Raw genomic sequence first — 57,671 nt, 5'->3', positions numbered from 1 at the left:
AATGCAGGGACAGTCGGTTCTGGGAGCGTATGCATTGCAGGCGATAAAGGATCAAGTCCAACTATGATGGAATCAACCGCGCTATCTTCAGCAAGAAGTTTTACCGCTTCTGTGTGAAGGGCGTCATTTGCTGTTGGCGTGAGGTCAAGCGGGTTTTGAATTGTAACAAGAGATTGCAGACGATTTGCTTCAAGCATTGATGCAATAGCTTGTTTTGTTTCTGCCCCGAACTGAGCAAGATCCATTTTAAAATCATCAGAGTGGATTGAATCTGCCATGCCTACTGCTTCAAACCCAGCACCGCTGACTGCTGCAAGCCTGTTACCGGCTATTTTTTTGTTATTTAACATTTCTGCTAGCAGGAAAAGGTCTTGAAATTCCTGGAAGGTTCTTGCCACCAGAGCGCCAGCCTGCCGTACGCAGCTTTCACAAACCATGTAGTCTCCGGCTAAAGAGGCTGTGTGTCCGCTTGTGGCAGTTTTGCCTTCAGGGGTTCGTCCTGCCTTATAGAAAATGACTTCTTTTCCGTTATGAATGGCTTCACGAACGGCTTTGCAGAATTCAAGACCATCCAAGTCACTGAAGCCTTCCGCATAGACTGCAATTACATCAACATTATCAGCGTCTTTAAAGTAGCGAACCATATCTCCAAGCGTGAGGTCTGTCTGGTTGCCCATGGAGATCATATAGCTTGGGTGCAGCTCTGGGCTTTGGCTGTAGCGGTGCAGCATAAATGCACCACTTTGACTGATAAGTGCAGCTCTGTGTGGAGTAGCAGTACGGTTTTTCGGTAATTTTTCTTCAGGGATGAACCAAGTGTCGTAGGAACCTGGATGTGAAACAACACCCATGCAGTTTGCTCCGAGGAAAACTGGTCCACCGTCACCTTGTGCGTGTGTCGCATCAATGCGGGCAATTAATTCTGCGGCTTTCTTTTGACTTTCTTCTGTTTCGCCCATGCCGCCGGGGATAAGCATAACGCTTTGTGCAGCATCAAGGCTGATAATGTCATCGACAAGAGCAGGAACTTGAGCGGCAGAGACGGCAACAACAAAAAGATCGAGTTTGTGGTCGAGACTGGCAAGGTTTGGAACGCAGCGCACACCGTCAATTTCATTCACACCATCGCGAATCAGAGTAACGTTTTCTTTGTCAAACCCCTCAGCGAGGATGTTTTCAAGAATAATGCGTCCAAAGTTGCGGCGGGTTGCTGAAACTCCGATGATGCCTATGCGCTCAGGATGCAGTAAGTTTTCAATTTTATTGATAGGGCGTGGGTGGGCTGGCTTTTCGGCTTTCCCGAAGCGGCACATACCATCAAGGGGAACCATGAGGTAGTCTGTAAAAGCAAACGGGTTGATCTCCAGTTCCTGAATGGTAAACGGAGCATCGTTATTCGTAGGAGAGTAGAAGCGCCCCATTTCGATAAATGAACTGAAACATTCAATGAGTTGTTCATCTGTAACAATACGGCGTTGTCCTCGGGTGAGACCAGCCAGTTTTCGATACGAAATTGTTTTGCGGAACAGTGCAAAGAAGGCTTCACCATCTACCAGTTCAGTTGATGCGGCGACGATAGCCTGTCCTTTTCTGAAACGTTCTGCATACAGTTCAGTATCAGTGCCACCGAGTCCGGCACTGATAACCATACCGAATTCTCTGGTGTAACGAAGTCCGACAATAAGCTCGTTGCCAAATGCACTTGAGTCAGGCGGCATGAATTGAACCTGTAAAACGCCTTTTAAATCGCGGCTGATCGCTTTAATTAGAGCATCACCGGTTAACCCCTTGTATGCCTCAGGAGCATGGTCTGGGTTGCGCTCAATATACGCTGCGTAGTTCTCCGGTACTTCATATTGCATAGCTCGGACAGCGGATCGAATTTTCGAAGGCTGTTTTTCAACAATGCGCACTCCGCCTACCTCTGTCTTATGGATAATGGTAGGCGAAACAATTTTCAGAACCGCCTTTTCACCCGGAATTGCCATGAGTTCTTCGTCTGAAAAACGAGCACCGCGAGGGAGAAGGTTGGCAATAGGTGGTGTTTCAGCACCAGAGTTTGCTAACAGATTATATACTTCATATTCGTACAGAAAGTCTCTGCCTTCTGTCTCGGCAGCAGAAAATAGCTGCGTGATTTTCTCATAGTCGATCATTGTGTTCATAGCCATCTCGCTTGGAAAAATTCTGTAAGAAAAATAACTGTACGAAGTTTTGACGTTTTTGTCTTCGGTCTGTTTTTCTTTTCGACTATGTAGAAAATGAAGAGTGTGTATCGAATAAAAGTTGTTAACTTAGCACGTTCAAATTTGATTACATAAAAAAAATCCCAGTGAATGCTGGGAGGTCGGTGATGGAGTAGTGGAAGGGAGATTAGATGATCGGGGCAGGGAGAGAGAGGTTTCCTGCCCCGATCAGGTGTCTTTTTGCATGGTAGTTGCTGGACCATGCGGTAAGACGCAGAATAGAGTTGCTGTCGCCATAATTGCCAATGGCTGACGAAATTACTGTATATTTTCACTGTGACAATTGTGTGACAAAACGTATTAGAGTTGTCTTTATTGTTTCAATATTCTGAAAATATAGAGATAGTTTAGTTGATGCACTGAGGATTTTATAACTTCAATGCTTCTGGGAGAGTTTCAATGTACGCTTTAATTTCGTCGCGAACGTTTCTATAGCATTCCAGCTGCTCTTCTTCGGATGCGCCATTTTCCGCAAGTTCTTTCGCCATTGCAGGTGGGTCAGGAAAGCCTACGTGAACGACTTTTGCGTTTCCTGGGAAGTACGGACATGTTTCGTGCGCATGGCCGCAAACTGTTACGACTACATCAAAATTGATGTCATCAAATTCACTCAGCAATTGTGAAGTATGTGATGAAATATCAACACCCGCCTCTTTCATAACCCTAACCGCATTGGGGTTGAGCCCATGAGTTTCAATTCCTGCCGAATAGGCATTGAGCACGTCACCCTTGAGGTGTCTAGCCCAGCCTTCCGCCATCTGACTGCGGCAGGAGTTTCCGGTACATAAAAAGAGAATGTTTATTTTATCCTTCATTGGTGTTCCTATTTAGGAAAGAAAATTTATCCACGCTGTTTACGGCAAATATCTTCCGGAGCGTTGGAGAGAATATCCCGTAAATGTTTTTTATCCTGTTGAATTTCAGGACAGTAGCCTGCATGTTCATTAACCCAGTCAAGAAGTGGTTTTACGTATTCAAGATCCTCTGAAAGGCTTGAAAAAATCCAGCGACCTTCTTTTCTGAATTGTACTAGGTTTGCGTTGTGCAAGACACCAAGATGTCTGGATACTGTCGCACCGGCAATACCGAGTAGTTCTGTAAATTGGCAGGCGCAGAGTTCATTGTGTTCCATTAACGCATAAACAATGCGCAGCCTGTTCTGGTCAGATAACGCTTTCAGTGTTTGAGTAATTTTTTGCATAATCATCCCGAGTACGTTTCTATATTACATTTATGCGTCTTTTTTATGGCAGGGCGGTAAGTTTAACCAGACTGTTCTGTTAACAGTGCTCCCTGTTAAACCTGTATGTAAGCCGCATAGAGGTAATGTAGAGATCCCCCCCTACGAAACGTCGTTTAGTTGTTTAGCTAAATATGGTATCGCTGCGTATACTGTCAAGTGTCGGGGCAACAGTTTGAGTGGCAGATACCTTGGAACTCGACAATGGGCTACTTAATTAACACGTTGTATTGTATGCTCAATAGTGTGGGTACCTTTCGCTTTTACGGCACAGCCTGTGGACAATCCTAAGAGTAAGATGCTCAGTATTACTGTGTAGATGTATGTTTTAGACATAATTTCTCCATACTGTATTTAAAGCACAGCACCAGATGATGGGGGATTCGTCAAGCATCCGAAAGTCTACGCCTTCATTTTAGAACATAAAAAAAAGCCCCTGCCAGCGACAGCTTACGTGCTGTAACGACTGAAAGGGGCTTGATGTCTTTATTTAATGCAGTACTTTTTTTATCAGCTGCTTAATACATTTTTCGTGGGTTAAAGTTAGCACCTACAACAGAGAAGGTGTTTTCAACGATGAAGATAGCATTAGGGTCTGTGTCAAAAACTATAGATTCAAGCTGCTTCATGCGAATGTTATCTGTTATGCAGAAAAGCATACTTACTGCTTTACCGGAGTAAGAGCCGGTACCCCAGACTAATGTACCGTTGAGTCTTCTAGCTCTACGCATTTGTGCCATGATCTCTTCGTTTTTGTAGGAAATGATTCGCACAGCTTTTTTCTGGTTGAACATGGAGAGAGCATATTCTGTAACGTATGAGCTTAAGAAGAGCATAATGAGCGTTGTAACTACGAGATCAGGGTTAAAACGGACAGCAATCAGGCTCATCAGTATTGCGTTGATGATAAAGTAGAAAACGCCGATACGAAGACCGTATTTTTGGTTCAGGATAACAGCAAGTACATCGAAACCACCGGCTGCACCGAATGAACGGAGGATAATTCCGCTTCCCAGCCCCATAATGACACCAGCTGCGATGGAAGCAAGCAGGCGGTCTTGGATATGGAGGTCGAGAGTGAAATATTGTGTTAAAAACGTTACCAGAAGCATGCAGTAGAGGTTCAACAGGAAGAATCGTTTCCCGACGCTTTTCCATGCGATAAGGAAGATTGGAATGTTGAAGAGCAAGTACCACTGCGGGGTTGTGAAGGTATCACTGACGTAACTTCCGAGAACAGCAAAGCCATACAGCCCTGCTGGAATAAAATTATGGTGAACGGCAATGCCGTTGTAACCTACGATGAAGATCATTGCACCGAAGGTGAGAAGAAAAATGTTCCACGGAAGGGAGTAGGCAAGAGCATGACGGTTAAACTGCATTGTGCTTTCCTTTAGTTTTACAGCTTAGATTGTGCTCCGGTAAGGCCGGTTTCAGGATATTCTGGATGCCAAGTAACGTTGTGCTGATCAACCGGATACAGGATACGGAGATCATAATGATTTGTGTTTACACATAAAAAAAAGGCTCGAACACAATGTTCCGAGCCTTATTTAGTCATGGGAAAAAGCAGCTTACGACAGCCGCATATAATCGGGCGTAGTCCAAGGCTCATGGAGTACGCACGCAAAAATACTTTCCGTATTGGAAAGCGTCATCTGTGTATGGGTACTGTGCGTATTCTGCATACAAAAACCTTGGTTAGTGTTGAAAAAAAGGCAGCCGAAAATTGGGACTACCTGTGCCTGATGTGGCGCTTCTATACGCAAAAGTCGTGAACGTCTAGTGGAAAAAAACTTTTTTTTAATAAAGATTTTTTTCACAAATGACTTTTGGTTTTGAATTGTTAAGTTCTTCTAAATCAGCATGTTATGGATTTTAAAAGCTGTGCAAAGTATTCATCTGTGAATAAAAGTATTTTGCTTTTTTATTATGTGGATTTCTTATCGAATAAGGGTTTTCAAGGATTCATCTGTACGGATGAGGGGAAGAATGCGTGTTTTTTATGGTACCGGTAGTGGCTTCGTGAAAAAGTTAGCATGAGCGAAATAATGCTTTTTTCACGTTAAAAACGTGAGCAGAATACAATCTTTTTTTCTTAATTGTATGGGCATACGGGTGGTATTTTATACCAAATTATATGCATGGCATATTCATGCAATACTCATTTATATACACATGGTATACTCATACGATATCCGTCTTGATCTACTTAGCATCGTACAAATAGTTACTCATTTTCGTACGGGTAAAATTATTATGCGTTACTCATCTTCATCGTAGATTTCTTCCGGGCATTCATGCTGTCGTAAAATTGTTGCAAGTTCTTTTAGGCTGCTGGTTAATGGTGAATCCGGATACAGGTGACAATAAGGTGTTCCGTCGTTGATGGCGATGAAGGTTCCTTTTTGATCTTCTGGAAGACAGGTGATGCAGTCGACGCCGATTGTTTTTTCGATTTCAAATTTCGATAGTGTATTTCCGGAAATGCAGCCCGTAAGTACTAGTGAAAGTTTGCAGAAGTTTTCAAATCCACCGGCAGTTATTGTTTGTACAAAACGTTGGGCACTGCCCATACAAGGTTTTGTAGGCATTGTAACAAGCAGGCTGTCATCCGCCATTTCCATGACGCGATAGAGCGCAGCATCAACTCGACTGCCCATGTCGATGACGATAATTTCAAAAGCATCAGCCGCGGCAATCAGCATAGCGGAGACTGTTTCAGGAACCACACTGCCCGTTCCCATTGTAACCTCGGGAGCAACAAGAGCCAGTATTCCGCTGCTGTGATGATACATGGCGCTCTTTATGTACGAAGCATTCATTAATGCGAGATCTTTTGCAGCATGACGACGATCCCGCTTTGAAGGAGTATTCAGGAATGTTGCTACGTCACCGTACGGGCGGGAGAAGTCGAGAAGTCCGACCCGTTTGCCTTCTTTAGCAAAACAGGCTGCGAGGTTCACTGCTACCGATGTTGTTCCGGAGCCGCCGCGTGCCCCCATAACAGCAATGACTTTAGGACGAACGGCTTTACTTGGATCTACCGAGCGAGTGGCCAGATAATCTTCCAGTGCGCGTTGCAGGATTAGCTTGCTAATCGGGTAACTGAAGAAGTCTCGTGCGCCGGAAACCAGTGCTTCATGTTTGTTGCCGTCTGTGTACTGTGATGCACAAACGTATACCGCACCGTAATTATGTCTTTTTGCTTCGATAATCCGTTCTGTAATATCTTTGGAATATGTAGTGCAGCCGATTACAAGCACTTCCGGTTTAGTAAGCTGGAGTGTGTTTATGAGATGAGTAAAGTGTATTTCACACAACATGTTGTGCAAAGCACCCGCAATTGTTGGATCACTTGCTTCTAGCTTTATGTATAATGCTTCTTCAACTGTAGGCATGTATTCCTCCGCTTGCTTGTATCGGCAAAAAGTATTCTTTTACGTGATATCTATCTAACTTATTTATTTTTCAACATTCTTTTCTTCTATAGCAATCTTATTCGCTTCGGGAATATCGTTTGAAGTGGTGTCAGTAAGAATACGCCAAGCGCCTACAGCAAATGTTATACAGAGAATAACGAGTAAAATGTAACGAAGCGTGCTGAATTGCGAAACTTTATGATCTTGCACCATTTCTTACTCCCTCAAATATAAATACATATTCTTTGCATGCAGAATTGTTGCAGTGAGTGTGTCTGTCCTTACAACAGCAGTGTAATATGCGAGTGAGGCAAGAACATATGATATTGGAAATGTATATTCTTATTGTGTAGATACGTTTTAAATAGATATTGGATGTTGTGTAAGTATGTGGTCGCGTACATACAGGTTGCCTAGTATTTGAATTTGTTTGCATTTGTTGATTTTATCTAATAAAAAAAGTTAGTTGTGCGTGTTGTTTGGCTTTGAATGCTCAAACAGCTTTACGTATTATAAATGCTCTTTTTGTAAAAACTAAAGAATGAGGAATAAAAACCGATGGAGGAGGTAGAGTTTCCTTATAAAAAGGAGCACGTGGGTGGTTGTCGTGAAGAGTGTTCGGGCAAGCGTATGAGGGATGTGCGCTGATACTCTTCCAAAAAGGGAGAATGAAATTATGCAAAACCAGAGAGTCGTTCTTGTTGCTCTCGTTTTGGTTCTGTGCATGCCATGTTTTACTTACGCAGCTAAGTATGTGGGTTCTGCTGCGTGTGGTGAATGTCATGAAACAGAACATGGCCGCTTTATGCAATATTCCAAGAAAGCAAAGTCATGGGAAAGTATTGCAGTTATGGCGCCAAAGCTCACCAAGACTGAACAGCAGGAATGCTATGAATGTCACACTACCGGATATAACAAGGGGGGATTTGTCAGTTACGAAGAAACTCCGGAATTATCAGATGTTGGATGTGAGACCTGTCATGGACCTGGTGCGGCACACGCTGAAGATGGTGATCCTGATTTAATCAAGCGTAAACCTGATCCTGAAGACTGTGTTGTGTGTCATAGCGCTGCACGCGTGAATGACTTCGGGTTTAAACCGCTTGTAAACAGTGGTGCACACTAGGAGGCATAATGGCAATACGAACTTCTTTAGGTGCTAAGATCACGGTCTTGATCACTGTTATTTCGTTTGTTGTGTTTTCTGTGCTTATCGGCACGTCTACATTCCTTCAGCGTAAGGGAATGTTAGAACAGATGAGTGGAGCTTTGACGCAGACGTCTCAGCTTGTACAGGAAGCTATCGAACGTCCTATGGTTGTCGGGGATGATGAAGGGACGACAGAAGAATTTGTTCGTCTTGGACGAGAATATCCTGATATGACAATTCACCTTGCAGACTTTGCCGGTGAGGTGACTTATTCAACAAAAGATGCGGCTGTTGATAAACAAATTGCCGGTCTTTTACCTATTGACGGATTCGCGGATGTTTCCCGCAAGGCTCTTAAGCAGCCGACAAAAGAGAATCTGATAGTAAGCGGTGGCGACAGCCCCGTTTTCGTCCGCGTTATCTCTATTCCTAACGCTCCTTCCTGTAAGCACTGTCATGGTGCATCCAAGCCCATTTTGGGGCAGTTGGTTATAACAAAAGACATCTCAGGTACCATGGGTACCATTGCCGTACAGATGTATGAGAATATAGCCATATCTTTCGTTGGATTACTTGCTCTTATTTTAAGTGTTGTTTTCTTTATCCGTAAGGTTGTTATTAAGCCTATTGAGCAGATTACCGCTTCTTCCGATGCTATTAGCAATGGCGATTTCAATGCGCATTTCCTAGTAGACAGTGAAGATGAGCTTGGAAACTTATCCCAGAATCTTGGGGCAATGGTAGAAAAGCTCAAGATTGAACTTGGGTTCTCCAAGGGTGTGTTGCGGGGAATGACTGCTCCTATTTTGATTTGTGATACTGACCGTAAGGTGACGTCCACAAACCAGCAGGCTATTGATCTTATGGGCATTGCCGGAACACCTATTGATTACAAGGGAGTTCCTGTTTCAGATTTTGTTGTGAATGACCCTTGTTGTGACCGGATCATTAGCGATGTAATGACGTCACATAAGCCTTCTACAGGTAATGAGGGTGTTCTTGAAAACTTCGCCGGTGAGCAGCTTACGCTCATATTTGATGCCGCGCCTATCTATGATCTGGATGGAAAAATGCTTGGTGTGTTTGTTATGATTACAGACATGACCACAATGCGCAGGCAGCAGCGCCGAGTTGAAGAGCAGAATGATAAGATTACACAAGCCGCGCAGTCTGCCAAAGCTATTTCTGAGCAGGTGTCTTCTGCTTCCGAAGAGCTGGCTGCACAGATTCGTCAATCCAGTAATGGTGCGGATGAGCAGCAGAAGCTGACAGGCGAGTCTGCAAGTGCAATGACGCAGATGAACGCCTCTGTTCTTGAAGTTGCCCGCAACGCATCTGATGCTGCTGAACTGGCTGCTTCAACACAGGAAAAAGCTGCTGAAGGCGGCAAGGTCGTTGATCAGGCTGTGGATAAGATTCATGCTGTTGCTGAACAGGCTCAGGCTTTGAAAGATGAAATGAATGTGCTTGGTACCCGTGCAGATGGTATCGGCCAGATTATTACTGTTATTGAAGATATTGCAGACCAGACCAACCTGCTTGCGTTGAATGCGGCTATTGAAGCTGCCCGTGCAGGTGATGCGGGTCGAGGTTTTGCTGTGGTTGCCGATGAAGTGCGTAAACTTGCAGAAAAAACAATGAATGCCACCCGCGAAGTTGTTGAGTATGTAGGCGCAATTCAAACAAGCACTAAGCAGAATGTTGAAGCGACAGAACGGGCTGTTGATTTGGTAAGTGATTCAACCGAGCTTGCAACTCGTTCCGGTGAAGCCTTAAAGGCAATTATGGGGATGGTTGAGGCTACTGCGGATCAGGTTCGGGCAATTGCCACTGCTTCTGAAGAGCAGTCTGCTGCCAGTGAACAGATTAACAGCTCTGTGACGGTTATCAGCGATATCTCCGAGCAGACGGCTGTTGCAATGACAGAGTCAACGACAGCTGTTGAAGCTGTTGCTCAGTTAGCACAGGATTTGAACGGAATAATAGAAAATATGCGTTCATAGCCTGTAATGAGTCGTGAGCAGATGTTGCGGATTCTGCAGACTTGAAAATTCAAAAAGGGTGGAGCAAAGGCTCCACCCTTTTTTTGTACTAAATAGACTTAGTCGGCAGAGGTCTTGCCATCGGCTGTTTGAAGGAGGAGCTGCCTTTTTGTGCGTTGAGTAATGCTTGAAAAGCATTATCCCGTTTGGCTGCTCTATGTATAAATTCATCAGCGATTTTGGTAGGGCCGTTGCATTCATTTACAAGGTAATGTTGCAGGTGTTCGGCTTCCGAAAAACTGAGTGCGCCGTGCAGAGTGCGTCGGTTCGGGTAGTTGATGTGGAATGTAGATGATAGAATGAATTTTCCGATTGAAGTTTTGTACAGCTTCAGTTCCCACCAGTTTGGTGTTACGCCCATTAACTCCCTGTCATCAAGGCTCACCAGCAATTCACCTGTAAATACAAGATTTTCTTTGCCATTTCTTTTTAGGGAAACTGTCTTCATAGTAAGCTCCTGTGAAGATAACCTTCTTATATTTGTTGTGCAGGTAACGGCAGAAAAAAGTAAATAAAAACACTACTAATAGCTTCAGCTAATGCCATAAAAAAAAGAGGACTATGACAGTGTAGTGCGTTTTTTATGCAGGTGTAGCAATGATAATGTTCCCGTAAGAACATTCTGCCGAATATTGATGGAGCGTGTATGGCGGGGAAATGAAGAAAATATGAAAGAAAAAAGGCGGATGTTATAAAAATGCAGATGCGCCGGAACTAAAAGCTCCGGCGCATCGCAACCACAACAACAAACCAGTCAGGAGGGGAATCTATATTCCCCTATATATGTATCGCACAAAGGCGATTACAAACGTAATCAATTGCTCCCAGTTTGCTGACTTTTGATGTGTAGACACAAAAAAAGCCCGCTAAGCGGTGCCTTAATGGAAACGGTGCGACTGGAAAGAAGGAAAGAGGACGGCAAAACGCAATATTGGTTTTATGGGTCCACTCTGTCCTTTTACCTGAGAGTTTCACTGCACTGGGAAAGCAGTTTGCTCCTTCGGTGCTCCTTGCGGAGTCTCTCCAGAGGCTCGTCCGAGCAGCAGTCCTTTTGCCTGAAAGAGTTACATCTTCGGCGCCGTTTCTTTTTTTGGGGAAAAAAAGGCGGTCTCTCCTGCTACCTTCAACCGAGATCCATATGTTGAGGCAGATTCCTGTTTATCGTGAGCAGATATAAAACGCAACAGAAAATACACCGCAAGGGTTGAATTTCCTTAATTGGTTATCAAAAAAAACAGTTTTTACATATATGAATAAAAAAGCGCTCTGCTTTAGAAAAGCAGAGCGCTGTATAAACAACGTGTTTGCAGTGAAACTGCAACGCTATGTGCGGTACCTATACAACTTCGTTAGGGTAAATTGCTTCGTATGATTTTTTGTATTCAGCAAATTTGCCTTCACGAATTGCCTTGCGTGCTCCGCGAACAGTGTCGAGGAAGTACGTGAGGTTGTGAATTGAGTTCAGGCGGAAAGAAAGCAGTTCTTTTGCCTGATACAAGTGACGAAGATACGCACGGGAGAAGTTACGGCAAGTGTAACAGTTACAGTTCGGATCCAGAGGGCCGTCGTCTTCTGCGTATTCTTTACGTTTAATGCTGATTTTGCCTAATGAGGTGTAGAGTGTGCCGTTACGTGCGTTACGTGTCGGCAGTACACAGTCAAACATATCAATACCGGCATTAATACCGTTGATGATATCAAGAGGTGTTCCTACGCCCATAAGGTAGCGCGGTTTGTCTTTTGGAAGCAAAGGAGCAGAGTGATATAAAATTTCCATCATCTTTTCTTTGCTTTCACCGACAGACAGGCCGCCTAATGCAAAGCCGTCAAAGTCTTCAGAGGTGAGCTGTGCGATGGAACGCTCACGCAGGTCTTTATGGAAACCGCCCTGAGTAATAGCAAAGAGAAGGTTATCTCCTGCGCCTCTAGGGTATTCTTCACGACAGCGTTTAGCCCATCTTGTGGTCATTTCCAATGAACGGGCGGTGTAAGCTTTGTCTGCACCGAAGCCAACGCACTCATCCAGCACCATCATGATATCAGAGTTCAGGTTACGCTGAATCTGAATAACTTTTTCCGGTGTGAAAAGGTGTTTGGAGCCATCGAGGTGAGAGCGGAAGGTTACGCCTTCTTCTTTGATTTTTCGTAAATCACTGAGGCTGAAAACTTGAAATCCGCCACTGTCTGTGAGGATAGGTTTGTTCCATGAGTTGAACTTCTGCAAGCCGCCACGGCGTGCAACAAGATCGTCTCCTGGACGAAGGTAAAGGTGGTAGGTGTTGCCGAGAATGATCTCAGCGCCGATATCGTTCAAGTCGTCAGGAGCAATGCCCTTAACGCTGCCTACCGTGCCCACAGGCATAAAGATAGGCGTCTGCACTACGCCATGCGCAGTTTGCAGCTCGCCTGTACGGGCAGCTCCGTCCGTTGCGTGTAATGTAAATTCTCCGATGTTTGCCATGGCGGCACTATACGCATGAGCACTCGCAAAGTCATCACAAAACGTGCAACAAAAAAGTGTGTATATTTAGTAATGTAGGTGTTTGAAATAAAAAAGCTGCCTCTGAATTACTTCGGAGGCAGCTTTTATAAAACAATCGTTTTGAAATGTTATTTATTTAACTTTACGTTGCTCAGAATTTCCGTAGCAGAAGCAACCATACCACCGACGTTTGCCATGTCAGCAGGAACGATCATAGTGTTTGATTTTTCAGCCATTTTGCCGAATTCGGTAATGAACTGTTCAGCTACTTTCAGTTTTGCAGCATCTGCGCCGCCAGGAGCTGCCATTGCTTCAGCAATAAGGTTGATACCTTTTGCTGTAGCGTCAGCAATAAGGAGAATTTCTTCTGCCTGACCAGCTGCTTCGTTAATTTTTTTCTGTTTTTCACCTTCAGAAAGCTCAATTGCTTCCTGTTTGTAGCCTTCTGCGCGGTTGATGCGGGACTGTCTGTCACCTTCAGAGCTTGCGATTTCAGCACGTTTTTCACGCTCTGCTTTCATCTGCTGTTCCATTGCAGCCATTACGCTTTCCGGCGGGGTGATGTCCTGAATTTCGTAACGCATTACTTTGATGCCCCATTCACGAGCAGCTTCATCTACAGCGCCGACAACAGCAGCGTTGATGCTTTCACGCTCTTCAAAGGTTTTATCAAGGCTGATTTTACCGATTGCGGAACGAAGAGAGGTCTGTGCAAGCTGGCTTGCGGCGAGGTAGTAGTCGTTTACGCCGTAGCATGACTTCATAACATCCTGAACCTGAATGTAGAGAACGCCGTCAATTTCAACAACAACGTTATCGCTGGTAATACATGACTGTGACTCAATACCGAGGATTTCTTCTTTTGTGGAGCGACGGTACGCAATTTTATCAACAAAAGGGATGAGGATGTGAAGACCTGCATCCAGAGTTTTGGAATATTTACCCAGACGTTCAACAACGTAAGCGCTTTTTTGAGGAACAACGACCGCAGTTTTAATCAGTGTAATGAAAACAAGCGCGGCAATAACAATAGTAGTAATGAGACTGGTCATATTAATCCTTTTTTACAATGAATGTATTAGGGTCAGATTTTTTTCTGGCAATAATCGTAACAGTGGCTTCTGAGGGAATATCTTCCTCTGCTTCGGCATTCCAGAATGTACCCTGATATTTAATGCGCCCGCCTGCTGAGGTTGAGACTGGCTCAGTTACAGTGGCAGTAGCGTTAATTGCAGCATCGACAAAAGCTTCCTTATCAGCAGTATCCTGACTGAAGAGGCGCGGCATCTTTTTGCGTAAGAGTACGAGAAGAGCTACGGATGAACAGAAAAATGTAATAACTTGGATTGTCGGGGAAAAATCAAGCAGGGCAGCACAGCCGGCAAGCAGCGCTCCGGCTGAAAAGAAGATTACGATGAAGGTGGTGCTGAACATTTCCGCAAGAAAGAGTGCGACTGCTAAGGCAAACCAACCCAACCAAAAAAAATTGACATCAAGTTCTAAATTAAACACTGAAGATTTCTCCATGGTGGAAGCTATATATCTTTTTGTATATGATTACGGGTAGGTATCATTCAGGAAGTATGGAGTAAATGGAAAATGTCTTTTGAAAATTACAAAAAAGCACAAAAAATGCACAAAAAAAGAGCATGTGTTACGAAAAACACATGCTCTTTTTTTAGCAGACATTTTTTTGCAAGGAGTAATGACGTTACTAGGATGAAAGCGGTTTATTTATTGTTTATGTAATAGGAAATAATGTTTTCTTTTGAGTGCGTATCTTTTGATTACCAATCACGATAACGGACATGTGTGTCCATTACTGCGTATCGAACATTGTCACCTATTGTGGAAAGAATTTGTTCAAGAGCCACGAGGAACGGCAGCCCGTTTTCTGCTTCCCCGATATCTGTAAGGTGCATGTCTGGCATAATGATACTGAAGTTCGCCTTTTGTGGTTTCGGCATTGAACCGCTGACAGACGGCGTGACGATATGAACATTTTTGATGATGTATCTATTACCGATTACCTTGGCGTAGTTGATATCCTTACTTGGGTTTGGAGGAAACACTGCCGGTTCCGGAAGCTTTGTGCGTAAGTTGTTCAAGAGCAATTCGTAGTTGTTTTCTTTGTGTCGTGTAATGTACGCAATATCCATGGATTTTATTGTCATGTTGTTAATGACAATAACTCCGGTGCCAATAGAGGAAGGGAGGATATCCACATCAATTGCGCCTATCTGTATGCAGTGTCCACGGGGAAACCCCGTAGGGTTTGCCAAGTAGACATTATGAATTGACCCGTATCCCGACAGGGTAGACAGTTTGGCATCTTCAAGCTGGACTTTAGAGCCCATAACTTTAGGCCCGATGTAATGCACTGTTTTTTTAAGGATAGGGTTGATTGAAACAGTCGTATATGAGCTGATCCCCAAAGAAATTATTCCCGCGAGCAGCAGTAATAAGAATATCTTTTTCATGAAAAGAAACTCCTTGCCAAGTGTGTGTCGATCTCAACAGTTACGATAAAATCGCTGAACTTTTGCAGCAAGGATTAAAGAAAAGAATACTGTGTCTACTAAAGTGGTGTTGGCTACACTTCCTAACTGTTTGAACGGGTTGCATACATATTGTGTACTGTAGTGCATAAAAAAGCCCATACTATTGAATGGTTACAATAGTATGGGCAGTGTTGCTATTTTTTGCGTTGCGTTCTGTGTATTGTCTTTTTGAGTCGTACTATAGCGTTATGCTTGTGTAGTGTGGGGGAGCAGTGAATACACAAGGGTATCTAATGTTTGGAGAAGTTCAAGGTATACTCCTCCACTTGCCATTGGTGGCCCGAAAAGTGCGGCACGTTGGTTGCGTAACGATTCCGTGGAAACAGTTTCCGGAAAAGTTTTGGAAAGAGTCATGGCAAGGCGTTCAGCAAGCAGGTAGCCTTTTACCCCTTCGTAGAAAAGAGAAAGGTTGTGCATGAACTCGTCTGAGACGGAGTGCCAGTATTCTTCCGCCGCCGGAGTAGGTTTCATGGATACGGCAGAGCAGAGCCCGTTGTACAGGTTGTTTAAGTTGGCACCCGGAATACCGGCGCGCCAGCCGATGAGCCATGAATTTCTTTCAAAGAAAAGACAATGGTTCTTGCCAATTGTCACAATATCATCAAATATCCCTTTTGCTTCCAGCAACTTTTCATCTGTCCACTGAGGAGGTTCTGTTGCTGGGTGCCAATCGGTAACTAATGTCTGTTTTGCGCTGACATTGCCGTCGGTAAGTGTGGATATTATATGAGCAAGCCATGCATTGGCATCTGGAGAGTTTGGTGTTTCCAGATGTGTGTAGCTGAGCACGTATCGCCCTTCACCGAATTTTCCGGTAAGAATGCAAGGCTGCCCGTTGAGAAATTCTGGACGCAGCTTGATGTCGTAGAGTGCTTCCCACTCGTTAAACGTGCCTGGAGGTAGTGTATTCAGCGGGAGATCGGCGATCCAGAAATCGCTCCCCGGTGTGGCATAGCTTGCTAAAATTTCTACATCAGTATTTTCTTTTGGAGAAAAACGTGCAGGCCACCAGACTGGCAGTGCCGGTGTGTCTGAAAAGTCTTCTGGAATAAGGTCTGCCGCATGGGAGAGGTTTGCACCGATAGATGAATGAAGATGACCGCTGACAAAATGCTGGAGGCGGTTGGTAAATTTTGCGCGTTCCCATGGGCAAAGATTCAGCCCGTTTTTGCCGGTAAGCCCAAGCCCTGCTCCTCCGCAGAACCCTAAGTACTTACCGCCATTGGCAACATATTTACGTATTTCTTCAATTCCCTTAGAGCCAAGGGCGTCTGCTTTAAGTCGGGCATTGCCGCCAGGGGTAAGAAGTAAGTCTGGTGGGTTGCAAGAAAGCAATCCCTGCGCTATTTCTTCTCCCCGCACAATGCAATATGGAAGTTTCATGGCTTCCAGTGCCCGCCAGACGAGAAGACCCCAAAGGTGAGACTCGTCCCATAATATATAGATGCTTGACATTGTCCTTCCGCTAATTAATCTGACTTTTTTGCAGTCGTGGAAGCGCACTTTACCAAGCGAGGGCAGCGAGTGCAAATAATTACAAGACTAACTTGAAAAAGGGCAGTCCGTAAGCGCAAACTGTGGTGATGTACTCTTTGCAAACAGGATTGTCCTGAAACGTCTGTGATGACGCGCGTATGCAACGCGGAATCCGACGGATATATATGATACCATATCAGGCTGTATTTGCCTGAATACAATAACGAATCTGGAGTAGCAGTATGGCGGAAAACGCTCTTTCTAAGGGGTATGAATCTCAAACAGTTGAAGAACAGTGGCGAAAGCACTGGGAAGATAACAACGTGTTCACACCGGATATGGATGCCGAAGGTGATGCATATTCTATTGTCATTCCGCCACCGAACGTCACTGGTGCTCTGCACATGGGACATGCTCTTAACCTTACTTTGCAGGACATCCTTTGTCGTTACCAGCGTCAGAAAGGAAAAAAAGTTCTGTGGGTGCCGGGTACCGACCATGCAGGTATTGCTACTCAGAACGTTGTAGAGCGTAAGCTTGCAACTGAAGGACTTGGTCGTCATGACCTTGGCCGTGAAAAATTTGTTGAGCGTGTATGGGAATGGCGTGATGAATACGGCAGCCGTATTCTTAATCAGGTTCGTAAAATGGGTGCTTCCGTTGACTGGACCCGTGAACGCTTCACCATGGACGAAGGTCTTTCCAAAGCTGTTCGTAAAGTTTTTGTTGAACTTCATGAACAGGATCTTATCTACAAAGGTGACTACATCATTAACTGGTGTCCTCGCTGTCACACCGCGCTTGCTGATGACGAAGTAGATCACGCGAATGAGCCGGGTGCATTGCACTACATTAAATACCCGCTCGCAGACGGTTCCGGTGAGCTTATCATCGCGACTACCCGTCCTGAAACCATGCTCGCTGATACCGCGATTGCTGTTAACCCTGATGATGACCGCTTCAGTCATCTCATCGGTAAAAAAGCAATTCTTCCGCTTGTTGGTCGTGAACTCGACATCATCGGTGACCGTTACGTAGATATCGAATTCGGTACAGGTTGTCTTAAAGTTACCCCTGCGCATGACCACAATGACTGGGAACTCGGTCGTAAGCATGGTCTTGAGGTAATGAACATCCTGAACGAAGATGGTACCCTTAATGACGACACCGGTGAATACGCAGGTCTGACCTGTGTTGAAGCTCGTGTAAAAATTCTTGAAGCACTGAAAGCAGAAGGCTTCCTCGATCGTATTGAAGAACACGAGCACAGTGTAGGTCACTGTTACCGTTGTAAAACAATCGTTGAGCCGTTTGTATCCACTCAGTGGTTTGTAGCTATGACTAAGCTTGCTCCGCGTGCTCGTGCAGCAGTGCCTGAGCTTACTCAGATCTTCCCTGAGTCATGGATTAAGACTTACAACCACTGGCTTGATAACATCCGCGACTGGTGTATTTCCCGTCAGATCTGGTGGGGACACCGTATTCCGGCGTGGACTTGTCAGGATTGCGGCGAGCTGATTGTTGCTGCTGAAGATCCAACTACCTGTAAGTGTGGTTCAACCAACCTTGTTCAGGACGAAGATGTTCTGGATACCTGGTTCTCTTCTGCACTCTGGCCGTTCTCTACCATGGGCTGGCCTGAGAAAACAAAAGAGCTGGATACGTTCTACCCTACCTCTGTACTCGTTACAGGCTTTGACATCCTCTTCTTCTGGGTTGCCCGTATGATGATGATGGGTCTGCACTTTATGGATGAAGTTCCATTCCATCACGTGTACATCCACGCACTTGTTCGTGACGAACAGGGCAAGAAGATGTCTAAATCAACAGGTAACGTAATTGACCCTGTTGAAATGATCGACAAGTACGGTTGTGACTCCCTGCGCTTTACTCTGACTTCATTCGCAGCAATGGGTCGTGACATTAAATTGTCTGAGCAGCGCATCGACGGTTACCGTAACTTCTGTAACAAAATTTGGAACGCCGCTCGTTTCGCTCTCATGAACCTGCCGGAAGAAAAGCCTAAGACTTTTGCTTTCGAAGAAATTGACGGCGTACATCATCGCTGGATTCTTTCCCGTCTTGAATCTGTGAAGAAAGATATGGATCAGGCTATCACTAGCTACCATTTCAACGAATCTGCTCAGATCATGTACAAGTTCATTTGGAACGAATTCTGTGACTGGTACCTCGAACTCATCAAACCTGACATGCGTGCAGGCGGCGAACGTGCAGAAAAAGCACAGTTTGTTCTCTGGACAGTGCTTCAGGAAATGATGGTTATTCTTCACCCGATCATGCCGTTCATTACCGCACAGGTATGGAGTGTATTGCCGGGTATTGAAAACAAAGATATTGCAACCGAACTGTATCCAGAAATGCGTCCTGCGTGTGAAAGTGCAGACGCTGAAGCTGCAATGAGCCTCATTCAGGAAACAATTGTTGCTGTACGTACCATCAAAGCTGAACTGAACGTTGCACCGCAGACTCGTCTCAATGTGCTTATCCGTACTGCTTCTGATGAAGCAAAAGCACTGTACGAAGATGCAATGGAAGTTATGCAGGCACTCGCACGCCTCAGCGGTGTAGAGCTTGGTGCTGATGTAGAAGCACCGAAAGCATCTGCTTCCAGCGTTGTTCAGGGTAACGAAGTTATTGTACCTCTCGAAGGTCTTGTTAACTTTGAAGACGAACTTGCCCGACTCGACAAAGAGCTCGGTAAAGTTGAAAAAGATCTCAAACAGGCTTCCGGTAAGCTGCGTAACGAAAGCTTCGTTAACAATGCTCCGGCTGCTATCGTTGAAAAAGAAAAAGCTCGCGCTGCTGAACTTGCAGATACACAGCAGAAACTGCTTAAGCTTCAGAAGCGTCTTGTTGACGCAATGGGCTAATTAGTCCGTTTACGCGACGCGTTCATACGTGATGAAGTTGTGAGATACGGCTGCTTGCGGCATGTTGTCTCCGACAGGCAGAAGAAACTGATTTTTTCTGCACCCCGCTTGTGATTCCATCGGGCGTTGGCGGCTACAACGCCTTGAAGGAGTCGAATTCAGCGGGACTATGGTCACCTTGGATAACCGAGGGTAGGTGGAGCTTCATGGCTGAGTCGGGATTTCCTTATCAGCTGTGTGCTTTCAAAATTGCCATACGGATGTTGAACAGCATCTTCATCAAGTGACATAAAGTTAGTATCAGGGAACCGGAGGCAACTCCGGTTCCTGATTATTACCGGAGGAATGATGAAAGTTTACCTTATCGGTGCTGGCCCGGGCGATCCCGGCCTGCTGACAATTAAAGGCCGTGATATTCTGAGCACAGCAGACGTTATCGTTTACGATTACCTCGCGAACGCAGAATTTCTTTCTTACGCAAAACCTGAAGCCGAAGTTATTTACGTAGGCAAAAAAGGTGGCGATCACACATTAAGTCAGGAAGGCATCAACAAGCTCATCGTTGATAAAGCGAAAGAGGGCAAGTCTGTTGCTCGCCTGAAAGGTGGCGATCCGTACATGTTCGGTCGTGGCGGCGAAGAGGCTCAGGAACTTCTTGCTGCGGGCGTTCCGTTTGAAGAAGTACCGGGTATTACATCCGCTATCGCAGGCCCTGCATATGCAGGTATCCCGTTGACTCACCGTGATTTTGCGTCCTCCGTTTCCTTTATTACAGGTCACGAGAATCCAGATAAGCCTGGTTCTTCTCATAACTGGAAATCTCTTGCTACAGGAACATCTACTCTTGTGTTCTTTATGGGCATGAAGAACCTTCCACATATTTCCAAGCAGCTTATTGAAAACGGTATGGACCCTGATACTCCGGCAGCACTCGTGCACTGGGGTACAACAGCTAAGCACCGTTCTATGACTGCAACCATTGCTACATTGCCTGAAGAAGGCGTGAAGCAGGGCTTTACTTCTCCTTCTCTTATTGTCGTTGGTCATGTTGTTACACTTCGTGACGAACTGAACTGGTTTGAACAGCTTCCACTGCGCGGTAAAGGCGTTGTGGTAACTCGTGCACGTGAGCAGGCAAGCGGTATGGCAAGATCTCTTACCAAGCTTGGTGCAAACGTTATTCAGTTCCCGACTATCAAAATTGATGAGCTTGAAGATTACAGCAATGTTCATGCAGCAATTAAGTCCCTTAACGAATACGAGTGGGTTATCTTCACTTCCGTTAACGGTGTAAAGCATTTCTGGAACCAGCTTGCAGCACTTGGACTTGATACTCGTGCTCTCGGTGCAAATAAAGTGGCAGCTATCGGCCCTGCAACCGCAGAAATCCTGCGTGAAAAAGGTATTGAGCCTAACTTTATTCCTGAAAAGTATGTTGCTGAAGGCGTTGTAAAAGGTCTTATTGAGCGCGGCATGGACGGCAGCAAAATTTTGCTTCCACGTGCTAAAGTTGCTCGTGAGATTTTACCGGAAGAGCTTCGCAAAGCTGGTGCACAGGTTGATATTCTTCCTGTATACGAAACAAAGCCTGCGGGTGAGCAGCGTGAAGAAGTGCTTGAACTCATCAAAAATGGTGACCTTTCCTGCGTAACCTTCGGTTCTTCTTCTACAGTTGAAAACTTCTTTGATCTTGTTTCTCCGGATCTTATCAAAGAGCACCGTGACAAGGTAAAACTTGCTTCAATCGGTCCGATTACCTCTAAAACTCTTGAGCAGTTTGGCTTTACTCCGGACATTGAGCCGGAAGATTACACCATTCCTGCACTTGTAGATCAGCTTGTAGAAAAGCTGTAGGGGTGCCTCCGGCGGGCAGGCTTCGCCTTGCATCCACAAGGGGCATGCCCCTTGACCCTTTTAACGCGTAGCACAACCGTTATGTATGGTGTTGGGAGTCGCGAAGAAGGCTGTCTTTGCTTAGAAATAGAAAGGCTGTTCCATATATTGGGACAGCCTTTTTTTGTGGGTAATTGTTAGAGGGAAGGGGAGTAACATGAAGCACCTCTGATGGCGCTTGATGAGGGAGGATAATGATGCGTGGGCGAGAAATCGTCGTGCTGAGAACGTGTAAATTATCAAAGAATAAAAAGGGATAACCCACTACTCTGAGTAGCTGAAATCATGATGTAATGACGTATGCTAGCGAGGGTTGAACGTGACATTTACACCGAAGAAGAGAGTGCTGGTTACCGGCGGTGCTGGATTTCTGGGAGCACATTTATGCAAGCGGCTGTTGGAAAAGCAGTGCGAGGTTGTATGTGTAGATAATTTCTTTACCGGAACGAAAGAGAACATTGTTCATTTGTTGGAAGACCCATATTTTGAATTACTTCGGCACGACATTACCTTTCCTTTGTATGTTGAAGTAGATGAGATTTACAATCTGGCGTGCCCTGCCTCTCCTGTGCATTATCAATATGATCCTGTTCAGACTGTGAAAACAAGTGTGCATGGTTCAATCAATATGTTGGGGTTGGCAAAGCGTACAGGAGCCAAAATTTTTCAGGCTTCCACTTCTGAGGTTTATGGTGATCCGGAAGTTCATCCCCAGACGGAAGAATATTGGGGCAAGGTGAATCCAAGAGGTGTGCGTTCCTGCTACGATGAAGGGAAGCGCTGCGCCGAAACGTTGTTCTTTGATTATCAGCGGCAATATAATGTGCGTATTAAAGTTGCCCGCTTGTTCAACACGTACGGCCCGCAAATGCATCCGAATGACGGTCGTGTTGTCTCGAATTTTATTATTCAAGCATTGCGAGAAGAACCGGTGACCATCTATGGTGATGGCACGCAGACTCGGTCCTTTTGCTTTGTAGATGACCTTGTTGAGGGAATGGTACGGTTGATGGACAGAACAGCGGACGACTTTGGGGGCCCTGTAAATTTAGGTAATCCGCATGAAATAACTATTAGAGAGTTAGCGGAAACGATTATCTCACTTACTAATTCCAGATCTGTTCTGAAGTTTAAGCCTCTTCCTCATGATGATCCTAGGCAACGTATGCCGGACATAGGGTTGGCGCGGGAAAAACTACATTGGTCACCCGCAACCTCATTAGAGGAAGGATTGAAAAAAACAATCGAGTACTTTGCCAAAAAGAAAGAATAGGCTGATATCTTATTTTTCGGGCGTTCCAGTGGAAAACATTTTCTTACCACGCAAGTTGTTTTGACTCCCATACAAAATAAACCACCTGCGCCTGAGACTAGAAATCATACTTACTCATAGAAAAAAAGCGCCTGTTGCTTGCGATTTTCATATCGTAACCAACAGGCGTTTTTTATAATTTGTCAAAAGAACCGTAATACATTTGAGCTTAGAACAGCTTTTTTACATCAGCTCCAGCCAAGAAATACTATTGCTGAGCGTAACTCCTTCAGTGTCCCCTTTATAAGTTTTTAGAAGGGGGTCTGGGGGAGACTTTTTTGCAAAAAAGTTTCCGCCCAGCCGCCGGAGGCAACAATAAAAAAGAGCTGCTCCGCAAGAGCTACCTGCTTCTATGACTTTTCGCCCACAAGCTTTTCTTCTTTCTTCGGCTTAGTGGAGCGTGACTGAATAACTTTGGAGTTCGGATCAACATCGTGGGTTATCCAGACGTTACCACCAATCATGGTGTCGTGACCGATAGTGATGCGTCCAAGTACTGTCGCGCCAGCGTAAACCGTAACGTTGTCTTCAAGGACAGGGTGACGGAGATTTCCTTTCACCAGTAAGCCGTCATTGTCTTTAGGGAAGGACAACGCGCCGAGGGTTACCCCCTGATAGAGACGACAGCCTTTGCCGATGATGCAGGTTTCGCCGATTACGACACCGGTACCGTGGTCAATGAAGAACTCTTCATCAATCTGCGCACCCGGATGGATGTCGATACCAGTATTTGAATGCGCCATTTCACTGATAATACGAGGGATAATAGGAACCTCGAGATTGTACAGCTCATGTGCGATACGATGGTGTATCATTGCCGTGATGGAAGGGTAGCAGAAGATTGTTTCACCGGGAGTTTTTGCTGCCGGATCGCCTTCGAATGCAGCCTTTACATCTGATGCAAGGAGTCTGCGCAGTTTCGGGAGCGATTGGATGAATTTCATGGCAGTTGCACGGGAATGATCTTCGCAATCTTTGCATTCGTCAGCAAACTCAGCGCAAATGAAACAGCCGCCGCGTTTAATCTGTTCTGCGAGGATTCTGTAAATAGAATCGAGGTTTGCAGACAGATGGTAGCGCATGGATTCAAGGCGTACGGTTTTATCTCCGAAATAGCCCGGGAAAAGAGCTGCCTTAAGGCGCTCTACCAGTTCAAGCAATGCCTCTGTAGAAGGCATCGGTGCATCGTGTTTGGAACGATGATATACCGCAGCGTAAGATTCTGGAGCGCAGAGCTCTTCAACGACGTTGTCGAGTTCTGTCATATTGTGCTGCTCCAGTTCGGCGTGTTTACGTTGCATGTGGTCTCCCTTGCGAGTTTGCTAGTCAGCTTCTGTAAAAAGCGGGGTTGAAAGGTAGCGTTCAGCTGTATCACAAATTATGAATACAATACGCTTTCCTTTATTCTCTGGTCGTTTTGCTATCTGTAATGCAGCATATGCATTGGCACCTGAAGAGATACCGCACATGATGCCTTCTTCTTTCATGAGGCGACGGGCTGTTGTCAGTGCATCTTCGTTTGTAACACGTACAATTTCATCAATGACGCTTCTGTCGAGTACGTCAGGAACAAAGCCTGCTCCGATGCCTTGAATTGCATGCGGTGCCGGTTCTCCGCCTGAGAGCACAGGGGAAGCATCCGGTTCAACAGCAATGCATGTAATTTTCGGATTATGTTTTTTTAACACGGAACCGACGCCGGTAATTGTGCCGCCTGTGCCTACACCGGCAACAAAGATATCTATTTTGCCATCTGTGTCAGCAAGGATTTCTTTTGCAGTGGTTTTGCGGTGGATTTCCGGATTTGCTTTGTTTGCAAATTGGCGCAGGTGAATAGCGTTTGGATTTTCATCTGTGATGCGATTGGCTTCTTCAACCGCACCTTTCATTCCTTTTGCGGCAGGTGTGAGAACAAGCTCTGCCCCGAATCCTTTTAGCAGGTCACGGCGTTCCTGACTCATGGATTCCGGCATGGTCAGAATAAGCGGGAACCCTTTTACTGCGCAAGTAAAAGCAATACCGATACCGGTGTTTCCGCTTGTTGCTTCGACAAATACGGTGTCTTTATTGGTTACACCGGAGTCAATTGCAGCTTGAACCATGTTGTAGCCAATACGGTCTTTAACAGAAGAACATGGGTTCTGGGACTCAAGTTTACCTATAACCTCAGCCTCGACACCTTCTGCCATACGGTTGATACGTACCAGTGGTGTTTTCCCGATCAGATCGATCATTGAGTCTGCTATGTTCATGTTACTACCTCGTTAGGTGAAAAAAAAGGGTCGGACTAACGATATGTGTTGTCCGACCCTGAAGTATGTATCTTAGGGCCTGTTATTAACAAGAACAAGGGCGGGTAGGAGCTTCTACACTGTCATCATCTTTGTATGGTGAAATTTCACGCAGACGTTTGATGATTGGCGGAAGCTCTTTCAGTACAACCTTGATTTCGTCGTCACTGTTAAAGCGGGAAAGAGAGAAACGGATGGAACCGTGCGCGAAGGTAAACGGCACGCCCATTGCGCGAAGCACATGGGATGGTTCCAGACTGCCGGATGTGCATGCAGAACCGGAGCTTGCAGCAATGCCGAAGCCGTCCATCATGAGCAGGATTGCTTCACCTTCAACATGTTTGAAGGAGATGTTGGTGGTGTTTGGCAGTCTGCTTTCTGTATCACCATTGATAATGGCTTCAGGGATTGATTTGAGAAGACCTTTTTCAAGGACATCACGCATGTGTTTAACACCGGTGTTCTCAATTTCCATGTTTATCTGTGCAAGTTCTGCCGCTTTGCCGAGACCGACGATAGAAGCAGTGTTTTCAGTACCTGCACGGCGACCGTGCTCCTGATGACCGCCGCGAAGATGTGGGCGGAACGATACGCCTTTGCGTACGTAAAGAGCACCGATGCCTTTAGGGCCGTGAATTTTGTGGCCGGAAAGGGACAGGTAGTCGACAGGAAATTCCTGAAGGTTGATTTCGATTTTACCGACAGCCTGCACTGCGTCTGTGTGCATCATGACACCGCGGTCTTTTACAATCTCGGCGATTTCCTGCATTGGGAACATCACGCCGGTTTCGCTGTTTGCGTACATGATTGTAACAAGAGCTGTGTCCGGACGAATTGCGTTGCGAAGTTCATCAAGGTCAAGCTGACCTTTTGTATCTACATTAAGGTAGGTAACTTCGTAACCACGCTGTTCGAGGTGACGGCACACATTAAGAATAGCAGGGTGTTCTACACGGGTAGTGATAAGGTGCTTTTTACCCGGCTGGGCTTCCAGCGCAGAGTAAATTGCAGTGTTGTCACTTTCTGTACCGCCGGCTGTGAAAATAATTTCATCAGGCTGTGCATTCAAAAGTGAAGCAAGACGGTGCCGTGCTTTAGCAATATGTGAACTTACCTGACCACCAAAGTTATGCATGCTGGAAGGGTTGCCGTAGTAATCTGTGAGAAACGGCATCATCTCATCAAGCACTTCTGGATCAATTTTAGTGGTCGCGTTGTTATCTAAATAGATTGTTGTCACTGCGATACCTCCACAACGGTGAGTTCAGGTTCAACCTGTTCCTGCAGAGCTTTTTCTACAACGTTTTTGAGAGTCAGCTGGCTGGAAGGGCAACTGGTACACATACCGCGAAGCGCAACTTTTACAACGTGCCCATCAATATCGATAAGCTCGACATCGCCGCCGTCCTGTTTCAGGCGGGGACGAACTTCCTCGTTAAGCACTTTCATAACAAGCTGCATACGCTCGATGTTAGAAAGACGAGGGCGAGCCGGTGCTTCAGGTACCTCGCATGCTGCAACTTTACCGGTTGCTTCATCAATAAGGCGCTGAATGTCATCAACACATTTACCGCAACCGCCACCGGCTTTGGTGTAATGAGTTACTTCTTCTACTGTGGTCAGACCGTTTTCAGATACGGCACGCAGGATTTGTTCGTCTGTAACGCCGAAGCAGTGACAAATGATGTTTCCTTCGTGTTCGTGAACTTCAACAGGCTCACCACGGTAGGTTTTTATCGCGACTTCTAAAGCTTCCTGTCCCATAACGGAACAGTGCATTTTTTCTTCTGGAAGACCGCCGAGGTAATCAGCGATTTCTTTGTTTGTGATTTTTTCTGCTTCCTCAAGAGTTTTGCCTTTAAGCAGTTCTGTCAAAGCAGAGGAGGAAGCGATAGCGCTGGCGCATCCGAAGGTTTGGAATGTGGCGTCAACGATACGGTCATTATCATCTATCTTAAGGAAGAGTTTAAGAGCATCACCACAAGCAAGGCTTCCCACCTCGCCAACAGCGCTGGCATCTTTCATCTCACCCACGTTTTTTGGATTCAGGAAGTGCTCGCGCACTTTATCGGTATATTCCCACATTACAAGTATCCTCCGGATTCAGTTCAAAAGTATTGTGAGCGCATCTTGGAGTATAGTAATGCGAAAGGGGTTAGGGAAGGGGGCAAGCGCATTTTTTTTTACGATGTTTTATGAAAAACAGATGTTGAACCTGTTTTCATCAAATATTCTTCGGTAATTTTAAGAATATATGAGTAGAAACAAAATACGGACTATTTTTTTTGTACTTATGATTAAATTACTCCGTTTCCACTCAAAATTTCAATAAATCGTCTGAACACGTTCATATCAATTTGTGTGGCCATCTCTTCTTTCATAATACGCAGAGTTTTGAAGGCATCTGTTCCTTCAGAATAAGGACGGGTTGACCGGATGGCATCATATATGTCCGCTATGGTTACGGCGCGAACCGGAAGCGGAATATCCGGATCTTTAAGGCCGCAGGGATATCCGGAGCCATCAAGCTTTTCATGATGGAAAAGAATGCAGTTAAGAGCATCTTGTGAAAGAGGAAGGCGGGCACAAAGTCCTGCACCGTGAACAGGGTGCGTGTTTATGTGCTGACGTTCTACGTTTGTGAGTTGTCCCGGTTTACTCAGTATGGATTCTGGTATTTTTCGTTTGCCTATATCGTGCAAAATTGCACCAAGGCCGAACTGAACCATATCCCGTTCTGCAAAAGAGTATGTTTGCAGGATGAGCTGGGAGTATACAAAAACATGGAGTGAATGTGAGTACGTTTGGTAGTCATGAGCAATGATGGAGCCCATGGTTTGAAGGGAGTTTTCAAGGGTAAGGAAGCTTACGCCTTTTGTTACGAATTCAAAGACTCTGTTGAACTCGCCTCTGTCTATACCCGGAGGAAGTTCTTCCGTGAAAATATCTTCTACTATCTCTAGAGAGGTCTCGTAAAAGAGTTGCGCTCTGGAAGGTCTTGGAATGCTTTCGTCGAGAAGGGCTTCACCTAGGTGAGCCGTCATGTGGTTTAAATATTCTGGTCGTTGATCGTGCCTGATATAGACAAACTTTCTTCCGCTGTTGAGCAGGATTCGCTCGTGATGCTCTGTAAAGCTGTCACCGGCTTTTGCGTAGAGCGCGAATGAATCATCACTGCGGATATAGATGTCGTAGTTCCCACGGGTCGAACGCAAGACCAGTGATGGCAGGACGGGGAAAAAGTCGTGCGACATTTCCTCTTGAAGAGGGGCTTGGGGAACAGCTTGTGTCATTGCCTGATGTAGCCTGTAAGGTTGTAAGCACACGTTACAGACGTAGAATGTATTTGCTTGGGAAAGCAAAGTACAAAAAAACTATTACGGTGAATAAGGGGAATTTATTCCATGCGTAAAAGTCTGTAACTGAATGTTCATGTGCTTAAGTTAGAACACCCTCACCAATGCAGATACAATACTTCTCTGTTTAGCAGTGTACAGTTTGTATTCAATACAGCTGGGGAAGAGTATTGAGTACTCGTATTGCATCTTGCAGCGAGTATTACCTATTTGTGATTCTTTGCATCAAGACAAAGAATTATTCTAACATTTTTAAAAGATTTTCAAATTAGTTAAGATTGTATGAAAATGTTAATTAAAAAAAAGTTGCAAAATGAAGAATTGAGCAACCAATCATGTGTGTTGAAAGCATATACACTTTTCGTGAGTGTATTGTTTTTTTTTAATTACAATTCGTACAAAAATTAAATTACAAAAGAGTGACTGCATGTTGCGCTATCTTTAGTAGTTTGTCCATGACGAATTTTGAGCACTATACAAAGATAGTATCGTTGTTTAAATATTTTACTATAGTTTTTTCTGAAGAAAAAATCAGTACTTCGACTTCTGGGGTGTTTAACAATACTTAAGAGATTTTACACAGAGGAAATGCAGCATTTCACATTCTTATTGTATAGAAGTGTACTATTTTTTGGTTGTTTTGTATGAAAAACCAATAGTTACTTATAACTAATAATGTTTTTTTGTGTGGAGAAAAGTAATTAGTGCGTTGCGGTTGGTGTATAAATTTTCGTAGCGACACTTGTTTTTTACTTTTTTGTATAAAGTGCGTTTGGTTAAAAGAGTGTTCTTTTTTTAATACGGCACAATGTTCATTTTAGCAGAGTTTTTTATATGAAAAGCAGTACTGGCATTGAGGAAATATTTTTTTATTACAGGGAAAGTAAAAGAATCATGCTGAGTAATTTTTGTTATTCTAATCTTATGATATAAAAAGATTATTTTATTTTTTATGATTAGTCTAGAAACAACGACTGAAGATTATTTCTTTTATTTCTAACGGGACGTTGAAGGCTTCAACCTGCCCAATCTAGATGGGGCTTTTTGATTCAGTTTTTTTGGGTGAAAAGTAAATCAATTTGCGTATGTCAGCTTGATGAAAAGCTGATAGTAGTTTTGTACTATGTTGGCTTTAGTCTGGAATAGCGGGCATAGGCGCCATCGGGAGTGCTTGAATCGCAAGGCTGCCGTTTGATCATTTCATCATTCAGTTTGGTATTTGAATATGAATGAATAATTATAACTGGCCGTTGAAAGATAGAGTCAGGCTTTTTGAAATATGATCACACGTATCTATTATGCTTTTTTTGTTTTTTTATAATTCGATACAATAACAGTTTGAGACTGTACAAAATGAAAGGGCACATTATTTATATGTGCAATATGTTTACTTTTTAGTATCAGTGCCTTGTTGTCGTTCATTTTTTGGTGGAGAAAAACCTTCTAGCATGCAGCATATTTTTCGCAAAATTATTCATTATATTCATCCTGATACCCGTGTATTTGCTGTCGATTTGGCAATGTATTTTGCTGTAATGTCGGTGCTTGTATGGAGTATTTTCTCCGGTGCCGAGGCATCCGGTTACAACTGGCAGTGGAACAGAGTTCCACGCTATGTTTTTACGTATTCTGACGGAGTGTTTCAGGCTGGTCCTCTTTTAACCGGACTCGGAGTCACACTCGAAATTGCCTGCTACTCTATGGTGCTGGCTTTTGCTTTCGGGTTGATTGCCGTTTTGTTTCGATTTTCAAGGTCAATAGTTGCTCGCTATGTGGCTCTCTTCTATGTTGAACTTATCCGCAATACGCCGCTTATGCTTCAGGTGCTCATTATGTACTTTGTTATTGCACCGGTTTTGGAAATGGAGCGTTTTCTTTCTGCGGTATTAGCGCTGGCGTTGTTCGAAGGGGCGTATATAGCGGAAATATTCCGTGCGGGGATTAACTCTGTGCCTAAAGGGCAGTGGGAAGCTGCTGAAAGTGTCGGGCTGAGCAAATTTCATATTTATAGACTCATTGTGTTACCGCAAGCGATTCGCGCTACGCTGCCTCCTTTGACTGGACAGGCTGTCTCTTTGGTTAAAGATTCAGCATTGGTTTCTGTTATTGCTATTTATGATTTGACCATGCAGGGGCAGGCAATCATTTCTGAAACCTATCTCACATTCGAAATTTGGTTTATAGTGGCGCTTATTTATTTATTGATTACAGTGAGTTTGTCTTTTGTAGTGCATTTCCTTGAGAAGAAATATTCCTACGTTTTGTAAGAACATGTTCAAGAAAACAGGAGGATTCCGTGGGTAGAGTGATCTTGAAGTCTGTTGTTGTGTTAGCCCTTGTTGTGGCGTTTTGTGTTCCGGCTTCTGCACAGAATGTGATGTCGGAGCTGAACAAAGAAAGCGTTATGACAAAAGTTATTGAAAGAAATAAGCTGAGGGTTGGTTTTTCAACATTCGTACCTTGGGCAATGAAAGATAAAAACGGTGAATTTGTCGGCTTTGAAATCGATGTAATGAAAGAGCTGGCAAAAGATCTCGGTGTTGAAATTGAATTTGTTCCTACCACATGGTCAGGCATTATCCCTGCGCTGCTTTCTAACAAGTTTGATGTAATCATCGGCGGTATGTCTGTAACACCTCAACGTAACTTGAAAGTGAATTTTTCAGAGGCATATGACTACACCGGTATCGGTATGCTTGCTTCTTTGAAAAAAGGCGGCGACATCAAAACGCTTGAAGATGTAAATAAAGAAGGTGTTATTGTTGTTGCCCGTATTGGATCTACCCCTGCAGCGGCAGCAAAAAAATATTTCCCAAAAGCGGATGTTCGTCTTTTTGAAAAAGAGACACAGTGCGTTCAGGAACTGATGACAGGACGCGCAACCGTTATGCTTGCTAGTGCTCCGCTTCCTGCTTTTAAAGCGTATGAATTCCCTAAAAAGCTGTTCGTACCTGTAAAAGGGACATTTACGAAAGAACCTATCGCGTTTGCTATTCGCAAAGGTGATCCTGATACCTTGAATGTGCTGAATAACTGGATTCGTATTAAACATGATTCCGGCTGGCTGAAAGCACGTAAAGATTACTGGTTCGAAGGTAAGCAGTGGGAGTCCATGCTTAAATAGACGGCTTTGGTGTTCCTGCGCGAACCCATGCAAAAATACATTTAACCACTGTGGCGGACTCGTTCCGCCACAATTTTCTTATGCAGCAAAAACGATACAGACCTGTTCTTCTTGATTACATTCTGCTGGCGCTTATTGGCGGCAGTATTCTCTATTTCTACTGGCAGTTGGAAAATGAGCTGCAATATGAATGGAGTTGGGAAACCATTCCGCAATTTCTTATGAAAGAACGTAATGGATCATGGGAACCTAACTTTCTACTTGAAGGGCTTTTTACAACAATACGGTTAAGCATTTGGGCAACACTTCTTGCTTCTGTTGTCGGTGTGTTAATGGGATTGGCCCGGGTGAGTCAGAGTCATTTTGCGCGTATGATTTCAAGAACCTATGTTGAAATTGTCCGTAACATGCCGCCGATTGTCTTAATCTTTATTTCGTACTTTTTTCTTTCTGCTCAGCTTACGCATTATCTTGCGCTGGATTCAACCATACAGGATATGCCTTCCTGGATGCATTCAGTGATCTCTGTGTTATTCAGTAAGCCGTCTCAGTTTACGCAGTTCATAACAGGGGTGATTACACTGGGGCTTTATGAAGGTGCGTACATAACAGAAATTGTACGCGGCGGTGTTAACAGTGTGCAGCGCGGACAATGGGAAGCGTCTGCCTCTTTGGGCTTTAACCGTTTTGACCAGTTGCGGCTCGTTGTTTTACCGCAAGCGTTGAAGGTTATTGTTCCGCCGCTTGCAGGACAGTTTATTTCTACGATTAAAGACTCTGCCATCCTTTCTGTAATTTCTATTCAGGAACTGACATTTCAGGGACTGGAGCTTATGGCGTCAACATATCTTGTATTTGAGATATGGACGACGATTACGCTGATGTATTTGTTTCTTACTCTTGGTTGCTCGTTGCTTTCCCGTTGGGTAGAGCACGCTCTTGAGTGGAAGAATTAATGTTGTTCGTTGAATGTACGAAAAATCCGTCGTCCATATATGGACGACGGATTTTTTTTTAGCGTAATGAGTAAAAACGTTCCGGTGTCATAGCGCCGGCAAGTTGATCCAATCGACCTTTCAATGCTTTGATTTCATCATATCCCTGAGTTCTCAGGTAAGTGTAGGCCATAGAAGCCCTGAAACCTGAGAGGCAGAAGGTAATGATAAATTTGTCGCGCGGTACTTCTTCCAGTCTGTCCGGTAATTCGTTGAGTGGAATGTGCTGTGCAAAGGAAAATGTTAAGGTTTTTGCCTCTTCATGTGTGCGTACGTCCAGAAAGATAAAGTGATCATGGTCAATAAACTTGCTTGCTTCTTCAACGGTAATTCCATATTCACCCGCGACCAGAAAGGCGATGTCCATTTCGCGCAATACTTCTGATAGCTGTGGGCAGGCGTCAATATGCTGTTCCATGCAATACTCCTAATATAATCAAAAACCCTTTTGTTTCGAGATATTGTTTTACAATGATGTTGTGGAGTCAAGCTTCACCATGTAGGCTTACAGCTACTGAATATAACACATTAAGCAGTTGGTAGGATATACTATGGGGCGCGTTTTTACCAAGAGTCATATATCTTCGGCTATACAGTTTGTAACAAGAGGGATGTGGCGTGTAGATCTTAATGAATTACCGTTGGTACAAAGAAGAGCAGTCATTTTTTGCAGACGACTCTCTGTAATCTTCAACGGTTTTTTATTGGACAATTGTATGTTGCGGGCGACTGCACTTGCTTACACAACGATTCTTTCTATTGTGCCATTTCTTGCTGTCGTATTTGCCATCTCCAAAGGACTTGGGGTGCAGAATAGCGAAACGTTGCGTTATATACTGCTGAACGCCTCTGCAGGGAACAAGGAAGCAGTCGATTACCTTTTACAGTATGTGAACAATACGAATGTAACGACCCTTGGTGTGATTGGAGTAGGCACACTGTTGTTTACTGTTATTTCCTTAATGGGAAACATTGAGGCAGCATTTAACCAGATTTGGAATGTGAAACATGGGCGAACCATGTGGCGCAAATTTACAGATTTCTTTTCTATAGTTCTGGTTGCGCCTGTCTTTTTAGGTATTGCCGTAAGTTTAAGTGTGACCATGCAGCATGACTCTATTCTGCAAGGATTGTTGAGTATTGATGCGGTAAACTTTGTATATTTTCAGTTGTTGAAATTGATTCCGACGGTAATGATCTGGTTTTTACTGTTTTTTGCGTATGCCTTTATCCCGAATTTGAAAGTGCAGGCGCGGAGTGCTCTTGTGGGAGCTTTTGTCGGGGTAGTGCTGTGGAAATGTGTTGAGAACGTCTATATTTCATATTTGGTGGGTGCAAATAATTACAACATTATCTATGGAAGCTTTGCGCAGTTCCCGCTCTTTTTAGTTTGGATTTACATCAGTTGGTTGATTGTGCTGTTCGGTGTGGAGATTTGCTATGCGATTCAATATGGCTCCACCGAAGAAGACAAGATGCTGGCCGGCAAAACAAGCTGTTACGAGAAGTCGATTCTTGCGACTGCTGTAATGGCGGTTTTAGCAAAAAATTATGAAGAAAATGAAGGGGCGGTGCGAGTTGAGGTGTTGAGCACTCAACTTCAAGTTTCGCAGCTTCTTATTGAAGATATTTTAGCAGTGCTGGAAGAAAAAGGGTTTGTTGCAAAAATAGAAGCTGATGACGTAACCTATATTTTAGCAAGACCTGCCAATTCCACAAAAGTATCTGATGTTATTACCGCTGTTTCATATCACCATCCTGAGCGTGTAATGCAGTATTCATTACAGGGACAGCCAGATTCCGCGGCTATCGTGGATACGCTCTATGAACAGTTGGCAAGCGGCAACGACTGCACGTTATCAGAACTGAAAGGATAGCAGAGGTCAGTCCCGCTGTATTTCATAAAAAAGAAGCCCGAAGCTTTTGCTTCGGGCTTTTTTTTAGCATTCGTTTTCTTTTTTACTCTGATCAGCAACAAGCTGACCGCAGGCGGCTTTGATGTCTGCGCCTTTAGACTGGCGGATGATCGCGGTTACGCCTTTGTCCCAAAGAACTTTCTGGAATTTCAGAACAGCTTCTTCAGATGGAGCTTTGTACGGGTCACCTTCAGACGGGTTGTAAACAATAAGGTTCAGCTTGGATTTAGTTTGTGAAATCAATTTTACGAGTTCACGTGCATCTTCCACTGAGTCGTTTACACCGCCGAGAAGAAGGTATTCGTAGGTGATTCTCTCGCGTGTTTTAAGCGGGTAATTCTTCAGGGCATTCATGAAGTCATCAAGCTTCCAGCGGGCTGCTTTCGGCATAATTTGGGCTCGGACTTCCTGATTTGGTGCGTGCAGGGAAACTGCAAGGAAGGCAAGACCGGACTCACCGAGTTCGTAGAGGCCTTTCTGGATGCCGCATGTGGAAACCGTTACGCGGCGTGGTGAGAATGCCAGTCCGAGGGTGCTGTGCATTGTGTTAAGAGACTTGAGAAGGTTCTCAAGGTTTAACAATGGCTCACCCATGCCCATGAACACGATATTACGGAGGATCGGGCGTTCAGCAACGTCATTAAGGTAATGGCGTGCCACAAGAACCTGACCGAGGATTTCACTTTGGGTCATATTGCGTTTGAAGCCCATTGTGCCTGTGGAGCAGAAGGTACATGCCATAGCACAGCCCACCTGACAGGAAAGACACTGGGAATAACGACCTTTTGAGCCCGGGATGAGTACCGTTTCAACAAGAGCACCGTCATGCAGCTTTAAAAGAAACTTGATTGTTCCGTCCTTGCTTTTCTGAGAGGTCACAACTTCCGGCCAGCGGATGTATGCTTCTTCATGCAGACGTGCGCGAACGGCTTTGGAGATGTTTGTCATCTCGTCAAAAGATTGAACATATTTATTCCACAGCCACTGCCAAACCTGCTTGGTGCGGAATTTTTTTTCTCCGAGTTCTACAAGAAACTCTTCAAGCTCTTCATATGAGAGATCAAGAATATTAACCATGACGGCCCCTTTAAGTCCGGTTCATTGTACCGGTGAATGTGTGGATGGACGCTCTGCGCCATCGCCACAGACTCTATATACATTAACTTAAGACCTGTGAAGTGGTGGCATAAACCTTTGCAGAATACAGGGTTGTAAAAGAAAGTGTGCGAATATGCACAGGGTCAAGATAACCTTGAATTAACTATTTATTTTTTAAAGGGAATAATGCTATGTAAGAACGTCTTTATTGCATGGTTTGAATCGATTTGTCGTGGTGGAGGGGAGCTGTGAAGCGTGTTGTCGACTACATGATCATGATTGTTTTGTTGCTTTGCTTTATGCCGGTACAGGCGTTGGCAGGTGATGTTCGTTTAGAACGGACAGCCGTCATGCGTGATATAGATATGGAACTTTATGAATTTTATACGGATCATACTCAAGGGTTGGAAATTTGTTGCAGTATTTGCCCTGAGTATGCAGCAGTATTTGAAAATGCGTCGGGAACATTTTCTGTATTGCTCGGGGATGCTGTTTCATCCATTCGTAATGAGCATTATGAAGTAATAGATTTTTTAGAGTATGATGCTGCGTTGCTTGATGCTAATAAGCAAAAATATACGCTGTCATCCGGTTGTTCTCCTTGTCTTGCTTTAGCTGAAACAGTGCAGGGATATTCTCAAGAAGGTTTACCACAGACATTAGCTCAAACAGCGCTGTTCCACTCGGAGAAGTATCGTGTAAATCCCGAACAGGAATTTACTGACGGGCTTGTTTCCACAGTCAGGTATCAGTGGAGAGCAAGCGGGAAAAAGCGAACCTGTCGGCTCTCTATTCCCAAAACATGGGGAAAAGCTGTTGCGGAAAGCAGCACAAAAAAGACACAGTACCGAAGTGCGTTCGGCAACGGTATTCCATTTTTTTCCATACAGTATGAACCCGCTAAGCGTGTCCGCACAGAGAGTGCTGTGATGCAGGAGTTGCAGCGTAGAGTTTCTACAGAGATTCTTGAGAAGCAGTATGGAGCCGTTGAGCTGCTGGCTCAAGGTGTTCAGCGTCTTGGGAATACGCAAAGCATTTGGGTTATGTTCTCAACAAAAGGGAGTGAATCCCATGGTGCTGGTTTTTATTACAACTGGTATATGCTTGTGGACGGTACCGTGCTTGTTTTTGAATCCGGTGTGAGCGGGACTAAAGCACTGCCTGCATTTGAACAGGAATCGATTTTTAGAAAATACTACGAGACGTTGCGAGAGATCGCGGTATCATCTGTTATCGGATAATATTTTTGTGTTTTTCAGAATGTAAAAAAGCCATCATCACTTCAGTGATGATGGCTTTTATTGTTAGTTGGGCAGTCGTGAATTATTACAGCACGCGCATGAAAATTTCTGCGACATCATCTTTGCTTAACGGAGCAATTCTACCAAGAGCACGGTAGGCAAAGGCATTATCTACGAGGTGTGGAACATCCTCTTCTGTTACGCCCCAGCTGGAAAGACGAGACGGAGCGCCCCATGCTGAAAATGCTGCACGGGTGGCATCAATACCGCCTTGAATGGTGTCCTGTCCCCATACTGTTGCTGCAAAACGGTTAAAGATGTCGGGTGCTTTTGCACACACCTGCTGCATCCAAGAAGGGAAGATGACTGCTAGGCCTTCACCGTGCGGGACATGCGGGAAGCGTCCGCTAAGAGCATGTTCCAGCGCATGTGATGTCCAGTCTCCACCGGAAAGGCCGCAGCCTGTAAGACCGTTAAGACTTAAGCAGGATGCCCATGCAAGGTTGGCGCGTGCTTCATAATTTGAAGGGTCATGCTGCAGCGAATGCATGGAGTTGATGAGAGAGATAAGCAGCCCTTCACAAATATTAAGGGTTGTCTCTTCATTAAAATATCCGGTGCGTTTGTCAGAGATTCGTCCACGGAAATAGTTTTCCATGATGTGGGTCATGGCATCAATGCCGCTTCCGGCTGTGAGGTGCCATGGTGTTTGAACCTGATAAAGAGGGTCAATTGCTGTGACTTTAGGAATCATGCAATGGCCGCCAAGGCTCCATTTTTTCTGCAACTGTTCGTTGGTGATAACAGCTTTTCCGTTCATTTCTGAACCGGTGCCGGATAACGTAACGACAGTATATACAGGTAATGAACGCTCTACAGTTTTACGTGACTCAACACGTTCCCAGTAGTCATCAAGGTAGAAACCGGCAGCAATAGCTTTTGCAGCGTCAATAACACTGCCGCCACCGATACCGAGAACTGCACCTACACTTGCTTTACGGGCTATATTGATACCCGCCTCAATCTGTTCAAGTGAAGGGTTGGGTTTTATCCCCCAGAACTCAGTCCAGTCTACGCCAGCCTCCTGTAACGAACGGGTAGCAGCTTCGTATGCACCGTTTTTTCGTGCGGAGCCGCCTCCCATAACGAGGAGAACGGATGACGCTTCTTTTACAATATGCCAGCCGATGAGATCGACTGCATCCTGACCAAAAATTACCTGAGTAGGGGCACTATAAGTAAAAGCATCCATGTAAATCACCTGATAAAAAAATGTTACTGCCCAGAATTATGCAGTGTTGACTATAGCGGGTTACTGGGAAGTCGACAAGTGTTGTGATGCGGAAGGGTGTGAAAGAACACAAAAAAACAGTGCTCCTATAGCATTCTATGGTGAGTGCACAGGCACAATAGTGGTAAAAGGGAATGTTGATACAAATATCGCTATCCACATTGCGTGGATTCTATTTTTCCGTTGCGAATAAGTACAGTGCTATCAGAAACAGATGTTAGCCATTCTCTATCATGTGAAACAATAATAAGGCTTGTTCTCCGTTCATTTTTTGCACGCAATGCTGCATTTCTAATTCGTTCAGTAGATTCTTCATCCAGCGAAGATGTAGGTTCGTCCATAAGTAGTACACTGGGATTGACTGCAAGACGTGCAGCCAATGCTACTCGCTGTGCTTCACCGCCGGAAAGTTCGAACCATTGTCTGGAAAGGAATTTCTCTGCACTGAGCCCTACTTCCTCAAGAGCATCAGCAGCGATACCGGAAGTGGATTTTAGACCTCGGACGTGCAGGCCGTATTCAATATTTTCTTTCACAGACCGTTTGAGCAGGTAGGGCTGCTGGGTCAGCAGGGTAACTTCTCTACGTAATGATGTTTCCGTAATAGATGTGGCGTTACCATTAAAGTGAATGGTTCCCTGTTGCGGTGCTTCTAAAAAGGCAAGCATACGCATCAGCGTAGATTTTCCGCTGCCGTTAGGACCAAAGATTCCTGTAATGGAGCCTGCTGTTAATTCTAAAGAGTCTATGGTGAGAACAGGGCGGCCGCCGTATGTCTGCACAATGTTGGAAAGCTGATACAGTGACATGTTATTGCCCCGCGCGACGTTTGAGTTTTGCGACACTGAAGTTAACACCGAAGGCGATTATAAGTAGAACTACGCCAAGGGCTATGCCCATTGCAAATTCCCCTTTACCTGTCTCCAGTGCGATGGCTGTTGTAATAGTTCGGGTATGCCATTTGATATTGCCGCCGACCATCATGGAAATGCCTATTTCTGATACGATTCGTCCATAGGCTGCAACGCCTGCAAGCATGAGATGGTAACGGGTTTCCCACAAGGTGGCCTTAAGAACCTGTATGTTATCTGCTCCAAGGGTAAGGAGCGTATCTTTCATGCCGGAGTCGGAGTTTTCTACAGCGTTTGCCACCATTGCAACAACAATAGGCATACCGAGCATGACTTGACCAATGGCAATGCCCGGAAGGGTGAAGAGTAAACCGTAATCTCCGAGTGGCCCTTGTCTGGAAACCAGAGAATAGACAAGCAGGCCGATAACAACAGTGGGGAAGGAAAGCAGGGTGTCTGTAATCATGCGTAATGTTTCTCGTCCTTTGAAGCGGCAATAGCCGAGAACAAAGCCGAGGGGAGCACCCAGAAGGATTGTAAAAAATATAGAGAGGGATGATACACAAAGCGTAATGTAGACGGCTGACCATGTTTCCGGATTGCCGTTGAAAAGCAGTTCAAACGCTTTGAGAAGACCTTCATAAATGAAACCCATGTAATCTCCTTGCCAAAAAAAAGGGGTGGCACGAGCCACCCCAGCAAAGTCTATAAGTGCAAAAGCACATTACTTTCCTGCGTTAGGAGTAAAGAGCTGTTTGCCGAGAAGACGGAAGTCGCCGATTGCTTTCTGTGCTTTAGGGGAAGCCATCCATGCGATGAATTCGTTAGCAAGTTCTACTTTTGCATTAGGGCAAACAGCAGGGTTGATAGCAATAGCACTGTACTGGTTAAAGAGTACTTTATCGCCTTCTACTACGATTTTCAACGGTGTCTTACCTTTGTTTACGTCCATGTACTTAATCCAAGTACCGCGGTCGGTCATTGTGTAAGCGCCTTTCTGAGCTGCTGCGTTCAGGGTTTTGAGCATGCCCTGACCAAGCTGCATGTACCAGTCTGCTTTATCTGGCACTGCCATGCCTGCAGCTTTCCAGAGAGAAATTTCTTTTTTGTTTGTGCCGGAGTTATCGCCACGGGAAGCAAATGGAGCTTTAGCTTTTGCGATAGCTTTCAGTGCTTTTTCTACAGGCATACCTTTAACCTGAGCAGGGTCAGCAGCTGGGCCTACGATAACAAAATCGTTGTACATGAGTTGGGTACGGTCTACGCCGTGGCCGTTTTTAACAAATTTCTTTTCAGCACCCGGAGCGTGAACAAGCAGAACGTCAACATCGCAGTTGCGTCCCATTGCGAGAGCTTTACCTGTGCCGATGGCTGTCCAGCGGATATCAATGCCGGAGTCTTTGGTAAATTCAGGCATAAGTTCATCAAGCAGACCTGTGTTGTCAGTACTTGTGGTTGTCGCCATCATCAGTACTTTATCTTTTGCCTGTGCCATAGCAGGCACGAGCAGTGCTAATGCGAGAAGTAAAGCAGCAAATTTTTTCATTACAAGCTCCATCGTCATTTTAAGTTATTCTTAGTCCTGTTCAGGAATAAAAAGAGGTGTAACCATATTTTCTGACTAAAGGAAACCAAAAATACCTGCTTCCAAAATGGCACATTGAAAAAATGCTTAGCATTACTAGCTGAATTAATTGAATATCATTTTATACTAAGGAAATAGATAACTATAACTAACCAAGAATAACCATAAAAAAAGGAGCAGTGAAAAAAATCACTGCTCCTTTGCTTTTTTTAACACGGTTCAAAAGGGCGTTGTTATTCAAACAAGTACCCGTATTGCAAAGCTATCTGGTCAGTTTTGTTTGCGATGGATGTTGCAAGCATTTTGACGTTGTCTGCGGTTACGATACCAGTGTCCTGAGCGAGGAAATATTTCAGGTTGTTTGAGTTCTCAGAAAAGACCCACACAATACTGTACACAGAGCCGATTGCAGGTCGATCTGCAAATTCTGACATGGTTGTGATCATAACAGTAATTTTTGGAACATCTTCCCCTGTCATTTTGAACAGGCTGGAAGTGTTGCATGCGCTTTTGAGTTCAAACGCAAGCATGGAGCCTAAGTTATCTGCTCCTGCTTGTCCGATAAAAATCGGAGTTGTGCGGGATGTTACCGGAGCCGGAGTGTCAGCTTTTGGTTTGCTAGCCTGACTTGCTTGTGGCGCCTTGGTTGTTTTTGGAGCTTCTTCTGCAAAAGCAGGAAGAGCGATGCTTAAAATACAAATAAGTACGAAGTAGAATATACGTTTCACCGGTTTCTCCTTATGTCGTGTTATATGCAGCATGAGTTTGTGTAGCATGTACTTTGAGTAATGTCAGTGGTGCCTTGTATCAGTTTACATCCGGTGTGCGGATAAACTGCACAAGGAAGAGCGAGATACAGGCAATTCCTGCTGCTGCAATAAATGGAATTTTATAATCAACCATCCAGAGCATGCCTCCCAAGGCAGGAATTATAACAGCCGCAATGTGGTTGATGGTAAAGCTGACTGCCATTGAGGGAGCAATGTCTGAAGGGTCTGCAATTTTTTGGAAATATGATTTGATGGCAAGTGAGAAGTTAAAAAAGATGTGGTCGAGAACATAGAGAAACGCCACAAGCATTTTTGATTCAACATATGCATACGAAATAAAAACAACAACCATGGCTGCATATTCCAGCGAAAGCACTTTACGTTCGCCGAATTTGTTAACGGCTCTGCCAATAGCAGGAGAAAGCCACCAGTTAATGATGTTGTTAACGATAAACAGAATAGTAACTTCCTGAATGGTGAATTTAAATTTCTCGACCATAAGGAAGACAGCAAACGCAACAAAGATCTGACGACGTGCACCTGCAAAAAAGTTGAGCAGGTAAAACAGCCAGTAGCGCCAGCGGAAAACCATTTTTTTATGTTGCGGAACAACATTATCTGAAGTCGGGTTTTGGGTAAGGCACCAGCAAGCTGCCAAAATTACAATAATACCGAACAGCCAGAACAGCTCTTTAAAATCGAGTGCCATGCTGAGTAAGAAAATTGCACCACCGACAACAAGGTTTGTTGCCGACCCCATTGCCCGTAGTCTTCCCATAATGACTGGTGCTTCTTTCAGGTCAAAGTATTGGAGGGTAAGGGATTGGTTCACCGTTTCATAGTAATGAAAACCGAAACTCATGATGAGTGTGGTGATAAGCATGCCGTGGTACGTTGGCATTGAACCGGTCAGCCCCACTCCAAGTCCTAGAATGGCTATAGATATAGGGGCAAGGCGGTGTTCAGCAATGAAGAGCAGAAGGTAAATGACAAGCAGGGCAAGAAAACCCGGAATTTCTCGGACGGATTGAATGATACCAATCTGCTGCCCTGTGAGTCCTACTACATCTACTGCAAAGTTATTGTAGAGAGTGCGCCATGCTTGGAAGCCCGCAGCAACTGCAACGGTCATAACAAGCAGAAAAATATACATTCGGCGGCGGTCTGCGTCGGACATGGTAGGCTCCAGAATGTCGTGCAAAATAGTGAAAATTACTGCGCACACCCACGTGCGCGGCACGATAATGCAAGATATTGGTTGTCCAAGCAAGCAAGATTATGCATGTACCTGAGAAAAGTACATGTATTAAAGATGGTTGGTTGTGGGGAAGTTAGACTATATATGCTTCAAACCAATATATTTTTGTATCTGGATGTTCCCACATGGTTGGCGCAAGCCCAGCTTTCCGGCAGGTTTGTTCGAGGAATGTTTTGCGATCCCAGTTCCATTCAACTGGAACTTGCGGGAGAAGAAGTCCTGAACGGGAACCGTGCTGCATAATCAGTCCGTGTTTGCCGATTTCAATACGCTCTGTATCAGGGCAGAGGGTAATAGGACCCATGATTGATATTTCAATGGAAAGCTCGGAGAATTCTGTTTCGGTAATTGGAGGAAAGCGTGGGTCTTCAAATGCAGCAGCACGTGCCATGCGTGCTACCGTCATAAAAAGAGGCCCCTGCCCGACAACATTACCAATACAGCCGCGCAGTGCCCCGTTTTTTTTCAGAGTAACAAAGGCTCCCAGCTCTTCACTCAAAAGGGGATTCGCTGATTTTGGGATAGACGTTTCGTCCAGAGTACGTGAGCCGTTAAAGTATGTGGTAATACTCCACCGTACGAGATTGCGCAGGTATTGCTTATCGTCAGTAGATAATGACAGGTTGCTCACGTCAGCTTTTGGATTACTCATACTTTTCTCCGTTTATAAAACGCACAAGATGTCTCTGGGGGCTTCCTGTGCCATATGGCTGTAAAGGCTTGATTGGATAAGCTTCTGCATCATATTTCTAAACCAGATGTGCGATGCGTCGTGGTGCTGGCGCTCATGCCATGCAATCGTATAGTCAAACGATTCTATATAGAAAGGCAGAGCGCACCAAGACAGACCGAACTCCGGTGCAAGATTACTTGCGATGTGGCTCGGCATGGTTGCAATCATATCAGAACGGCTGACTACTTTACAAACTGTCGTATACAAAGGGGCTGCAAAACGTACGGAGCGCCTTTGGCCGATCTTTGCTAATTCTGCATCAATAACGTGGACTTTATCGCCGCCGCCGGTGATGGCTGCATGATCCAGTGTGCAGTATTCATTGAGCGAAAGACCGCCTCCTCGTTGCATGAGAGGATGATCTTTGCGCATACAGCATGCAAACTGGTCACGCCCGATCACTAGGTGATGGAGTCCCTGATACTGGGAATCCAGCATTGATGTGATTAAATCGTAGGAGCCGGTTGATAGCTTACCGATGGTTGTTTCATCAGACATCTCCAATTTGATAGAGATATTGGGAGCAACTTTTCGGTAGCTTTCCAGTACATTCGGGAAGATATATTCTGCAACATAATCGGATGTTGCAAAGGTGAATGTGCGAGTGCATTCCGCCGGTTCAAAGCTGCTTCGATCAAGCAGTTCTGTTACCTCACCTAAAATGCGTTCGAGGTTCTGGCTTAGTTCAACAGCCCGTTCGGTAAGGGCAAAGCTGTTTCCACTGCGTACAAGCAAAGGGTCGTCAAAAAGTTCCCGCAGGTGACGGAGGTTTTTACTCATTCCGCTCTGGGTAATATTTAAGCGGCTTGCTGCCCGCGTTACGTTGCCTTCATCGAGCAACGCCTTTAGCGCAACCAGCAGGTTGAGGTTTACTGAAGCCAGATTAACTCGCCCTATATTCATTCCCTAAAATCCATCTTCTAATTGAGGTGAAACAATAAAGCTGCCGTCTGATGTCACTTTCGGCAAGCCGGTTTCCTGCACGGTTACTTTTCGACCGTTTTGGGTAACGCGCCCTGATGCAATCCATTGTAAAACCTGTGGATAGATTCGATGTTCGAATGCCAGCACACGTTTCTGAACGGTTTCTACGGATTCTTCAGAGGAAAACGGTACAACTGCCTGTGCTATGATAGCACCATTGTCCATAATTTCGTCAACGAAATGTACGGTGCATCCGGCTAACGTGACCCCGTACTCCACAGCATCTGCTATGCCGTGTGCACCTTTAAAAGAGGGGAGAAGCGCCGGATGGATATTAATGATTTTTCCTGCGAATGTTTGAATAAACAAAGGAGTCAGAATGCGCATGAACCCTGCAAGTACTACAAGTTCTGCACCTGCTGACTCTATTCGCTCGATCATTGCTGCATCAAAGGCTTCTCTGTTTTCATACTCCGCATGAAGTATCGTTGCTGTCGGGATTCCTGCTTTTTTAGCACGTTCCAGTGCAAATGCATCAGAACGATTGCATAAAACCAGACTGATTTCAGCGTCCAGAGCGCCACGTTCTACGGCATCAATAATAGATTGTAAGTTTGAGCCGGAGCCCGATGCAAGTACTGCTATTTTTAATGCCATGTTGTCTCCGATAAAAATTAACTACGAAAGGTCTCTGTCAGTAATGAAAGAATTTTGAACTACTTTACCGTTGCCCAGAAAGGATCTTCTTCCAGAGTGCTTGTGTCTCCGAGGTCACTGCCTGTTGCTTCGGCACGAAGGAGACGGCGCATAATTTTTCCGCTGCGGTTTCGCGGCAGAGCATCGCGGATATCCACTGATCCGATAACGGCAATGGAACCGAGTTCCGCCCTGACATGTTCGATAAGTTGCTGCTCAGTTTCTTCTTCTTCGTCCATAAAGTACAGTGTATCTGTCTGTTCTTTTAGCACGACAAACGCTTTTGCAACTTCACCACGAATTGAATCCGGCATGCCGATAACTGCACATTCCGCAACCAAAGGGTGTGTGGCAAGCGCTGCTTCGAACTCCGCAGTTCCTATTCGGTGTCCTGCGATCATAATAACATCATCTGCTCTACCTTGGAGCCATATGTATCCGTCCTCGTCCCTGCGGGCAATATCTCCGGAGCAGTAATATCCGGGGAAGCGTGACCAGTACATGTCTTTGTACGCCTCATCATCGTTAAACAATGTGGTGATCATAGCAGGCCACGGTTTTTTGATGACAAGGTAGCCGCCTTTGCCTGTTGGAACAGGGGTGCCCGTATCATCAACAATATCGATATCAATGGCAGGGAGCGGTTTTGCTACAGAACCGGGTTTGAGCACGGAAATAGGGTATGGAGAAATCATAATCATACCAGTTTCTGTCTGCCACCAAGTATCGAGCAGAGGGCATTGCCCTTTACCTATGTGTTTGTGGAACCACACCCAAGCCTCGGGTGATATTGGTTCGCCTACAGTGCCAAGCAGTCGCAATGTGCTGAGATCGTGTCGCAGAGCGTATTGTTCTCCGAAGCGCATAAGCATACGGATGAGTGTCGGGACAGTATAGAGTACTGAAATTCCCCAGCGCTCAACTACAGACCAGAGGCGACCGGCTTCAGGGTAGAGAGGATGTCCTTCATAAATAAATGTTGTTGTTCCTGCCATGAGCGGGCCGTACACAACGTAGGAGTGTCCTGTAATCCAACCTACATCAGCAGTACACCAAAAAATATCAGTAGGATTGTTATCGAAAACTTGTGTGAATGTGTGATGTACCCCAACCATGTAGCCGCCATGCGAATGTACCACCCCTTTAGGTTTATCTGTTGTACCGGAGGTGTACAGCATAAAGAGTGGGTCTGTTGCGTCCATGGTTTCAGTGATCGCTTCGTACGACTTGCCGCGCATAACGTCATGCCACCAGAGGTCTTTGTCAGGCGTCATGTTTACAGTGACATGGGTTCGGTGGACAACAATTGTGTGATCGACCACATGTTCAACCTGCTCAAGCGCTTCATCAACGAGGGGCTTCAGCGTAAGGATTCGTCCGTTACGGTAAAAGGCATCAACAGTGATTACAATTTTCGGCTTGGCATCTTCAATACGTTCTGCAAGCGCGTTGGCTGAAAATCCCGCGAAAACAACACTGTGTATTGCTCCGATTTTTGCGGCAGCCAGCATAGAGATAACAGTTTCCGGCAAGGAGGGGAGGTAGATGACAACCCTGTCTCCTTTTGAAACGCCAAGGTCGCGCAGGGCGTTAGCGCATTTATTGACCTCTCGGTACAGCTCAAAATAGGTCAGCCGTTTGGTATCCCCCGGTTCGCCTTCCCAAATAAGAGCAAGCTTGTTTCGATTGCCCGATGTGATGTGTCTGTCCAAAGCGTTATGAACGATATTGCATCGTGCGCCGTAGAACCATTTATAGAAAGGTGCATCGGTTTCGTTGAGAACGGTATCCCAGCGGCGGTACCACTGAAGGCGCTCTGCTGCGTCTTCCCAATATGCCAGACTGTTTGCGTTGGCTTTTTCGTGGGCATGCTTTAGATCAGCGGGATTTACAGCAGAATCTGCAATAACACGCGGCAAAGGACGGAAAACGCGTTGTTCCGTTAACAGGGATTCAACTGTGCCGTTAGAAGTTGGTTGTGTGTTGTCTGTCATGCTATAGTCCCAAAACTTGTTTGAGTTCACCTAACCGCCTGCGGCTGATAGGAATTTCAATACGGGTTCGTCCGGCTGTGCGTAACATAAAGTTGGAACCGGGTAACGATGCGATCTCGGTCACCATGTCAAGGTTTACAAGAAACTTACGATGTGCCCGGAAAAAATTATGTGGTCGCAGTCTGGCTTCGAGGATTTTTAATCGGTAAGAGGTGAGATGTTTTCCTGAAGCTGTGTGGACATATGTATAGTCTTCATTTGCTTCTATAAAAATAATCTCATTATAGGGCAGCAACATAGTGCGTCCGCCCGATGTTATTGCCAGTTTCTCAATTTCTGCGGGACGGAATTTTTCTGTAAGTTCCCATGCTTGTCGTAAGGCATGGAGGAACTGATCCTGCTCATCTTCTTCTAAAGGAAGTTGTAACGTTTGCTCCGGTTCTTCAGGAATATCTTCTGAAGAATCCCGAACGGTCGGCTCTTGCCATTGGGTAGAAGGTTCCTGCGCGAGATTGAAATGCATTCTGAATTGTTCCAATCGTGACACAGAGCGTGCGAAGCGTTCCTCTGTGCACGGGAAAATGAGATAATCTGTTGCATCCAGTTCGAACGCGGTGAACGCATCATCTTCATTATCGGCAAGAAAAATAAGAGCAGGTTGTTTTGTACGTCCGCGAAGGCGGCGGGTAAGTTCGAATCCGTCACGAGGTTCTTTTATGGACACAGCCACTACAAGAACTGCGTATTCAATTGCTCCGAGTAGCTCAAGAGCCTCGTCTACATGCACGGCCTCGCCCACTATTCGCACAAAATCAACAGGTTCGAAGAAAGTTCGAAGCTGTGCGCGGATTTCTGGATCCGGATGAACAAGAAGTGTTGGTAACATAGTTGGCAACCGTGATTAGATAGCTGAAAGAAAAAAGAAAGTATCTGACTCTGACAACAATACATTCTCAACAGCATCATGTGAAGGGAAACCCGTTCTTGTCTGTTTACTCAGTGAATTTATACCGAAAGACCTTGTAATCGGCAAAGGGTAACAGCGTTGGAAGAATAATTAGTTAGGAAGAACCGGTAGAAGGGATACGTGAGGGGGAGGCTTGTTGAGGAAACGGATCTGCTGATGGTTTAAAGCTATAAAAAAAGGCCGCACAGTGTACGGCCTTTTTTACATTCTGAGTAGAGCGTCTTGCTATTTTGCAAAGCCTACTGCGCGGCGTTCGCGAATTACAGTAACGCGAATCTGACCCGGGTAGGTAAGATTGTTTTCAATCTTATCAGCAATCTCTTTACAGAGCAGGTAGGTGGAATCATCATCAACGTTATCGGAGTTAACCATAACGCGGATTTCGCGACCAGCCTGAATAGCGTATGCTTTTGCTACGCCGTCAAATGCTGTTGCAATGCCTTCGAGTTCTTCGAGGCGTTTTACATAGTTCTCGAGCAGCTCTTTACGAGCGCCAGGGCGTGCACCGGAAAGGGAGTCCGCAGCCTGAACGAGAACAGCAAGTGCTGTAGTCGGTGGAGTGTCTTCATGGTGCGCTGCAATTGCATGCACGATGTCTTTTGCTTCACCGTATTTTTTCGCAAGGTCAGCACCGATGAGTGCGTGTGGTCCTTCCACTTCGTGGTCGACAGCTTTACCAAGGTCGTGCAGCAGGCCTGCGCGTTTAGCCTTTTTAACATCAAGACCAAGCTCGGCAGCCATCATTCCACAGAGGGAAGATACTTCCAGAGAGTGCTGAAGCACATTCTGGGAGAAACTTGTACGGTACTTGAGCTGACCAAGGAACTTGATAAGCTCTGGGTGGATACCGTGAACACCAGCGTCGAAGGTAGCCTGTTCACCAACTTCGCGAAGCTGTACTTCCAGTTCCTGCTCCACTTTGCGAACAACATCTTCAATGCGTGCAGGGTGGATACGGCCATCGCTGATAAGACGCTCAAGAGCCATTTTGGCAATCTGGCGACGAAGCGGGCTGTACGCTGAAAGAATTACGGTTTCCGGAGTATCATCGATAATGAGGTCAACACCGGTTGCTGCTTCAATAGCGCGGATGTTGCGGCCTTCACGACCAATAATACGACCCTTCATATCTTCGCTTGGCAGGGTAACAGCAGTAACAGTCTGTTCACCGACGTAGTCACCTGCGTAGCGCTGGATAGCGGTAGCAATAATGTGCTGAGACTTGCGGTTTGCAGTCTCTTTTGCTTCCATTTCGATCTGGCGAACCATTTTAGCGGCTTCATGCTTGGTGCGTGCTTCCACTTCTGTGAAGAGGCGTTCTTTTGCTTCTTCGATGGTAAGACCTGATACTTCTTGTAATTTTAATTCCTGCTCGTCCAGTTTGGAATCAAGCAGAGTAATTTTATCTTCGAGTTTACGCTCTTTGCGGGTGAGGTCTTTTTCCAGAGAAAGCAGTTCCTGCTCTTTCTGGTTTGCCTGTTCGCGTTTGCGTTCTACGCGTTCGCTGAGTTCTTGAATTTTACGGTCGCGAGTTTTTGTTTCATTTTCACGGTCTTTAAATTCACGCTCAATTTCGCGCTTTTGTTTGTAAATCTCGTCCTGACCCTGAAGAATGATTTCTTTCTTTTGAGCCTGTGCTTCCTTGCGAGCCTCTTCAATGATGCGTGTGGAAAGTTCCTTTGCGTCACCCATTCGCTTAGAGGAAACAACTTTATGCAGTGCGTATCCGGAGCCAGCTCCAATAATAGCACCAACAAGGACGAGTCCGAATGAGATCAGACCCATACCTTTTCTCCCGTTATTACACACAGGTTCTTAGAACCTGAGATGTACAAGTTTAGAGCACAGATGTGCATTTATATATAAAGTGAGAGTGAAAAAAAGCCCCGACTGACTGCTTTGCAAATAGCAGTGGCGTTTTGCAGAACAACTGTCGTAACGACGCTTATTCCTGCGATGCTGCGTCTGTATCCGCGCAGCCTTCCACTCTCGTTGTTAATCGTTCTAATCGTGCTTCAAGCGCTGCCAGTTTATCTGAAGTCTGTAAGTAATCATCGGCAAGGCCTAAGACAAGGAAGGTGAGCAACTTTTCCTTGCTGATAGGCATTCCCGGGCTATAGAGCGCATTATAGCGATCCTCTACGAGGATTTTAGCCCGTTCGACAGTATCATGGTCGGTTTCAGATTTGAAAGAGACCTCTGTGCCGAGTATCTTCAGATTGAAGCTGCGCATAGTTTGTTACAGTGTGTCTGAAGGGTTAGAAAGCTTAGACAACAGACCATCGATGCGGCCCATGACAGCTTCTTTGGTGGAACGTTCCTGTTCCAGTTCTTCTTTAAGGGAACGATTTTCCTCTTCCAATACGGAAAGGCTCACTTCAACTTCTTCTTTAAGCTGAATGTTTTCGCTCTTAAGTGTTTCAACTTCTTCAAGAAGAGATTCCAGTCTTTGTTCTAAACGGTCTATAAGTTCCATAAGCTTTAACTATCCTTTTTGGTACGAGAAATCAATACTAGCATTTTTTGGGCAAGTTTTTCTGCTTGCCTCGAGCAACAGCAATAGTGTTTTCAGGAATATCTTTAGTTATAACGGAGCCTGCTCCTACAAGGGCGTTTTTCCCTACGCAAACCGGAGCTACCAGCGAAGTATTGGAGCCGATAAAGGCGCCGTCTTCGATGGTTGTTTTATGCTTGTTCACACCGTCGTAGTTGCAGGTAATAGTACCGGCACCGATGTTTACAGCTGTACCTACTTCAGCATCGCCAAGGTAAGTAAAGTGGTTTGCTTTAGAGCCTTCTCCTAATACGGATTTTTTCATTTCAACAAAGTTACCGACTTTGGAACTTTGTTCCATGACAGCACCCGGACGAAGCCGTGCGTAAGGACCTGCTGTACAGTCTTTACCAACGGTTGCGCCTTCAAGGTGGCTAAATGGATGAATAGCACATCCTTCCGCTAAAGTGGAATCTTTAATCCAAGTGTTAGAATAAATTTCCGCACCGCGCGCCACATGGGTTTTTCCATAAAGTTCACATGGACCGTGCAATATTGCACCCGGTTCAAGCGTTACCATAGGTCCGAGGCGGACGTATTCCGGCGCGTGGATGGTAACACCTTGTTCGAGCCATTCCATAACGAGATTGGCGCGAAGCAGAGATTCAGAGCGAACAAGTTCTGCAGGATTGTTAATGCCGAGAAGGTGCGGATCGTTACCACAGTCAACACCTGTGACTGTCAGTTGCTCTTCTACAGCAAATCCTACGAGATCGGTAATATAGTATTCACCGCTTTGGTTCTCATTGCTAAGGCGTTTGAGAAGCGGTGCAACACTTGCAATTTTAAGCAGATAAATACCTGCGTTAATTTCACGGGGTTCAGGACCATGCAGTCCTTCGTCGTAGTCTTTTGCTTCGATGATTGCGGCAACATCGCCCAGATGGCGTACAACGCGGCCGAACGAGCCGGGTTGCGGAAGGGTAAGGGTCATGAAGCCAATATCAGCGTTACTGGCTAAAGACTCTTTGAGGAAGTTGATGAGTCGAGGCTGCGGCAGCAGCGGGGTGTCGCCATTAATAACAAGGACATGGGAAAGGCCGGACTCTAAGAGTTCGTCCCATGCTGTTTGCAGTGCGTGCCCTGTGCCGAGCTGTTCGGTTTGATGAATAAAGTTTCGTTCTTCTCCGGCGAAAGCCTGTTCAATCATTTCGGCTTTATGGCCGATAACAGTCCAGATTCCTTCACCGAAGAGCGGATCTAACGCTGTATATACATAACGGAGCATAGGTGCGCCCAAGAGTTCCTGTAGAACCTTAGGCTTGTCAGAATGCATACGGGTACCTTTACCCGCGGCAAGCACAAGTGCTCCGATTGTTTCTCTGGCAGACATTATTACTCCTGAGATAACATGGTAACAAGTACTTCTAACGCATATGTACTACGTGTGTGAACGGGGGCTTGTCTAGTAGAAACGTATAATAGATGATTATAAGAAAATGACCAGAAGGAGGCTCTCGACGGGGCTATGGAGAGTTTTTTAGTGTGCAGTTGTTTGAAATTATTAGGTATAAAAAAAGCAGGCTGTTCGAAAACAGCCTGCTTTTTATATTGCGATTATCTGAATCTTATTCAGAATCAAGCAGTTTGAGGCGATGGAGTGAACGAGCAAGAGCTGCTCGTGCACGAGCGTAGTCAACGGAGTCCATTTCCATGGACATGCGCTGCTCAGCACGCTCCTTAGCCTGACGCGCACGATCGATATCGATATCTTCAGCGCGTTCGGCAGCCTCAGCAAGGACGGTTACCTTGTTATCGGAGATCTCTGCAAAACCACCGGAGATAAACACGTAACGTGTCTGTCCGCCAATGTTGTAATGCAAAGGACCGATTTGCAGGGCAGCGAGGAACGGGATGTGATTTGGAAGGATACCAAATTCACCGTCGTAACCAGGCGCACCTACGTAGTCCACATCTTCGCTAAGTACGAGCCGATCTGGCGTAACAATCTCGAGACGAAGTGTATTTTCCATAAGTCAGCTCCTTTTAGGGATTAAGCCTGCTGACCCTGGTTGTACTTCTCGATAGCCATTTCGATGCCGCCGACCATGTAGAAGTCGTTTTCGGCCATGTGGTCGTAGTCACCGTCAAGAATGCCGCGGAAGCCTTTGATGGTGTCTTCAAGTTTAACGTATTCACCAGGGGTGCCGGTAAATACTTCCGCTACGTGGAACGGCTGGGAAAGGAAACGCTGAATACGACGAGCACGTGCTACAACGAGCTGGTCTTCATCAGAGAGTTCGTCCATACCGAGAATTGCGATGATGTCCTGAAGATCTTTGTACTTCTGGAGAATCATCTGCACTTCACGAGCGATAGCATAGTGTTCTTCACCTACAACGTTCGGGTCAAGAATACGGGAGGTAGAGTCAAGCGGGTCTACCGCTGGGTAAATACCAAGTTCCGCAATCTGACGGGAAAGTACGAGAGTACCGTCAAGGTGAGAGAATGTGGTTGCCGGAGCAGGGTCAGTCAAGTCATCAGCAGGTACGTATACAGCCTGAACAGAGGTAATAGAACCTTTGGTTGTGGATGTAATACGTTCCTGCAGGCCACCAAGGTCAGTACCGAGAGTAGGCTGGTAACCTACCGCAGATGGCATACGACCGAGGAGAGCAGATACTTCGGAACCAGCCTGAGTAAAGCGGAAGATGTTGTCAACGAAGAGAAGCACGTCCTGGTTCTCTTCATCACGGTAGTATTCCGCACAGGTGAGAGCAGTAAGCGCAACACGTGCACGTGCTCCCGGAGGTTCGTTCATCTGACCGTAAACGAGGGCAGCTTTCTCAAGAACGCCCGCGTCCTTCATTTCGTGGTAAAGGTCGTTACCTTCACGAGTACGCTCACCAACACCCGCGAACACGGAGATACCACCGTGCTGCTTAGCGATGTTGTTAATCATTTCCATGAGAATAACGGTTTTACCTACACCCGCACCACCGAAGAGACCCATTTTACCACCCTTAGGGAATGGAATGAGAAGGTCTACAACTTTAATGCCGGTTTCAAGAACTTCAACGTTGGTGTCCTGCTCGGTAAAGTCCGGAGCCGGGCGGTGAATAGGCATACGCTTTTTAGCGTCAATTGGACCCATTTCATCCACTGGTTCACCAACAACGTTCATGATGCGGCCAAGGGAAGCGTCACCAACTGGTACAGTAATAGCGTCACCAGAGTCAGTTGCTTCCATACCACGAACAAGACCTTCAGTAGCGTCCATTGCGATGGTACGAACTACGTTGTCGCCAAGGTGCTGTGCTACTTCACAAATGAGCACAGGGGCGTCGGTGTTATTCGGGTTATCAATTTTAACAGCATTCAGAATATTCGGCAGGTTGCCATCGGCAAATTCGATATCAACAACCGCGCCGATAACCTGAACGATTTTACCTACGTTAGCCATAGCTTATTCGCTCCCTTACTTATCCTTTCAGCGCTTCAGCGCCACCGACAATATCCATTAGGTCACTGGTAATGGCGGCCTGACGGGTCTTGTTATAGATAAGTGTCAGGTTATCAACCATTTCGTCACAGTTCTTTGTGGCGTTATCCATGGCTGCCATACGTGCTGCATGCTCAGATGCAGATGTATCAAGCAGACCACGGTAAATCTGGACCTTAATAAAGCGGGGCAGAAGCTCTGCAAGAAGACCTTCTACAGCTGGTTCGTAAATAAACTCTTTTTTCACGCCTGTGGTTTCTTCTTCAACCTCAGGTGCTTCTTCAGAGGACATAGGCAGGATCTGTTGTTCAACAGGAACCTGTTTACCCATGCTTACGAATTCGCCGTAAATGAGTACAACTTCATCAAATTCACCGGTGAGGTAGGCGTGGATAACTTCCATTCCCAGCTCGTTTGCAAGAGAGAAGTCGAAGTGGCCCATGGCATCCGGGTAACCTTTTACAAGGTCAAATTCGGATTTCTGAGCAAAGTCGCGTCCTTTCTTACCTACGCAGTAGAATTTAACGTCTTTACCTTCAGCAGTTTTTGCTTTTGCGAGCTTTTCGGCCTTAGAAATAAGACCTGCGTTAAAGCTACCGCAAAGACCGCGGTCGGAAGTTGCAAGCACAATCGCACATGTTTTGATTTCCTCACGGACTTCAAGCAGTGGATGTGCATTCTCGTCAGCCTTGCTGGCAAGATCTCCCAGCATCTCGTAGAATTTTTCCGCATAAGGGCGGAAGCGTTCGATACGGGACTGGGCACCGCGCAGTTTCGCAGAAGCAACCATGTTCATTGCTTTTGTGATCTGCTTGGTTTTCTTTACCCCGGCAATCTGTAGTTGGACATCTTTCAATGAAGGCATAAACTACCTCCAATCCTTAAGCGCTAAAGCTTTTTTTGAACTCGTCAATAGCGGCTTTCAGGCGACCTTCAATGTCATCGTCAATTACTGCACGATCTTTGAGGTCAGCAAGAATGTCGGACTTGGAAGTACGCAGGAAGTCGAGATATCCAGCTTCGAATTCACGAATCTTATCAACTTCAACGTCATCCATGAAGCCACGAGTAGCAGCGTACATAGAAGCAACCTGCTCGCAGAATTCCATTGGCTCGTACTGAGGCTGCTTGAGCAGCTCAACGAGACGGGCACCGCGATTCAGTTTAGCCTGAGTAGCTTTATCAAGGTCAGAACCGAACTGAGCAAACGCTGCGAGTTCACGGTACTGAGCAAGATCAAGACGCATAGTACCTGCAACCTGCTTCATAGCCTTAATCTGAGCAGCACCACCAACACGGGATACGGAAAGACCTACGTTAATCGCAGGGCGGATACCGGCGTTGAAGAGGTTAGGCTCGAGGTATACCTGACCGTCAGTAATAGAAATTACGTTGGTAGGAATGTATGCAGATACGTCACCGGCCTGAGTTTCAATGATAGGCAGAGCAGTCATTGAACCAGCGCCGAGATCGTCGTTAACTTTAGCTGCACGCTCAAGAAGTCTGGAGTGCAGGTAGAATACGTCACCCGGGAACGCTTCACGTCCTGGAGGGCGACGGAGCAAGAGAGACATCTGGCGGTACGCAGTAGCCTGTTTGGACAGATCATCATATACGATGAGTGCGTGTTTGCCGTTGTCACGGTAGTGCTCAGCCATGGTACAACCGGTGTATGCAGAAATAAACTGCAGTGGTGCCGGCTCAGAAGCGGTAGCGGAGATGATGGTTGTGTATTCCATCGCGCCGTGCTTCTTAAGGGTATCTGCTACAAGAGCAACGGTAGATTTTTTCTGACCGATAGCTACGTAGAAGCAGTGAATGTCTGTATTTTTCTGTGCAAGAATAGCGTCGAGACAAACTGCTGTTTTACCAACCTGACGGTCACCGATAACCAGTTCACGCTGACCACGACCTACTGGGGTCATTGCGTCAATAGCTTTAATACCGGTAGGCATTGGCTCGTGAACGGATTTACGTGCGATGATACCAGGAGCTTTAAGTTCAACAGGGCGAACTTCTTCAGCTTCTACTGGTCCAAGACCGTCGAGTGGCTGACCCAGTGGGTTCAAAACGCGACCCATAACTGCGTCACCAACAGGTACAGAGAAGATCTGACCGGTACGTTTTACCGGATCGCCTTCTTTTACGCCTGTGTCGTCGCCAAGAAGAGCAACACCAACGTTGTCTTCTTCGAGGTTAAGAACCATGCCCATAAGGCCGCCTGGGAATTCCAGCAGCTCCATGGCCATAGCATTACGAACGCCGTATACACGAGCAATACCGTCACCTACGTACAGTACGGTACCGGTTTCGCTCATTTCTACACGCTGTTCGTAATTCTCGATCTGGCTTTCAATAATTTGGGAGATTTCTTCTGCTTTAATCTGCATGGCCCTACTCACCCCTCTTGATGTTTTCTTTCAAGATACCCAGCTGTGCTCTAAGGCTAGCATCAAGTACCTTGTCGCCTACTTTCAGAACAACGCCGCCAAGAATGGATTTGTCAGTACTGAAAGACAGGAACAGCTTTTGGCCAGCCTGTTTTTCCAATTGGGATTTTACTTTATCGCACTTGGCCTTTGGAAGTTTGATTGCGGTAATAAGTTCACCGCGAACAACACCCTGGTCGGCATCAAGCAGAACATTGTAAAAGGCTTGAATTTCCGGAATGGTGGAAAGACGATCTTTATCCGCGAGCAAATTGCAGAAGTTGCGGAAAATAGCGCTTACCTGTCCTTTATCCAGCAAAGAAGCCAAAACAGCTTTTTTCTCATCAATAGAGATGATTGGATTCCGGAATATTTTGCCAAGCTCAGGTGTGCTCTTGATCACTCCAGCCAGTGCATCAAGCTCCTTGCCGAAAGCTTTCAGTTCTTCAGAACCAGCTTTCTTGCCGAGGGAGAATAGCGCCCTGGCATATCTGCGTGCTATGATGTTACCGGTCAACTGAGCACCACCTTAGTTAAGTATTTATCGATGAGTGCCTCATGGCCTTTCTTGTCGAGCTTTTTAGCAATCATCTGCTCTGCAGCTGTAGCAACAAGGTCTGCCATTTCTTCACGCATCTGCTCCATCGCCTGCTTTACTTCGTTTTCAGCTGCTTTGCCTGCCTGTTCCGTAATCTGGGCAGCGGACTTCTCAGCGCGCTCAATGATAGCAGCCTTAGCTGCTTCACCCTGTTTACGGTATTCTTCAAGGATGCTCTGGGCTTCTGCATCCAAATTGGCAATGCGCTGTTCTACATCAGCTAGCTTGGCTTTTGCATCTGCTTTACGGGTTTCGAGCGAAACGAGTTCTTCTTTAATGCCGTCTGCACGACCATTAAAGAAGCTCTTGATTTTGCTTCCACCTTTGTACCAGATGATGCCGAGTACGACTGCGAGGGTGATTACGCGGTATGCGAAGTTACCCCACGGTAAGTCATGTCCGTCGGCTGACGCGAACGCGGTAGCTGCCATAAGCAGTACCAGCGCCGATGCACCGACTATAGTTCTCAGCTTGTTCAAAGCGAACCCTCCTTCAACGCTTACGCGGCTATCCGAGTACTTTTGCCATGGTCTGTTCTGCAAGAGCGCCCACTTGCCCTTTCAGACTATCCATTGCTTTAGCTACATCGGTAGCGACTTTCTCTCTGGATGCAGCGATAGATGCCTGGGCGTCTGCGGTTGCCTTGGCTACAATGTCTGCTTCCTGAGCGAGAGCTGCCTCTTTTACTTTTTCGCGTTCAGCAACAGCTGCTTTGCGCGCTTCAGCAAGAGCGTTCTCGTAGTTCTTGATTTTGGAGTCAGAGGCTTCGACGAACTGTTCGGCGTCGCCAAGCAACCCTAACATCTTGTCCTGGCGTTGCTTGATAATCTCCCGGATGGGGCG

51 protein-coding genes and 1 riboswitch (2 of these 52 cut by a window edge) are annotated in these 57,671 nt (G+C 45.6%); of the genes, 10 read left to right on the top strand and 41 right to left on the bottom strand.

The genetic code is table 11. The features are described from left to right. From QZY95_RS08070 to QZY95_RS08045, 6 genes are all read right to left on the bottom strand, one after another. A protein-coding gene (locus QZY95_RS08070) for an acetate--CoA ligase family protein (RefSeq protein WP_290921850.1) crosses the window boundary here: on the bottom strand, positions 1–2,165 show its 5' portion. Its footprint begins 238 nt before the window's first position; the window shows 2,165 of its 2,403 coding nt (coding positions 1–2,165); the start codon lies at positions 2,163–2,165; its stop codon lies beyond the left edge, outside the window. Between the two features lie 449 nt (positions 2,166–2,614). Beyond that, complete coding sequence (locus QZY95_RS08065; protein ID WP_290921845.1) at positions 2,615–3,061, bottom strand: arsenate reductase ArsC; 447 nt, start codon at positions 3,059–3,061, stop codon at positions 2,615–2,617. 26 nt (positions 3,062–3,087) lie between these two features. Continuing rightward, positions 3,088–3,447, bottom strand: a complete 360-nt coding sequence (locus QZY95_RS08060) for a metalloregulator ArsR/SmtB family transcription factor (protein WP_290921839.1) — start codon at positions 3,445–3,447, stop codon at positions 3,088–3,090. 557 nt (positions 3,448–4,004) lie between these two features. Beyond that, a complete protein-coding gene (locus QZY95_RS08055) occupies positions 4,005–4,868 on the bottom strand; it encodes a YitT family protein (RefSeq protein WP_290921834.1) in 864 nt (287 codons plus the stop codon). A gap of 882 nt (positions 4,869–5,750) precedes the next feature. Continuing rightward, the gene (locus QZY95_RS08050) at positions 5,751–6,887 is read right to left on the bottom strand and encodes a P-loop NTPase (RefSeq protein ID WP_290921829.1); all 1,137 of its coding nucleotides are present in this window, start codon (positions 6,885–6,887) and stop codon (positions 5,751–5,753) included. A 63-nt stretch (positions 6,888–6,950) separates the two neighbouring features. Next, positions 6,951–7,121, bottom strand: coding sequence for a hypothetical protein (locus QZY95_RS08045; RefSeq protein ID WP_290921827.1), 171 nt, complete (start codon positions 7,119–7,121; stop codon positions 6,951–6,953). A gap of 463 nt (positions 7,122–7,584) precedes the next feature. Here QZY95_RS08045 and QZY95_RS08040 point away from each other — a divergent pair, with 463 nt between their 5' ends. Next, positions 7,585–8,034 (top strand): cytochrome c family protein, encoded by a 450-nt coding sequence (locus QZY95_RS08040; protein ID WP_290921824.1) that lies wholly within the window; start codon positions 7,585–7,587, stop codon positions 8,032–8,034. A gap of 8 nt (positions 8,035–8,042) precedes the next feature. Beyond that, a complete protein-coding gene (locus tag QZY95_RS08035; protein ID WP_290921822.1) occupies positions 8,043–10,061 on the top strand; it encodes a methyl-accepting chemotaxis protein in 2,019 nt (672 codons plus the stop codon). A gap of 88 nt (positions 10,062–10,149) precedes the next feature. Here QZY95_RS08035 and QZY95_RS08030 read toward each other — a convergent pair whose 3' ends face one another. From QZY95_RS08030 to QZY95_RS08005, 6 genes are all read right to left on the bottom strand, one after another. Beyond that, a complete protein-coding gene (locus QZY95_RS08030; RefSeq protein WP_290921819.1) occupies positions 10,150–10,548 on the bottom strand; it encodes a hypothetical protein in 399 nt (132 codons plus the stop codon). A 492-nt stretch (positions 10,549–11,040) separates the two neighbouring features. Further along, a riboswitch (glycine riboswitch) is annotated at positions 11,041–11,137 on the bottom strand. A gap of 299 nt (positions 11,138–11,436) precedes the next feature. After that, on the bottom strand, positions 11,437–12,561 hold the full coding sequence (tgt, locus tag QZY95_RS08025) for a tRNA guanosine(34) transglycosylase Tgt (protein ID WP_290921816.1): 1,125 nt from the start codon (positions 12,559–12,561) through the stop codon (positions 11,437–11,439). Positions 12,562–12,710: 149 nt separating this feature from the next. Next, a complete protein-coding gene (locus QZY95_RS08020) occupies positions 12,711–13,634 on the bottom strand; it encodes a stomatin-like protein (protein WP_290921813.1) in 924 nt (307 codons plus the stop codon). A gap of 1 nt (position 13,635) precedes the next feature. Continuing rightward, entirely contained in the window at positions 13,636–14,094 is a 459-nt protein-coding gene (locus QZY95_RS08015) for an NfeD family protein (protein ID WP_290921810.1), read from the bottom strand. A gap of 275 nt (positions 14,095–14,369) precedes the next feature. Then, positions 14,370–15,062 (bottom strand): hypothetical protein, encoded by a 693-nt coding sequence (locus QZY95_RS08010; RefSeq protein ID WP_290921808.1) that lies wholly within the window; start codon positions 15,060–15,062, stop codon positions 14,370–14,372. 267 nt (positions 15,063–15,329) lie between these two features. Then, on the bottom strand, positions 15,330–16,598 hold the full coding sequence (locus tag QZY95_RS08005) for a BPL-N domain-containing protein (protein WP_290921806.1): 1,269 nt from the start codon (positions 16,596–16,598) through the stop codon (positions 15,330–15,332). Positions 16,599–16,861: 263 nt separating this feature from the next. Here QZY95_RS08005 and QZY95_RS08000 point away from each other — a divergent pair, with 263 nt between their 5' ends. The 3 genes from QZY95_RS08000 (at position 16,862) to QZY95_RS07990 (ending at position 22,676) form a co-directional block, all read left to right on the top strand. Continuing rightward, entirely contained in the window at positions 16,862–19,510 is a 2,649-nt protein-coding gene (locus QZY95_RS08000; RefSeq protein ID WP_290921803.1) for a valine--tRNA ligase, read from the top strand. Between the two features lie 348 nt (positions 19,511–19,858). Continuing rightward, complete coding sequence (gene cobA, locus QZY95_RS07995) at positions 19,859–21,364, top strand: uroporphyrinogen-III C-methyltransferase (protein WP_290921971.1); 1,506 nt, start codon at positions 19,859–19,861, stop codon at positions 21,362–21,364. Between the two features lie 358 nt (positions 21,365–21,722). After that, positions 21,723–22,676, top strand: a complete 954-nt coding sequence (locus tag QZY95_RS07990) for a UDP-glucuronic acid decarboxylase family protein (RefSeq protein WP_290921800.1) — start codon at positions 21,723–21,725, stop codon at positions 22,674–22,676. A gap of 389 nt (positions 22,677–23,065) precedes the next feature. On the opposite strand, the gene epsC is transcribed toward QZY95_RS07990, so the two are convergent. The 5 genes from epsC to QZY95_RS07965 all read right to left on the bottom strand — a co-directional run bounded on the left by epsC (position 23,066) and on the right by QZY95_RS07965 (position 28,260). Beyond that, a complete protein-coding gene (gene epsC / locus QZY95_RS07985; protein WP_290921797.1) occupies positions 23,066–24,016 on the bottom strand; it encodes a serine O-acetyltransferase EpsC in 951 nt (316 codons plus the stop codon). A 21-nt stretch (positions 24,017–24,037) separates the two neighbouring features. After that, complete coding sequence (gene cysK / locus QZY95_RS07980; protein ID WP_290921793.1) at positions 24,038–24,967, bottom strand: cysteine synthase A; 930 nt, start codon at positions 24,965–24,967, stop codon at positions 24,038–24,040. A gap of 85 nt (positions 24,968–25,052) precedes the next feature. Next, positions 25,053–26,246, bottom strand: a complete 1,194-nt coding sequence (nifS, locus tag QZY95_RS07975; RefSeq protein WP_290921790.1) for a cysteine desulfurase NifS — start codon at positions 26,244–26,246, stop codon at positions 25,053–25,055. Beyond that, complete coding sequence (gene nifU, locus QZY95_RS07970) at positions 26,243–27,091, bottom strand: Fe-S cluster assembly protein NifU (RefSeq protein WP_290921787.1); 849 nt, start codon at positions 27,089–27,091, stop codon at positions 26,243–26,245. The genes nifS and nifU overlap by 4 nt, the downstream gene beginning before the upstream one ends. A gap of 212 nt (positions 27,092–27,303) precedes the next feature. Next, on the bottom strand, positions 27,304–28,260 hold the full coding sequence (locus tag QZY95_RS07965) for an HD domain-containing phosphohydrolase (RefSeq protein WP_290921784.1): 957 nt from the start codon (positions 28,258–28,260) through the stop codon (positions 27,304–27,306). A 1,550-nt stretch (positions 28,261–29,810) separates the two neighbouring features. Between QZY95_RS07965 and QZY95_RS07960 the strand changes: the two genes are divergently transcribed. From QZY95_RS07960 to QZY95_RS07950, 3 genes are all read left to right on the top strand, one after another. Beyond that, entirely contained in the window at positions 29,811–30,629 is an 819-nt protein-coding gene (locus QZY95_RS07960; RefSeq protein WP_290921782.1) for an amino acid ABC transporter permease, read from the top strand. A gap of 29 nt (positions 30,630–30,658) precedes the next feature. Beyond that, the gene (locus QZY95_RS07955) at positions 30,659–31,486 is read left to right on the top strand and encodes a transporter substrate-binding domain-containing protein (RefSeq protein WP_290921780.1); all 828 of its coding nucleotides are present in this window, start codon (positions 30,659–30,661) and stop codon (positions 31,484–31,486) included. Positions 31,487–31,566: 80 nt separating this feature from the next. Then, entirely contained in the window at positions 31,567–32,442 is an 876-nt protein-coding gene (locus tag QZY95_RS07950) for an amino acid ABC transporter permease (RefSeq protein WP_290921778.1), read from the top strand. Positions 32,443–32,500: 58 nt separating this feature from the next. On the opposite strand, the gene QZY95_RS07945 is transcribed toward QZY95_RS07950, so the two are convergent. Continuing rightward, positions 32,501–32,899: a rhodanese-like domain-containing protein gene (locus QZY95_RS07945; RefSeq protein ID WP_290921775.1), complete on the bottom strand. Its 399-nt coding sequence runs from the start codon at positions 32,897–32,899 to the stop codon at positions 32,501–32,503. 133 nt (positions 32,900–33,032) lie between these two features. On the opposite strand from QZY95_RS07945, the gene QZY95_RS07940 reads away from it, so the two are divergent. Then, positions 33,033–34,358, top strand: coding sequence for a YhjD/YihY/BrkB family envelope integrity protein (locus QZY95_RS07940; protein ID WP_365971077.1), 1,326 nt, complete (start codon positions 33,033–33,035; stop codon positions 34,356–34,358). A 63-nt stretch (positions 34,359–34,421) separates the two neighbouring features. Here the strand turns inward: QZY95_RS07940 and rlmN are convergent, their stop codons facing one another. After that, positions 34,422–35,474, bottom strand: coding sequence for a 23S rRNA (adenine(2503)-C(2))-methyltransferase RlmN (gene rlmN / locus QZY95_RS07935; RefSeq protein ID WP_290921772.1), 1,053 nt, complete (start codon positions 35,472–35,474; stop codon positions 34,422–34,424). A 269-nt stretch (positions 35,475–35,743) separates the two neighbouring features. Between rlmN and QZY95_RS07930 the strand changes: the two genes are divergently transcribed. After that, positions 35,744–36,736 carry a hypothetical protein gene (locus tag QZY95_RS07930; RefSeq protein WP_290921770.1) on the top strand — a complete coding sequence of 331 codons (993 nt, stop codon included), beginning with the start codon at positions 35,744–35,746 and terminating at the stop codon, positions 36,734–36,736. A gap of 85 nt (positions 36,737–36,821) precedes the next feature. On the opposite strand, the gene QZY95_RS07925 is transcribed toward QZY95_RS07930, so the two are convergent. From QZY95_RS07925 to QZY95_RS07820, 22 genes are all read right to left on the bottom strand, one after another. Beyond that, the gene (locus tag QZY95_RS07925; RefSeq protein ID WP_290921768.1) at positions 36,822–37,988 is read right to left on the bottom strand and encodes an iron-containing alcohol dehydrogenase; all 1,167 of its coding nucleotides are present in this window, start codon (positions 37,986–37,988) and stop codon (positions 36,822–36,824) included. 191 nt (positions 37,989–38,179) lie between these two features. Continuing rightward, the gene (locus tag QZY95_RS07920; RefSeq protein WP_290921765.1) at positions 38,180–38,836 is read right to left on the bottom strand and encodes an ATP-binding cassette domain-containing protein; all 657 of its coding nucleotides are present in this window, start codon (positions 38,834–38,836) and stop codon (positions 38,180–38,182) included. Between the two features lies 1 nt (position 38,837). Then, positions 38,838–39,533 (bottom strand): ABC transporter permease, encoded by a 696-nt coding sequence (locus QZY95_RS07915; RefSeq protein ID WP_290921762.1) that lies wholly within the window; start codon positions 39,531–39,533, stop codon positions 38,838–38,840. A 69-nt stretch (positions 39,534–39,602) separates the two neighbouring features. Continuing rightward, entirely contained in the window at positions 39,603–40,424 is an 822-nt protein-coding gene (locus QZY95_RS07910; RefSeq protein ID WP_290921759.1) for a substrate-binding domain-containing protein, read from the bottom strand. 272 nt (positions 40,425–40,696) lie between these two features. Further along, positions 40,697–41,191 carry a hypothetical protein gene (locus QZY95_RS07905; protein WP_290921755.1) on the bottom strand — a complete coding sequence of 165 codons (495 nt, stop codon included), beginning with the start codon at positions 41,189–41,191 and terminating at the stop codon, positions 40,697–40,699. A gap of 79 nt (positions 41,192–41,270) precedes the next feature. Next, complete coding sequence (locus QZY95_RS07900; RefSeq protein ID WP_290921752.1) at positions 41,271–42,410, bottom strand: MFS transporter; 1,140 nt, start codon at positions 42,408–42,410, stop codon at positions 41,271–41,273. Between the two features lie 154 nt (positions 42,411–42,564). Beyond that, on the bottom strand, positions 42,565–43,143 hold the full coding sequence (amrA, locus tag QZY95_RS07895; protein WP_290921748.1) for an AmmeMemoRadiSam system protein A: 579 nt from the start codon (positions 43,141–43,143) through the stop codon (positions 42,565–42,567). 12 nt (positions 43,144–43,155) lie between these two features. After that, on the bottom strand, positions 43,156–44,127 hold the full coding sequence (locus QZY95_RS07890; RefSeq protein ID WP_290921745.1) for a LysR family transcriptional regulator: 972 nt from the start codon (positions 44,125–44,127) through the stop codon (positions 43,156–43,158). A 3-nt stretch (positions 44,128–44,130) separates the two neighbouring features. Continuing rightward, complete coding sequence (gene purN, locus QZY95_RS07885; protein ID WP_290921742.1) at positions 44,131–44,805, bottom strand: phosphoribosylglycinamide formyltransferase; 675 nt, start codon at positions 44,803–44,805, stop codon at positions 44,131–44,133. A 59-nt stretch (positions 44,806–44,864) separates the two neighbouring features. Beyond that, positions 44,865–46,838, bottom strand: a complete 1,974-nt coding sequence (acs, locus tag QZY95_RS07880; RefSeq protein ID WP_290921739.1) for an acetate--CoA ligase — start codon at positions 46,836–46,838, stop codon at positions 44,865–44,867. Position 46,839: 1 nt separating this feature from the next. Continuing rightward, the gene (locus QZY95_RS07875) at positions 46,840–47,724 is read right to left on the bottom strand and encodes a LytTR family DNA-binding domain-containing protein (protein WP_290921736.1); all 885 of its coding nucleotides are present in this window, start codon (positions 47,722–47,724) and stop codon (positions 46,840–46,842) included. A gap of 306 nt (positions 47,725–48,030) precedes the next feature. Continuing rightward, positions 48,031–49,590, bottom strand: a complete 1,560-nt coding sequence (gene rny, locus QZY95_RS07870; protein WP_290921732.1) for a ribonuclease Y — start codon at positions 49,588–49,590, stop codon at positions 48,031–48,033. 160 nt (positions 49,591–49,750) lie between these two features. Further along, on the bottom strand, positions 49,751–50,038 hold the full coding sequence (locus QZY95_RS07865) for a cell division protein ZapA (protein ID WP_290921730.1): 288 nt from the start codon (positions 50,036–50,038) through the stop codon (positions 49,751–49,753). A 6-nt stretch (positions 50,039–50,044) separates the two neighbouring features. After that, positions 50,045–50,281 carry a cell division protein ZapB gene (locus tag QZY95_RS07860; protein ID WP_290921726.1) on the bottom strand — a complete coding sequence of 79 codons (237 nt, stop codon included), beginning with the start codon at positions 50,279–50,281 and terminating at the stop codon, positions 50,045–50,047. Positions 50,282–50,318: 37 nt separating this feature from the next. Further along, positions 50,319–51,692, bottom strand: a complete 1,374-nt coding sequence (gene glmU, locus QZY95_RS07855; protein ID WP_290921723.1) for a bifunctional UDP-N-acetylglucosamine diphosphorylase/glucosamine-1-phosphate N-acetyltransferase GlmU — start codon at positions 51,690–51,692, stop codon at positions 50,319–50,321. Positions 51,693–51,927: 235 nt separating this feature from the next. Further along, positions 51,928–52,332 (bottom strand): F0F1 ATP synthase subunit epsilon, encoded by a 405-nt coding sequence (locus tag QZY95_RS07850; protein ID WP_290921720.1) that lies wholly within the window; start codon positions 52,330–52,332, stop codon positions 51,928–51,930. A gap of 20 nt (positions 52,333–52,352) precedes the next feature. Beyond that, complete coding sequence (gene atpD / locus QZY95_RS07845; RefSeq protein WP_290921717.1) at positions 52,353–53,762, bottom strand: F0F1 ATP synthase subunit beta; 1,410 nt, start codon at positions 53,760–53,762, stop codon at positions 52,353–52,355. A gap of 19 nt (positions 53,763–53,781) precedes the next feature. Then, positions 53,782–54,666 (bottom strand): F0F1 ATP synthase subunit gamma, encoded by an 885-nt coding sequence (locus QZY95_RS07840; RefSeq protein ID WP_290921715.1) that lies wholly within the window; start codon positions 54,664–54,666, stop codon positions 53,782–53,784. Positions 54,667–54,682: 16 nt separating this feature from the next. Next, the gene (gene atpA, locus QZY95_RS07835; RefSeq protein ID WP_290921712.1) at positions 54,683–56,191 is read right to left on the bottom strand and encodes a F0F1 ATP synthase subunit alpha; all 1,509 of its coding nucleotides are present in this window, start codon (positions 56,189–56,191) and stop codon (positions 54,683–54,685) included. Between the two features lie 4 nt (positions 56,192–56,195). Further along, a complete protein-coding gene (gene atpH / locus QZY95_RS07830) occupies positions 56,196–56,747 on the bottom strand; it encodes an ATP synthase F1 subunit delta (protein WP_290921709.1) in 552 nt (183 codons plus the stop codon). Then, positions 56,744–57,259: an ATP synthase F0 subunit B gene (locus QZY95_RS07825; RefSeq protein WP_290921965.1), complete on the bottom strand. Its 516-nt coding sequence runs from the start codon at positions 57,257–57,259 to the stop codon at positions 56,744–56,746. The genes atpH and QZY95_RS07825 overlap by 4 nt, the downstream gene beginning before the upstream one ends. Positions 57,260–57,335: 76 nt before the next feature. Then, on the bottom strand, positions 57,336–57,671 hold the 3' portion of the coding sequence (locus QZY95_RS07820; RefSeq protein WP_290921706.1) for an ATP synthase F0 subunit B. 81 nt of this gene lie beyond the right edge of the window; 336 of the gene's 417 nt are visible here — the last part of the coding sequence; the start codon falls outside the window, past its right edge; its stop codon occupies positions 57,336–57,338.

The organism is Halodesulfovibrio sp., assembly GCF_015482765.1.
In the GTDB taxonomy this organism is placed as follows: domain Bacteria; phylum Desulfobacterota; class Desulfovibrionia; order Desulfovibrionales; family Desulfovibrionaceae; genus Halodesulfovibrio.
The sequence above is the reverse complement of the archived record's forward strand: the minus strand, read 5'-3'. Positions and strand labels throughout refer to the sequence as shown.

Excerpts from the sequence above, each read along its gene's own strand:
- QZY95_RS07950 (WP_290921778.1), top strand. The coding sequence starts at position 31,567 with ATGCAGCAAAAACGATACAGACCTGTTCTTCTTGATTACATTCTGCTG.
- rny (WP_290921732.1), bottom strand. The coding sequence starts at position 49,590 with ATGGGTCTGATCTCATTCGGACTCGTCCTTGTTGGTGCTATTATTGGA.
- nifU (WP_290921787.1), bottom strand. The coding sequence starts at position 27,091 with ATGTGGGAATATACCGATAAAGTGCGCGAGCACTTCCTGAATCCAAAA.
- QZY95_RS07890 (WP_290921745.1), bottom strand. The coding sequence starts at position 44,127 with ATGAATATAGGGCGAGTTAATCTGGCTTCAGTAAACCTCAACCTGCTG.
- QZY95_RS07920 (WP_290921765.1), bottom strand. The coding sequence starts at position 38,836 with ATGTCACTGTATCAGCTTTCCAACATTGTGCAGACATACGGCGGCCGC.
- QZY95_RS08005 (WP_290921806.1), bottom strand. The coding sequence starts at position 16,598 with ATGTCAAGCATCTATATATTATGGGACGAGTCTCACCTTTGGGGTCTT.
- atpA (WP_290921712.1), bottom strand. The coding sequence starts at position 56,191 with ATGCAGATTAAAGCAGAAGAAATCTCCCAAATTATTGAAAGCCAGATC.
- QZY95_RS08010 (WP_290921808.1), bottom strand. The coding sequence starts at position 15,062 with ATGAAAAAGATATTCTTATTACTGCTGCTCGCGGGAATAATTTCTTTG.
- QZY95_RS07910 (WP_290921759.1), bottom strand. The coding sequence starts at position 40,424 with ATGAAAAAATTTGCTGCTTTACTTCTCGCATTAGCACTGCTCGTGCCT.
- QZY95_RS07860 (WP_290921726.1), bottom strand. The coding sequence starts at position 50,281 with ATGGAACTTATAGACCGTTTAGAACAAAGACTGGAATCTCTTCTTGAA.
- QZY95_RS08055 (WP_290921834.1), bottom strand. The coding sequence starts at position 4,868 with ATGCAGTTTAACCGTCATGCTCTTGCCTACTCCCTTCCGTGGAACATT.
- cysK (WP_290921793.1), bottom strand. The coding sequence starts at position 24,967 with ATGAACATAGCAGACTCAATGATCGATCTGATCGGGAAAACACCACTG.
- purN (WP_290921742.1), bottom strand. The coding sequence starts at position 44,805 with ATGGCATTAAAAATAGCAGTACTTGCATCGGGCTCCGGCTCAAACTTA.
- cobA (WP_290921971.1), top strand. The coding sequence starts at position 19,859 with ATGAAAGTTTACCTTATCGGTGCTGGCCCGGGCGATCCCGGCCTGCTG.
- QZY95_RS07960 (WP_290921782.1), top strand. The coding sequence starts at position 29,811 with ATGCAGCATATTTTTCGCAAAATTATTCATTATATTCATCCTGATACC.
- QZY95_RS07865 (WP_290921730.1), bottom strand. The coding sequence starts at position 50,038 with ATGCGCAGCTTCAATCTGAAGATACTCGGCACAGAGGTCTCTTTCAAA.
- QZY95_RS08050 (WP_290921829.1), bottom strand. The coding sequence starts at position 6,887 with ATGCCTACAGTTGAAGAAGCATTATACATAAAGCTAGAAGCAAGTGAT.
- QZY95_RS07850 (WP_290921720.1), bottom strand. The coding sequence starts at position 52,332 with ATGGAAAATACACTTCGTCTCGAGATTGTTACGCCAGATCGGCTCGTA.
- QZY95_RS07965 (WP_290921784.1), bottom strand. The coding sequence starts at position 28,260 with ATGTCGCACGACTTTTTCCCCGTCCTGCCATCACTGGTCTTGCGTTCG.
- QZY95_RS08045 (WP_290921827.1), bottom strand. The coding sequence starts at position 7,121 with ATGGTGCAAGATCATAAAGTTTCGCAATTCAGCACGCTTCGTTACATT.
- amrA (WP_290921748.1), bottom strand. The coding sequence starts at position 43,143 with ATGAGTAATCCAAAAGCTGACGTGAGCAACCTGTCATTATCTACTGAC.
- QZY95_RS07945 (WP_290921775.1), bottom strand. The coding sequence starts at position 32,899 with ATGGAACAGCATATTGACGCCTGCCCACAGCTATCAGAAGTATTGCGC.
- QZY95_RS08000 (WP_290921803.1), top strand. The coding sequence starts at position 16,862 with ATGGCGGAAAACGCTCTTTCTAAGGGGTATGAATCTCAAACAGTTGAA.
- glmU (WP_290921723.1), bottom strand. The coding sequence starts at position 51,692 with ATGTCTGCCAGAGAAACAATCGGAGCACTTGTGCTTGCCGCGGGTAAA.
- QZY95_RS07840 (WP_290921715.1), bottom strand. The coding sequence starts at position 54,666 with ATGCCTTCATTGAAAGATGTCCAACTACAGATTGCCGGGGTAAAGAAA.
- QZY95_RS08030 (WP_290921819.1), bottom strand. The coding sequence starts at position 10,548 with ATGAAGACAGTTTCCCTAAAAAGAAATGGCAAAGAAAATCTTGTATTT.
- QZY95_RS07915 (WP_290921762.1), bottom strand. The coding sequence starts at position 39,533 with ATGGGTTTCATTTATGAAGGTCTTCTCAAAGCGTTTGAACTGCTTTTC.
- atpD (WP_290921717.1), bottom strand. The coding sequence starts at position 53,762 with ATGGCTAACGTAGGTAAAATCGTTCAGGTTATCGGCGCGGTTGTTGAT.
- QZY95_RS07825 (WP_290921965.1), bottom strand. The coding sequence starts at position 57,259 with ATGGCAGCTACCGCGTTCGCGTCAGCCGACGGACATGACTTACCGTGG.
- epsC (WP_290921797.1), bottom strand. The coding sequence starts at position 24,016 with ATGCAACGTAAACACGCCGAACTGGAGCAGCACAATATGACAGAACTC.
- QZY95_RS08060 (WP_290921839.1), bottom strand. The coding sequence starts at position 3,447 with ATGCAAAAAATTACTCAAACACTGAAAGCGTTATCTGACCAGAACAGG.
- QZY95_RS07875 (WP_290921736.1), bottom strand. The coding sequence starts at position 47,724 with ATGTTACCAACACTTCTTGTTCATCCGGATCCAGAAATCCGCGCACAG.
- rlmN (WP_290921772.1), bottom strand. The coding sequence starts at position 35,474 with ATGGTTAATATTCTTGATCTCTCATATGAAGAGCTTGAAGAGTTTCTT.
- QZY95_RS08020 (WP_290921813.1), bottom strand. The coding sequence starts at position 13,634 with ATGACCAGTCTCATTACTACTATTGTTATTGCCGCGCTTGTTTTCATT.
- tgt (WP_290921816.1), bottom strand. The coding sequence starts at position 12,561 with ATGGCAAACATCGGAGAATTTACATTACACGCAACGGACGGAGCTGCC.
- QZY95_RS08035 (WP_290921822.1), top strand. The coding sequence starts at position 8,043 with ATGGCAATACGAACTTCTTTAGGTGCTAAGATCACGGTCTTGATCACT.
- QZY95_RS07925 (WP_290921768.1), bottom strand. The coding sequence starts at position 37,988 with ATGGATGCTTTTACTTATAGTGCCCCTACTCAGGTAATTTTTGGTCAG.
- QZY95_RS08065 (WP_290921845.1), bottom strand. The coding sequence starts at position 3,061 with ATGAAGGATAAAATAAACATTCTCTTTTTATGTACCGGAAACTCCTGC.
- acs (WP_290921739.1), bottom strand. The coding sequence starts at position 46,838 with ATGACAGACAACACACAACCAACTTCTAACGGCACAGTTGAATCCCTG.
- QZY95_RS07900 (WP_290921752.1), bottom strand. The coding sequence starts at position 42,410 with ATGTCCGACGCAGACCGCCGCCGAATGTATATTTTTCTGCTTGTTATG.
- QZY95_RS08040 (WP_290921824.1), top strand. The coding sequence starts at position 7,585 with ATGCAAAACCAGAGAGTCGTTCTTGTTGCTCTCGTTTTGGTTCTGTGC.
- QZY95_RS07940 (WP_365971077.1), top strand. The coding sequence starts at position 33,033 with ATGGGGCGCGTTTTTACCAAGAGTCATATATCTTCGGCTATACAGTTT.